Source organism: Ancalomicrobiaceae bacterium S20, from assembly GCA_040269895.1.
GTDB classification, from domain to species: domain Bacteria; phylum Pseudomonadota; class Alphaproteobacteria; order Rhizobiales; family Ancalomicrobiaceae; genus Methyloraptor; species Methyloraptor flagellatus.
Window position 1 is genome coordinate 4,785,172 of record CP158568.1, and the last position, 57,332, is coordinate 4,842,503.

The window sequence follows — 57,332 nt, forward strand, 5'->3', positions numbered from 1 at the left end:
GATCGCGACGCGCACGGCGCGGTTCCGCTCGGTCGCCGCCACCCAGTCTTCGATCGCCTCGATCATCAAGGAATCGAGCGCATTCAGCTTCTGCGGCCGATCCAGGGTCAGGATCGCGATCGGGCCGCGGATCTCGGCGCGGATGCGGGTCTCGCTCATGCGCCCCTCCCGTCGAGGGCGAGGCCGATCGGGGTGTCGCAGTAGAGCCGGTCCGGCGTTCGTTTCAGGTCGTCGGCGACCAGCAGCGGGAAGCCGGCTTGCGCGAGCACGTCGCGCTCGAGATCGATGCCGGGGGCGAGCTCCGTGACCATGACGCCGGCGGGCGTCAGCTTCATCACGCAGCGCTCGGTGACATAGGTGATGTCCTGGCCCTGCGCGACGCCGCGCGCGCCGGAGAACGACACATGCTCGACCTCCGGCACCAGCTTCCGGACCTTGCCTTCCTTGTCGATCCGGACCGCGCCGTTCTCGATCGCGAGTTTGGCACCGGCGTTGAAGTAGCCGGAGAACACGATCTTCTTTGCCCGCGCCGTGATGTCGACGAAGCCGCCGGCGCCGGCCGTCACATGCGGGCGGGCGGTGAGGCGGGAGACGTTGACCGAGCCGAAACGGTCGATTTCCAGGAACGACAGGAGCGAGGCGTCGAAGCCGCCGGCCTGGAAGTAGGTGAACTGATAGGGGCTCGGCACGATCGCCTCGGCGTTGGAGGCGCAGCCGAACTGGAAGTCGGTGAGCGGCACGCCGCCGACGGCGCCCTGTTCGATCACCCAGGTGACGTCGCCGTGCCGGCCTTCCTCGATCAGGATGCGCGGCACGTTGGCCGAGATGCCGAAGCCGATGTTGACCGCCGAGCCGGCGGTCAGTTCCAGTGCGACGCGGCGGGCGATGACCTTGCCGATGTCGAAGGCCGGCGTCTCGAAACTGTCGAGTGGCCGGAAGATCTCGCCGGAGATCGCGGGTTCATAGACGGTTTGGGTCGTCTGCATCTGCTCGGGCGCGACCACGATATGATCGACCAGGATGCCCGGCACATAGACCTGCTGCGGTTTCAGCGTGCCTGCCTTGGCGAGGCGCTTCACCTGCGCGATGACGATGCCGCCGTTGTTGTGGGCGGCGAGCGCCTGATCGAGCGGCCCGAGGAAGGCGCCCTCGTGCTCATAGGTGAGATTGCCCCGCTCGTCGGCGGTGGTGGCGCGGATGATCGCGACCTGCGGCGTGATCGCCGGAAAGTAGAGCCATTCCTCCCCCTCGAAGTCCTTCACCTTCACGACCGGCTTCGCCGCCGCGGTCGCGTTCATCGCGCAGCCGTGCCGGCGCGGATCGACGAAGGTGTCGAGGCCCACTTTCGTGAGCACGCCCGGCCGCTTGGCCGCGGCCTCGCGATGCATGTCGAACAGGATGCCGGAGGGGATGTTGTAGGCCTCCACCTGATCGGCGCCGATCATGCGCCAGATCGCCGGCGGCTCGGCGCTCGACGGGCCGGAGGGGTAGGAGCCGGCGAGCACGCGGGCGAGCAGGCCGGGGCGGGCGATGTGGTCGATGCCCTTGATGCCCCACATGTCGCCGGCCGCGATCGGGTGCAGCGTGGTCAGGCCGCGCGGATGCGCCTCGGCCTCGAAGCGCCGGCCGATGGCGGCGAGAACGGCATCCGGGCAGCCGAGCCCGGAGGAGGAGGAGACCGTGACGACCGCGTGATCGGGGATTAACGCAGCGGCCTCGTCGGCGGATATCAGCTTCGACATGGGATTGGCATTCTCTGTTGCGCGGCGGTTCGACGGCGGGGCGGCAGGGGCGTCGCGATGGCGGCGCGGGCCGCCCTGCCGCGACGCCCCGATGCTCAGCCGATCTTCACCGTCCGCCCGGTCCGCGCCGCCTCCAGGGCGGCGAGGCCGAAGGCGAGCGACTTCACGCCGTCGAGGCCGGTGGCGCTCGGCTGGCCCTCGCCGCGGATCGCGGCATGGAAAGCACGGACGGCGCGGGCGTAGAGGCTCTCGTGCTCGAACGGCAGCGCGCGCTCGCCGTCCCTGGTCCGGAGCAGGACCGAGCCGATCGGGCGCTGGGTCATGACGTCCCGCGCGATCAGCGAGCCTTCAGTGCCGTGCACCTCGAAGCCGGTGCCGGCGTAGCGGACCGTGAAGGCGTCGTGGGTCTGGGCGAGCAGGCCGGAGGCGAAGCGGACGGTGGTCATCACCATGTCCTCGAGTCCGCCCGAGGCCATGCCCGACGCCTGCACCATCGCCGCGACCTCGACGGGATCGTCGGCGAGGACGAAGCGCAGCGTGTCGCAGTCGTGCACCGCGATATCGACCGTCACGCCGCCGCCGGCGTTCGGATCGTGCAGACGCCAGCCCTGCAGGTGCTCCGGCAGGTAGACCGCATGGAAGACGCGCGCGGCGAGCGGCCGGCCGATCAGGCCGTCGGCGATTGCCTGGCGCATGGCGCGGTGCGCGCCGGCATTGCGCAGGTGATGGTTGGTCGCCATCACCACGCCGGCGGCGCGGCAGGCCTCGACCATGGTCTGGGCGTCGGCGACGGTCATGGCGAGCGGCTTTTCGGCCAGCACATGCTTGCCGGCCCTGGCCGCGGCGAGCGTCTGCGGCAGGTGCAGTTCGTTGGTGGTCGAAATGTAGACCGCGTCGATGTCGGCGCCGAGCAGGTCGTCGAGGCTCGTGGTGGCGCGCGGGATGCCGTTGCCGGCCGCGAAGGCGCGGCCGCGCTCCGGGTTCGTGCTCATGACGGCGGCGATCTCGCCGCCGGCCTCGCGGATCGCGCCGATCATGTGCTCGCGGGCGATGGTCGAGGCGCCGATCAGGCCCCAGCGTGTCGTCGACATCGGCATTCCTCCCTCTCAATCGGCCCGTTCGAGCGGGCTTCAATTTGCCGGCAAAGTTCTAGTCGATGCCGGTCGTTCCCCTCGCGGCCGCGGCCGCGCGGTGGGTGCCGCAGCTCTCGCGCACGACCAGATCGACCTCGCCGACCGCTTCCTCGATGCGGCCGTCGCCATGGATCATGCGCAGCACGGCATGGGCGGCGCGCTCGCCGAGCGCCTGGGTGTCGACCGCGACTGTGGTCAGCGGCGGCCGCACATGGGCGGCCTCGCGGACGTCGTCGAAGCCGACGATCGCCATGTCGCGACCGACGGTGAGGCCGCGGCGGCTCAGCCGGTCCATGGCGCCGAAGGCGACGACATCGTTGAAGCAGAGCGCCGCGGTCGGCGGGTCGGCGCGCTCGAGCAGGCGGTCGATCGCGTTCGCGCCGGTCTCGCGCGTCGTCGGGCCCTCGATGACCAGTGTGGGGTCGAGGCGCAGGCCGGCGGTCTCCAGCGCGGCGCGGAAACCGCCGGCGCGCTCGACCTGCGCGGTCATGTCGGAATGGCCGCCGATGAAGGCGATGCGTCGATGGCCGAGCGCGATCAGATGCTCGGTCGCATGGCGGGCGCCGCGATGGTTGTCCGGCACGACGGTCGAGATCCGCAGCCCCGGCACGCGGCGCATGGCGAGCAGCAGCGGCACGCGACCGACCAGCGGCTCGAGATCGGCCGCCCTGGTGCCGCGCGCCGGGCAGACGATCAGGCCGGCGATGTCGTGCTCGCGCATCGACTTCAGCACATCGGCCTGCCGGCGCGGGTTCTCCGCCGTGTTGGCGAGGAAGGGCACGAAGCCGGCGGTCTGCAGCACGCGCTCGATGCCGACGGCGAGTTCGGCGAAGAACGGGTTGGCGAGGTCGTTGATGACCATCCCGACGATGTTCGACCGCGCCGAGCGCAGCCGCGCCGCACCGCGATTGTAGACGTAGCCGAGCCGTTCGGCGGTGGCGAGCACGCGCTCGCGCGTCTCGGCCTTCACGGTCGGGCTGCCCTGGAGCACCAGCGAGACGGTCGACTTCGATACGCCGCTCGCCGCGGCGATGTCGATCATCGTCGCCTTGCGGGTGGTCATGTCGATCGTGTCGTCGCTCGCCACAGCGGGCTACCTTGGTTGGAAAATGGAACGTTCCAGTTCGTAGATCCGATTGTCTCTGCCGTCAAGCGCAGCAGGCAGCCATCAGGATTTGACAAACTGGAACGTTCCAGTACGGTCCGCTCGCAAAGCGCCGAAAGAGCGGAGGAAGCCCCATGTCGTCGCAGCGCCTGTCGAGCACGATCCTGCTGCCACGCGCGGATCGCAGCCTCGTGCCCTTTACGGTTCCCGACACGGTTTCCTTGCCGCCGAACGATCCTGCGCTCTGGCCGCGTGTCGCCTATGCGGCGGCCCATGTGGTCGCCGATCCGGTCGGGACCGCGACGCCATGGTCGAGCGCAGCAGGCGTGGCGGCGGTCGACTGGGACGCGACGCTCGCCTACCGACGGCATCTGTGGTCGCTCGGCTTCAAGATCGCCGAGGCGATGGATACCTCGCAGCGCGGCATGGGGCTCGACTGTCCGACGGCGCGCGAGCTGATCGGACGTTCGCTGGCGGAGGCGCGGACGATCCCCGGCGCCGATCTCGCCTGCGGTGCCGGCACGGACCATCTCGATCCGGCTGACGCACGGACGGTCGACGACGTGATCCGCGCATACGAGGAACAGGTCGGGGCGGTCGAGGGTCTCGGCGGCCGGGTGATCCTGATGGCGAGCCGGGCGCTGGCGCGGGTGGCGCGCGGGCCGGACGACTACATCCGGGTCTACGACCGGATCCTGTCGCAGACCGCGAACAAGGTCGTGCTGCACTGGCTCGGCGCGATGTTCGATCCCGCGCTCGCCGGCTACTGGGGCGGCGCGGACTTCAAGGCCGCGCTGCCGACCGTTCTCGCGATCATCGAGGCGCATCGCGGCAAGGTCGAAGGCATCAAGATCTCGCTGCTCGATGCGCGCTACGAGATCGCGCTGCGCCGCCGGCTGCCGCACGGCGTCCTGATGTTCACCGGTGATGATTTCAACTACCCGGAGCTGATCGCCGGCGACGAGGCCGGCGCCAGTCACGCGCTGCTCGGCATCTTCGACGCGATCGCGCCCGTGGCCGCCTCGGCGCTGACCGCGCTCGGACGCGGCGATCGCGCGGGCTTCGATCGGCTGCTCGCGCCGACGGTGCCGCTGTCGCGCACGATTTTCGAAGCGCCGACCCAGTTCTACAAGGCCGGGGTCGTTTTCCTCGCCTGGCTCAACGGCCACCAGGACCATTTCGCGATGATCGGCGGCATGCAGTCCGCCCGCGGCATCGTGCACTATGCCGAGGTGTTCCGCCTCGCGGCCGAGGCGGGCCTGCTCGCCGATCCGGTGCGCGCGACGTCGCGCATGCGCGGGCTGCTTTCCATCCACGGTGTAGCATAGCCGACGATGTGACGTAGTTGCATCGGGGCCGGCGGGCTTGCGATTCGGCGACCGACGCGTGTCTGCGCGTACAAATCCGATCGATATTGAGGAGAATCTCCTGTTTTTGCGGGTTCGTGTGACGCGTCGCTGCGCTCGGGTTCGACTTTTTCTCGATATATATGAGTTGAATGAAGGGGCATGGGGCGGAATTTGCCAAGCAAATGGTGTGAAGTTCGAATTGTCATATTGCTGCAAATAGTCTGACTGTGTCCATGCTGACTTTGCGTCAGGTTCCGCGTTAACCAAGCATCCAGTTTTCGATTGAATTAATGCTTCATTAACCCTCTGATATACCCTCGTTGGTGTACGGGGGCGCATCATGGTCGATCAGTCTGGTATCGAACCCGGGTTCGGACGTCGGTTTCATCCGCTCGGCGACGGCTCCGGGCCGGGTCCGGCGGCGTCGGGCGCCGCGCGATCGGGGCCGCTGCGCCGTCCGGCCGGTCCGCCGCGCAGCGACACCGGCACGATCGTCCTGCACTGGACGATGACCATCGCGATGCTGGTCAGCCTGTTCACCGGACTGCGGATTTCCGCCGACGCGGAGAATTCGGTCTTCGCGAAGTCGCTCAACGCGATCCTGCCGCAGGGCGAGATCTGGACGCCGCATATCCTCTCGGCCCTGACGGTGATCGTCTGCAGCTTCGCCTATGCGATCTATCTGTCGCGCAGCGGTCTCGGCCGGCGGGTCTCGCTCAAGAGGACGCGCGTGTTCGGGCTGGAGGCGGCGCCGAAGCTCTATTGGGGCGCGGTGAACGTGATCCTGCACTGGATCCTGTTCGCCGCGGTGGTGACGCTGCTCGGCTCGGGCGTCGCGCTCTATCTCGGCTATGGCGGACCGGTGGTGACGATCCACTACACCGCCTGTCTGGTCGTCCTCGGCTATATCGTCGCGCATGTGTTCGCCCATACGATGTACGGCGGCCTCGGCCAGCTGTTGCGTCTGTTCCGGCCGGCACCGATCGCGAAGACCGCGGCGCTGAAGGAGCGGCCGCTCGCCATCGCGGCGCTGGTCGGCGTGGTGGTCGCGGGTGGCGCGGCGGCGCTCGACCATGCGACCGGCGAGACGGTGACCTCGGTCCGGATCGCAGCCAATGAGGCGCCGGATCGCGAAAAGCTGCTCGAGGATCCGGTCTGGCGGCGGACGCGGCCGGTGTTCGTCAAGACCATGCAGGGCGCCAATCTCGGCGGCACGGGCACGTCGATGGTCGAGATCCGCTCGGTCCACGACGATGCGCGGATCTGGTTCGCGTTCCGCTGGGAGGATCCGACCCGCTCGATCAAGCGCATCCCGCTGGTCAAGCACGCCGACGGCTGGCACATGATGCATAACAAGGCCGACATCGCCGACGAGACCGCGCATTACGAGGACAAGTTCGCGGTGCTGTTCTCCAAGAGCGCCGGCTTCGGCTCGGGCGGCACGACCCATCTCGGCCCGAACCCGCTGCCGGGTCTGCCGAGCGCGCTCAACAAGCGCGGCTCGCACTACACGACCGACGGCAGCCTCGCCGACATGTGGCAGTGGAAGGCCTCGCGCGGCGGTCTGCTCGGCTATATGGACGACATGTGGTTCTCGACGCCGGTCGCCCCGAACGCCGACCAGATCGCCGGCAAGACGCGCTATCAGGCCGGTTACGACGGCGACAAGGGCCGCGCCTTCTATGTCTACAATTTCGTCGTCGAGCCACCGGGCGGCTTTCGGGGCCCGATCCAGGTCAAGCGCCTGCCGATCGACTGGAAGAAGACCACCGCCAAGCTCGGCAAGGTCGACTTCGCCGACGATGCGAGCGACGACGAGGGCTCGCAATGGTGGATGTTCGAGGACGAGAGCGTGCCCTATTCGAAGGAGCTCGACGATCAGATCCCGGTCGGCACCGTCATTCCGGCCGTGCTGATCATGGGCAAGTACGAGGGCAGCCGGGCCGACGTGCGCGCCTCGGCACGCTGGCGCGACGGGCATTGGACGCTGGTCGCCACCCGCGCGCTCGATACCCACGATGCGCAGGACCTGCCGATGGAAAGCGGTCTTGCGATGTGGGTCTCGGTGTTCGATCACACCCAGACCCGGCACACCCGGCACATGCGGCCGGTCACGCTCGAAATGCGCTGAACCAGGGGGAGCGTCTGTCATGTCCGCACGTCGCACGCTGATCGTGAACGGCAAGACCGTGATCGCCTCCGAAGGCGATACGCTGATCGACGCCGCGCTCGGCGGCCGGATCGTGATCCCGCACGATTGTCTCTCGGGTCAGTGCGAGAGCTGCCGGGTCCAGATCGTCTCGGGCGCGGTCGACGGTCACGGCACCGAGGACCGCGGCAGCGTGCTCGGTTGCATGGCGACGCTCGCCGGCGATGCCGAGATCGCCTTCGATCCGGTGCCGATCCCGCGCAAGCGCAAGGCCGTGGTCGACCAGCTGATCGAACTCGGGCCGGACCTGTTCGAGCTCCGTCTGCGGCTGAACGAGCGGCTCACCTGGCTTCCGGGCCAATATGTCCGGCTCGGCTTCGCCGGCTTTCCGGGGCGCGATTTCAGCCCGACCCAGGGCCACGATCTGCATGCCGAAGAGGACATGCTGGTCTTCCATATCCGCCGCTACCCGGAGGGTCGGGTGTCGAGCGAGATCGGCCGGCGGATCGGCGAGGGGCATGCGGTGACGGTGCGTGGGCCGCATGGCAGTGCGTTCCTGCGCCGGGGCGAGGGGCGGCTCGTGATGGCCTCGACCGGCACAGGCTGGGCGCCGATCTGGGCGATGGCGGTTGCGGCACGGCTCGGCCAGCCGCACCGGCCGCTGACCGTGATCGCCGGCGCGCGCTTCGCCCGCGACCTCTACATGGGGCCGGCGCTCGACTGGCTGGCGATGCAGGGGGCGGAGGTGATCCGCACCGCGTCGGACGGCGACGGCACCGAAATCCGCACCGAACGGCCGGCCGAGCTCCTGCCGGTGCTCGGACCCGCCGATACGGTCCATGTCGCGGGCAATCCCTCGACGGTCGCCGCCGTCCATGCGATCGCCGATGCGGCCGGCGCGGTCTGCCATGCCGATCCGTTCTGGCCGGGGCCGACGCGGCTGTCGTTCGGGGCGCGGCTGAAGGCGCTGCTCGCGCTCGGCCGCAAGGGACGGGCGCTCGCCGAGACCGCGGCGGAGTAAGAGGGCCTAGCGCGGCATCCGATCAGATTGGATCGGATGCCGCTCCAGCCTACTTGTAAACGCAAGCCTTTTCCGATCGGAGTGAATCACTCCGATCGGGCCTTGCTCTAGCGCGCGGCGCGGAGTTTGGGCGGCTGGCTGTCCGTGACGCCGACCGAGAGCGAGGCGCCCGGAGCCGTAGCGCTCTGGGCGGCGGCGTTGGCGGATGTCGTCTCCGCAGTCCGATGATCGGCCATGCGGGCTTCGGCGATCCGTGCTTCGGCGGCCGGCGCCGGCATCGGGGCGATCGCGGCCGCGTCCCAGGTCATGCCGAAGCCTTGCAGCACTTCGGGGACCGAGTCGTTCGGCCGGGGGCGCCCGAAATAGAAGCCCTGAATCTCGACGCAGCCGGCACGGCGCAGCATGTCGAACTGCTCGGCGGTCTCGACGCCTTCGGCCGTGGTCGCCATGCCAAGCGATTCCGCCAGATCGATGATCGAGGTGACGATGGCGAGCGACTCCGCCGTCGTCGCCATGTTGCGCACGAAGGACTGGTCGATCTTCAGTCGATCGAAGGGGAAGGCGCGCAGGCTGCGCAGCGACGAGTAGCCGGTGCCGAAGTCGTCCATCGCGAAGCGGACGCCGAGCGCGCGGAGCTGCATCAGCGTCGCGACCGTATCCTCGTCCTCCTCGAGCAGCACGGACTCGGTCACTTCGAGCTCCAGTCGCGAAGCCGGCAGGCCGGTGGCGGCGAGGGCGTTCATGACCGTGTTGACGAGGCCGCGCGAGCGGACCTGACGCGGCGAGATGTTGACCGAGACCTTGAGCGGCAGCGGCCAGCCCGCCGCCATCTCGCAGGCGCGTCGCAGCACCCATTCGCCCATGGCACCGATCAGGCCGATCTCCTCGGCGAAGGGGATGAACTCGCCGGGCGGCACCAGACCGCGCGTCGGATGGCGCCACCGCAACAGCGCCTCGAAACCGGTGACCATGCGCGTGCGCACGTCGACGATCGGCTGGAAGAACGGCTCGAACTCGCCGGCCTCCAGCGCCTTGGCGAGATCGATCTCCATGTCGCGTCGGCGGTTCAGCGCCTCCTCGAGCGCCGGGGCGAAGAAGCGATGCGTGTTCTTGCCCTCGGCTTTCGCCGTGTAGAGCGCGAGATCGGCGCGCTTCAGAAGTTCGTTGGCCTCGCGGCCGTCGCGCGGCGCGACGGCGGTGCCGATGCTGACGCCGACCGCGGCCTTCTTGCCGTCGAGGTCGTAGGTCGCCGCGACGGCGCCGATGATCGTCTCGGCATAGGCCGAGCGCGCCTCGTCGGTCTGCGGCGTCGTGGTCACGACCGCGAACTCGTCGCCGCCGAGGCGGACGATGGTGTCGTAGGCGCCTGCAACCTCGGTCAGCCGCTCGGCGACCTTGACCAGCAGCAGGTCGCCGAAGGGATGGCCGAGCGTGTCGTTGATGGTCTTGAAGGCGTCGAGGTCGAGGCAATAGACGGTCAGCTCCGCGCCTGTCGTCTCGATGTCGGCGAGCGACAGCTCCATGCGCTGGCGCAGCACGAAACGATTGGGGAGCTTGGTCAGCGTGTCGCGGGTCGCCAGTTCCATGATGCGCCGCTCGGCGCGACGGCGTTCGGTGATGTCCTCGTAGACCGCGACCCAGCCGCCGCCGAGCATGCGCTGGCGGGTGACGGCGATGGTGCGACCGTCGGCGAGGTCCTGCTGGTGCACGCCGGTCGTCGGTTCGATACCGGCGCCGTCGTTGCCGTCGCCCGATCCGCCGGCGAGCAGCGGGCCGATCGCGGCCATCAGATCCCGTTCCGTCACGCCGGCGCTGACGGTGCCGGGCGGCAGGCGGTAGATCTTCTCAAACTGGTAGTTCGAGACGATCAGCCGGCCGTCCTCGTCGAACATGCAGAGCGCGTGCGGCATGTTGTTGAGCGCGGCGTCGAAACGCATGTTCTGCAGGTTGAGCTCGTGGTCGCGCGCCCTGAGCATGGCGTTCTGGCGGATGGCGTTGGCGCGCAGCTGGTCGCGCTCGCGCAGCGACGACTGCAGGATCTCGACCGCGCGGGCGATGTTGCCGACCTCGTCGCTGCGATCCGAACCCGCGACCTTGTCGCGGTACTGCCCGGCGGCGACCGCCTCGACGGTGCGGGTGATCTCGGCGAGCGGTCGCGTCACCTGGCCGACGAGCAGGATCGAAATGCCGGCGAAGGCACAGAGCGACAGCACGCCGAGGCCGATCAGCTTGGCGATCAGCGACTGGCCATCGGATTCGGCGATGCGGATCAATTCGTTGCGCGACAGGTAGAGCTCGTTCAGCGGCGCGAGCGCGCAGACGTCGACAATGGACTCGAACGTGACGCAGCGGCCGATGTAGCGGCCGTTGGCCATGCGCAGCAGCAGGGAGTTCGGCACGGCCGAGACCGCATAGGGAATGTCGGCGAGGCCGGCCGCGGAGGCGGTGCCGTCCGGGCCGAGCACGACGATGCCGGTGTTGGTCAGGCGCGAGAATTCCTGCAGGACCGGCTCGCTGCGGCGCAGCTTGCGATAGCCGACCATGGCGCCGGTGACTTCGCCGAAATCGTCGAACAGCGGATAGACCGCGACCTCGGCGATCGACAGCGGCTCGTTGGCGCGGAAGATCTGGGCGATCTCGTCGCGAGCGTAGACGGTCATCCGCTCGGTGAAGGGCTTGTTCGGCAGGCTCGTCTCGACGACCCGGGCGATGCCCTGTTTGAGCCGCGAGGTGTTGATCCGGCGATAGGCGCCGAGCAGGTCGACGGCGCCGTCGCTCGCGCCGATCACCGCGCCGGCGGGGTCGACGATCAGGATCTCGTCGATGTGCGCGGCCTCCGCCGCCGGGCCGAGCAGCTGCGAGATCGCGACCACATTGCGGGAGGCGACCGCGCGGCCGGTGTCGGCGCGCTGGGCGATCGCCTCGAGGCGAGGCAGCATGTCGCTCAGCTGGAAGCGAACCCGCGCCGCGGCGAGCTTGGCTTCGGAGTCGAGCCGCTCGGAGAGCTTGGTGTCGGAGAGATGCTCCAGCTCGGTCGCCTGGCGGGCGACGCCGGCCTGGAGCTGATAGGTGATGATGGTGATCAGCAGCGCGAACACGGCTGCGGCGGTGCCGACCGTCACGGCCGCGAAGCGCAGGCCGATGGTGCGCTTGCACATGGCGTCCGACAGCGAGACCACGAAGCGCTCGAACCGGGTCAGCGATGGCCCGGTCGATGTTCCGTTCGGGGCGGGCCCTGCCCGGTCTCGGCCGCTCGGCTCGGTCATGGAACGGATCGGTTCGCGAGCGGTTGGCCGCCGAAGCCGGCGATGATGCGAGCGGCGGCCTCGCTGCCGGTGAAACGGATGAAGTCGCGCGCTTCGTCGGTCAGGCGCTCGGGCTTGTAGATGTAGGAGACGACCACGGCGCTCGGGTAGTCGGACGCGGAGGGATGTCGTCCGTCGACCTTCAAGACGGTGGTGCCGTGTTCGAGCGTCTGCGTGAACGGCCCGAAGCCGATCGTGCCTTCGACCGTGCGCACGGTCTCGATCGCGTCCTGGGTGGTCAGCGCCGTCTTCGATCGCGGCGACAGGATGAGGTTCTTCCAGCCCGGCATCGAGGCGCGCAGCACCGTCAGCGTGCTGTCGGCGTCCTCGCGACGCACCAGCCGGATCTTGAGATCGGCGCCGCCGACATCGCGCCAGTTGGTGATCTCGCCGCGATAGATCGCGGCGACGGCCTCCGAACTCAGAGCGGTGACGCCTGTGCCCGGATGAATGAAGAAGGCCGAGGGGATGCGCAGGACCGGCACCGCCACGATGCCCTGCTCTGTCTCCGAGGCGGAGAGCGGCCGGGCGATGCGGGCCATGATCTCGCGATCGGCCCCGACCGCCGCGATGCCGCCGCCCGAACCGATGCTCGGCGGCACATCGACGATGACCTCGGGATGGGCGTTCGTGTAGGCTTCGGCGAGCGCGCGCAGCACGTCGACGCCGTCGCCGGTGCCGACGACGGTGAGCGTCCCGGCGGTCGCCACGCGGGCGGCCAGAAGAATCACGATCATGGATCCGGCCAAGGCTCGGATCGACCACCAGCGAACGAGGTGGGGGACGAGTCGATGCGCCGACATGCCGACAGCCTCCTTGAGGCAACTCTGACCTCGGACCGTATCGGCAGAAAATATATATTTAGTTATCGAATATGAGCGCTTTGAGATGTTTCCCGAACGGCATGTCTTATGGCGCCGCTGCGGCACCTATATGTTCCAAGATGTAGCCGGGATGTTCGATGGATCGACCGGTTCGTCTTCCGTTCGCGGCTGGCAAGTCACCAGAGTTCATTCAGTGAAAAACGAATGACAGGTCTGTGATCGCGGTCAGGCGATGAATTGACCCGACGTCGTTCCCATATGAAGCGACGGTGATATCGATCGGAGGTTGAGATGAACGATCGCGTCTTCGAAGTTACGCGCACGGAAGACGAGTGGCGGCAGCTGCTGACACCCGAGCAATATCGCATCATGCGTGAACATGGCACGGAACGCCCCGGAAGTTGCGCGCTGCTGATCGAGAAACGAGCGGGCACGTTCTCTTGCGTGGGTTGCGGCCAGCCGCTGTTCCGCTCGACGGTGAAGTTCGAAAGCGGCACCGGCTGGCCGAGCTTCAACGATCCGGTCGACGGCGCCGTCGAGACGACGGTCGACCGCAGCTACGGCATGGTCCGGACCGAGGTCCACTGCAGCCGGTGCGGCAGCCATCTCGGGCACGTCTTCCCCGACGGGCCGCCGCCGACCTACCAGCGCTACTGCATCAACGGCGTCGCGCTCGAATTCGAGCCCGAGTGACGGCGCAGTTCTTCCTCGGCAGAATCGGCGCGCGCCCTTCGCCCTCGGGCTCTGGAAAGGGCGAGCGCCGCCCGTCATAGTGTCGGGAGAGGGGGGATTCTTCCCCTCGGCCGATCGGGGAGGGGCGGTCGATGTGGTTTCTCGCCAGCTTGACGGGCAGTTTTCTCGTCGCTCTGCCGGCGCTGTTCTCGATCGTCAATCCGCTCGGCGGCGCGCTGATCTACAGCCAGGTCACCGGCGATCGTCCGGCGGCGGAGCGCCATGCGCTCGCCTGGCGCGTCGCGCTCTATTCGGGCGTGGTGATGCTGGTCTCGCTCTGGGCCGGTGCCACGATCATGAGCTTCTTCGGCGTCAGCATGGAGGCGCTGCGCATCGCCGGCGGTCTGGTCGTTGCGACGCGCGCCTGGCAGATGCTGTCGCAGCCGCAGCAGAACGAGGATTTCAAGCAGGAGCAGGCGTCGTCGGTCGCCGGCGACGCCTCGGACGTGGCGTTCTTCCCGCTCACGGTGCCGTTCACCACGGGTCCGGGCACGATTTCGGTCGCGATCGCGCTGTCGGCGAGCGGGCCGGCGGGCGGCGTGCCGCTCCTGCAGTATTTTGTGGGCGCCTCGGCGGCGGCCTTGGCCGTGGCGGTTTCGGTCGGGCTCGCCTATGCCTCGGCCGACCGTGTGGTCGAGCTGCTCGGGCCCGCGCGCGCCCGGCTGATGACGCGCCTCTCGGCATTCCTGCTGCTCTGCATCGGTGTGCAGATCCTGCTGACCGGCGCTCATGACGCGCTGCTCGGCGTGCTCGCCGTGCGGCCGGGCTGAGAGCCGGGCGCGGACGTGCGGCCGGAGGGGCGACGCCTCGGGTGGGCCATGCGTCGGGCTTTGTTGACAAGGCGGGGATTCGGCCCGAGAACGGGCCGCTTTCGAGCATGAGCGATCGAGACGCGGCCGTCCGGGCCTGACCCGGGCGCGGGCCCGCGTGAACCCGAGAGCGTCCGGCGATCTCAGGCGGATCGGGCCGGCGTCTTCTCTCCGTGGAGACCGGCAGGAATGGCGACCTTTTCACTCCCCGTCGACAAGAAGGTGATCGCCCGCGAGGCGGCCAAGATGCTGCTTGAGATCAAGGCGGTGCACTTCTACGAGGAGAAGCCGTTCATCTTCACCTCGGGCTGGGCGAGCCCGGTCTATACCGACTGCCGCAAGATCATCTCGTATCCGCGCACGCGTTCGGCGCTGGTCGACTTCGCGGTTTCGACCATCGTCTCGGAAATCGGCGCGGAATCGATCGACGTGGTCGCCGGCGGCGAGACGGCGGGCATCCCGTTCTCGGCCTGGATCGCCGACCGCATGATGCTGCCCATGCAGTACATCCGGAAGAAGGCCAAGGGTTTCGGGCGCAATGCCCAGATCGAGGGCTTCGTCGAGCCGGGCCAGCGCACGCTGCTGGTCGAAGATCTCGCCACCGACGGCGGTTCGAAGATCGGCTTCGCCAACGCGATCCGCGCCGCGGAATGCGAGGTCAATCACTGCTTCGTGTTCTTCTATTACGACATCTTCCCGCACGCCCGGCAGATGTTCGCCGATGCCGGGCTGACGCTGCACTATCTCACCACCTGGTGGGACGTGTTGGCGGTCGCCAAGGAGAGCGGCCACTTCGACGCCAAGGTGCTGGCCGAGGTCGAGAGCTTCCTCAACGAGCCGCAGGCGTGGTCGGCCGCGCATGGCGGCATCTCGGAATTCGGCCAGAAGGGCTGAAAGCCGATCGCGATCCGCGTGTGTTCCACGGCCGCCCCTCGGGGCGGCCGTTTGCATGTCCGGGTCGGTTCAGCGCGGGAACGGCGTCTCGGCGACCGGGGTGAGCGGCTTGCCGGTCTCGAACCACGAGACGAGATTATCGACGACCAGCTGCGCCATGCGATTGCGGGTGTGGATCGAGCCCGAGCCGACATGCGGGAGCAGCACGACGCGCTCGAAGCTCGCCAGTTCCTGCGGGAAGCACGGCTCTTCCTCGAACACGTCGAGGCCGGCGGAATGGATGGTGCCCGAGCGCAGCGCTTCGACAAGCGCCTTCTCGTCGACGACCGAGCCGCGGCCGATATTGATCAGCACGCCCTTCGGCCCGAGTGCTTCGAGCACTTCGCGGCCGACCAGATGCTTGGTCGCGTCGCCGCCGGGGACGACGATCATCAGCGTGTCGACCGCCGCGGCGAGCGACAGCACGTCCGGATAGTAGTCGTAGGCGACATCCGGAGACGGGCGGCGGTTGTGATAGGCGACCTTGACGCCAAAAGCCTCGGCGCGGCGCGCGATGGCGAGGCCGATACGGCCGAGACCGACGATGCCGAGCGTGCGGTCGCGCAGCGTGGTCGGCGTCAGCGGATAGGGCTTGTCGAGCCACTTGCCCGAGCGGACCCAGCGCTCGGCGGCGGAGAGCTCGCGCACCGTCATCAGCAGCAGGCCGAAGGCGGTGTCGGCGACTTCCTCGGTCAGCACGTCCGGCGTGTTGGTGACCAGGATGCCGCGGGTTGCGGCGTGGCGGGCGTCGACCGCGTCATAGCCGACGCCGAAGTTCGAGACGATCTCGAGCTTCGGCAACCGATCGATCAGCGCCGCGTCGACCTTGGCATGGCCACCGCACGCAATGCCGCGGATGCGCGGGGCCGCTTCGGCGAGGAGCTTTTCCTTATCGGGCGCGCCGTCGAGGCGGATCAGCTCGAAGCGCGAAGAGAGCCCCTCGGTGACGAGCGGGTTCATCGCGGCGGGGATCAGGATCGTGGCGCGGTCCATTATCGGGCGTCTCCCTCTGCGGCGCGCGATGCGCTCCGACAGATCCGGAGACGTCGCGCGCGCTCCTGCTTGAGATTACGCAGGCCTCTTCCGGCCGGAACGGGGCGTTCCGGTCGGGCCCTGCTCGAACGGCGCGACGGATATATCAGTCGCGACCGCCGGGCGGAACGTTCATTCCGGGAGAGGCGGACTGCGTCGGAGCGAGGCGCGCCGACGGGGTCCTCACGGCGCGCGATCGTTCGCCGTTTCGAGGAAGGTCCGCATCCGCTCGATCGCGGCGCGGATGTTCTCGGTCGAGTTGGCGTAGGAGAGACGGATGTAGCCCTCGCCGTAGACGCCGAAGTCCGGGCCGCCAATGGTCGCGACGCCGGCCTTTTCCAGCAGCGCGGAGGCGAGTGCCTTGGCCTTGAAGCCGGTCTTCGAGACGTTCGGGAAGGCGTAGAAGGCGCCCTTCGGCGTCGCGCAGGAGACGTTCGGCAGCGAATTCAGCCCTTCGACCACGACGCGTCTGCGCCGGTCGAACTCCGCGACCATGTCGGCGACGCAGTCCTGCGGGCCGGTGAGGGCCGCGAGGCCGGCGAACTGGGCGGCGGAATTCACGCAGGAATAGGAGTTGACCGCGAGCTTGCGGGCGTTCTCGTAGAGCTTGTCCGGCCAGATCGAATAGCCCATGCGCCAGCCGGTCATGGCGTAGGTCTTCGACCAGCCATCGAGCAGGATAAGCCGGTCGCGGATCTCCGGATAGGTGAGCAGCGACACGTGCTCGAGACCGTCATAGGTCATCTGGGCATAGATCTCGTCCGACATGATCGCCACGTCGGGGAACTTGGCCATGCCGGCGACGAAAGCATCGATTTCGTCCTTGGGCGTAACGCCGCCGGTCGGGTTGGCGGGCGAGTTGATGATCACCAGCCGCGTCGCCGGGGTGATCAGCGACAGCGCTTCCTCGGCCGAGAAGGCGAAGCCGTTCTCCTCGCGGATCGGGATCGGGATCGCGCGGGCGCCGGTGAACTCGATCATCGAGCGATAGATCGGGAAGCCCGGATCCGGATAAAGGATGTCCGCGCCCGGCTCGCCGAACATCAGGATCGCCATGAACATGGTGACCTTGCCGCCCGGCACGATCAGCACGCGGTCGGGGGAGACGTCGGTCGCGAAACGGCGATGCAGGTCGGCCGCGACCGCCTCGCGCAGCGGCTGGATGCCGGTCGCGGCGGTGTAACCGTGCTGGCCGTCGCGCAGCGCCTTGATCGCCGCCTCGACGATGTGCTCCGGCGTGCGGAAGTCGGGCTGGCCGATGCCGAGATTGATGATGTCCTGACCCTGGGCGGCGAGCGCCTGGGCGCGGGCGAGCACCGCGAAGGCGTTCTCTTCCCCGATACGGTCGAATCCGGCAATCGTCTTCAGCACTTCATCCTCCCGGCGCATCCCAGCCCGGCCGTCGTTCGCTTGCGGCCGGGGTCTCGCCGTCTATAGGCGCTTGGAACGGAGAGGAAAAGCCGTCGATCCATTGTCGCCACGGCGAAACAGTCGTGCCGATCGTCGCTGCGTCAGAGAGGCGCGTCGAGGTTGAGAGCCGGCGCGCGCCCGCTCAACGCTGCAGCTGCGAGGCCTCGCGGGCGAGCGTCTCGACCTTGGCCCAATCGCGCGCGGCGATGGCATCGCTCGGCGCGACCCACGATCCGCCGACGCACAGCACGTTCGGCAGCGAAAGGTACTTCGGTGCCTTGTCGAGCGAGATGCCGCCGGTCGGGCAGAACTTCACCTGCGGCAGCGGCGAGGCGAGCGCCTTCAGATATTCAGCGCCGCCGGCCGGCTCGGCCGGGAAGAACTTCAGGCGTCGGTAGCCGCGCTCCATCATGGTCATGGCCTCGCCGGCGGTGGCGACGCCCGGCAGCAGCGGCGCTGGCGAGGTCTCGGCCGCCTCGCACAGCTTCGGCGAGGCGCCGGGCGAGACCAGGAAGCTCGCGCCCGCCTGCACGGCGGCCTTCAGCATGGTCTCGTCGAGCACGGTGCCGGCGCCGACCATGGCGCCCTCGATGCCGGTCATCGCGCGGATCACGTCGAGCGCGCGTTCGGTGCGCAGGGTGACCTCCAGCGCCGGCAGGCCGCCGGCGACCAGCGCCCGCCCGAGCGGCAGCGCCATCTCCGGATCCTCGATGATCAGCACCGGGATCACCGGTGCGGCCATCATGACGGCGTCGATCTTGGCGATGTCCTGAGTCATTGCAGCATGTCCTCGGTCAGAGCGCGGTGATAGCCGATCGGCGGAGAGGAGGAAAGGGTGGGGACGTGCGGTCTCTCGAAGGAAATTGCAGATGCGGCGGATATTGCGCTTTGTCGCGGTCGTCTGCCCTCGACATTTGTCATGCCGGGTCGAGCCCGGCATGACAATGGGATCGGAGAAAACGCACCGTTCCGCTCAGCCCGGCTTCCACAGCCGCTCGGGCCCGCAGGCCTGCACGTCGCGCAGCAGCTCCACGAACCGGTCGGCCGCATAGTCGAGAGTCTCGTCGCCCTTCTCGGCGGTTGCGATCGACGCGTCGCCGACCGTACCGGCGACGTTCAGGTCCTGTGCCTTCCAGCCGAACTGGATCTGGCCGTGGACGCGCAGGTGCTTGAATTCCTGCTCGAAATTCTGCTGGGTCGAGCGGAAGTCCTCCGCCTTGTCCATGCGGACGAGATCGGGCCGCAGCGCCAGCATGACCGAGGTTTCCATGTCGCCGCCATGGATGCCGTACTTGCGCTCGACGTCCGAATAGAGCCCGTCCGGAAAGCCGAGCCGCGACCAGGAGGTCGCGACGCAGAGCATGTCGTGGCGGATGCGCATCTCGCGGGCGACGATGTCCATGATCGGCACGTTGCCGCCGTGGCTGGTGACCAGGATCAGCTTCTTGACCCCGGCACGCGCGACGCTATCGCCGATGTCGATCCAGGCTCGTGTCACGGTCTCCCAGCCGAGCGTCAGCGTGCCCGGCGAGGAAATGTGCTCGTTCGACTTGCCGACCGCCTGAACGGGGAGGAACAAGACCGGCAGATCGGCCGGCAGCCGGTCGACCACGCGCTTGACGTGGCCTTCGGCGATCAGCGTGTCGGTGCCGGTCGGCAGGTGCGGCCCGTGCTGCTCGACGGCGGCGATCGGCAGAACGGCGATCCAGTCGGCGACCGCGGGCGTGTCGAAATCGGTGGTCGCGAGATCGATCCAGTATGGCTTGGGAGGCATGGACTTCGGCATGGCGATCAGATCGTCTCCAGAAAGGCCTTGGCGGCGGCGCCGTGCTCGGCGCGCAGGCGCGCCACGTCGATATCGACCGGCAGGCCGTCGAGCACCTTCCAGACGCCGTCGATCATGACGCGGTCGGCGCGGTGGGCGCCGCACAGGACGAGTGCGGCGAGCGGGTCGCCGGCGCCCGAGAAGCGCAACTCGTCGAGCGTGAAGAGCGCGAGATCGGCCGCCATGCCCGGGGCAATGCGGCCGATGTCGTCGCGGCCCAGGCAGCGCGCGGAGCCTTCCGTCGCCCAGCGGAACGCGTCCAGATGGCTGACGGTCGCGTCGTAGGTGAGCCGGTTCAACATCAACGCGTGGCGCACCGCCTCGATCAGGTTCGAATTGTCGTTCGAGGCCGAACCGTCGACGCCGAGGCCGACCGGGCTGCCGGCCGCCTCCAGCTCGCGCGTCCGGCACTGGCCGGAGGCGAGCACCATGTTCGAGGTGGGGCAATGGCAGACGCCGACCTTCGCGCGTCCCAGCCGGGCGACCTCGTCGTCGTTGAAGTGGATGCCGTGGGCGAGCCAGACGCGCTCGCTCATCCAGCCGGTCTCTTCGAGATAGTCGACCGGGCGGCACTCGAAATGGTGCAGGCAGTAGGCATCCTCGTCGCGGGTCTCGCCGAGATGCGTGTGCAGCCGGCAATCGTGCTTTGCCGCCAGTTCAGCGGTCTGCCGCATCAGCGATTTGGTGACCGAGAAGGGCGAGCAGGGCGCGAGCGCGATCTGGATCTTCGCATTCGGGCCGCGCTCGTGATAGCGCGCGATCACGCGCTCGCAGTCGGCGAGGATCGTGTCCTCGTCCTGCACGGCACTATCGGGCGGCAGGCCGCCGTCCTTCTCGGACAGATTCATCGAGCCGCGCGTGACGGTCATGCGGATGCCGACGCGGTGCGCCTCCTCGACCTCGATGTCGACGGCGTCCTCGAGCCCGAGCGGGAACAGGTAATGGTGATCGGCCGCGGTGGTGCAGCCGGACATGAGCAGTTCGGTCGCCGCCAGCCGCGCGGCGAGGCGGAACGCCTCCGGCTTCACGTGGCGCGCCCAGATCGGGTAGAGCGCGGTCAGCCAGGGGAACAGTTCCTTGTTGATCGCCTTGGGATGCGCGCGGGTCAGCGTCTGGAACACATGATGATGCGTGTTGATCAGCCCCGGCGTGATCACATGGCGGCTGGCGTCGAACACGGCCTGCGCCGGCGTCGAGGGGACATGGCCGCGCGCGATCAGCTCGACGATGCGGCCGTCCTCGACGACGAGGCCGCGCTCGGCACCGTCGGCAAGCACGGCGATAGGGTCTTTCAGCCAGAGTCTCATGCGGGAAGGAGGCCTTTCAGGGGGGGGTCTCGTAAAAAATGCCGAGCGGTAGGGTCACGTGGATCGCATCGAAAGCCAGGATCGTCTCGGGGCCGACGAAGGCGCTCTCGCGCCAGCGGTCCTGATCGATGCGTTCGTGGAACGTCGCGGCGATACGGTCGGGATCGAGGGTCAGAATGTAACGGATGGTCGGCAGCGACTTGTACTCGATCAGCTTGCGGATCAGGTCGTGCTGGGTTGAGCGCGACAACACCTCGACGATCAGGACCGGCTCGGAAGCGCAGGTCTGGTCGTCGGATGGCGCGCCACAATCGATCGTCATGTCGGGCCGTCGGACCTGGCCGCTCGGGATCTTGACCGCGATATCGGCTGTGAACGGCTCGCAGGGTTTGCCCGCGAGAGCGCGTTCGAAAGCGGTCAGGGCGCGGCGCACGATGCGGTCGTGAGCGACGCGCGCCCCGGTCATCATGCGCGGAACGCCGTCGACCAGCTCGTATCGCTCGTCGTCCCCCGGATCCCAGCCGAGGAACTCGTCCGCCGTCATGTGCCGCAGCTGGACTTCCGCCATCGCGCGCCGCCTTCTGTCGATCGACCCTCAGTCTATCACGGCGCCTTCGCCGCGATCACATCGATCTCGACCTTGAATTCCGGCCGGACGAAACCCGAGACGATCATCAGCGTCGAGGCCGGTGGCGGGGTCGCGACGACGCGGTCGCGGGCGGCCATGTAGCCGGCCATGTGGGCGCGGTCGGTGACATAGGCGTTGAGGCGGGCGATGTCGGCGAGCGTCATGTCGGCCTCGGCCAGGATCGCCGCTATGTTGGCGAGGCAGAGTTCGGCCTGTTCCTCGGCGCTCTCGGGAATCGTTTCGTCGGCGCGAATGCCGAGTTGGCCGGAGACGACGACGATCCGCGCGCCGGCCGGGATCTCGATGCCGTGGCTGTAACGCGCGAAGGGCTTGCGGATGGCGGCGGGAACGAGGGGTTTCAACGGCATCGGCTCAGGCCTCGGCTGATTGTCGGGTGGGGTGATCGCGGCCGAGGCTAGAGCGGCGACGCGGACGCGGCAACAAGGGCGCCGCGCAGGGCCGGTGTGCCGGCGGCTCGATTTCGTTGCGGCCGCGATCGATGCCGACGACAGGCCGGGATCGCAGCCGCTTTCGTGGGCGTTTTCGCGGCCATGCTGGCGCAGCTTTCGGCAGCATGGCCCAGGACGCCGGCGGCCACGCCGTCCGCAAGGGGCGCGTGGGTTGGCGGTTTCGCTGGCACGTCGTTTGCTCAAATCCCTTGCGGTACGGGATTTCGCGGAGCCAAATAAGGCCGCGTCCGAATTTCGCGCCAGCGCGGCGAAGGCCCGGTAGCGTTCCCGGTGGCGGTGTTCCCGTTGGTGAGTTTGGGAGGAACAGGCATGAGCGGCAGGATGGGACTGGAAACCGCATCGACCTTGGCTGCTGCGCTGGTCGGCCTCGCCGGCGCCGCGGCCCCGGCGGCCGCGCTCGAGGCGGTGAAGTTCGGCACCAACTGGAAGGCCGAGGCCGAGCATGGCGGCTTCTATCAGGCGGTCGCGGACGGCTCGTACAAGGCTTGCGGGCTCGACGTCACGATCGTGCCCGGCGGTCCGCAGGCCAACAACCGCATCCTGCTGCCGGCCGGCAAGGTCGACTTCTACATGGGCGGCAACCTGCTCGAGGGCTTCTCGTCCGTCGAACAGGGCATCCCGACAAAGGTCGTCGCCGCGATCTTCCAGAAGGAGCCGCAGGTGCTGCTCGCCCATCCCGGCGAGTTCAAGACATTCGAGGCGCTCAAGGACGCCAAGCTGTTCCTCGCCAACGACGGCTACAATTCCTACTACCAGTGGATGATCGCCGAGTTCGGCTTCAAGCCGGAACAGCGCCGGCCCTACACGTTCAATCCCGGCCCGTTCATCCAGGACAAGCGCTCCGCCCAGCAGGGCTATGTCACCTCCGAACCGCATGCGGTCGAGAAGGAGGGCGGGTTCAAGCCGCAGGTCTTCGTGCTCGCCGATCTCGGCTTCGACACCTATGCGACCACGATCGAGACGCGCACCGACCTGATCGAGAAGAAGCCGGCGGTCGTTCAGTGCTTCGTCGATGCTTCGATCAAGGGCTGGTACGTCTATCTCTACGGGGACAACAAGGCGGCCAACGATCTGATCAAGAAAGATAATCCGGACATGACCGACGAGCAGATCGCCTTCTCGATCCAGGCGATGAAGGAGTACGGCATCGTCGATTCCGGTGATACGCTGACCAAGGGCATCGGTGCGATGACCGATGCCCGGTTCAAGAGCTTCTTCGACAAGATGGTCAAGGCCAAGGTCGTGGCGCCGACGGTCGACTATACCAAGGCCTATACGCTCGCCTTCGTGAACAAGGGCGTCGGGCTGGACCTGAAGAAGCCCTGATCGTGTGGGCGCCCGACCGCCAGGGGCTCGGGCCGCATGGGAAAACGATGGTCACGACTGCCGCATCTCCGCCCCCCGCCGCCGTGACAGGCGCGACGTCCGGCTCGGTCTCGGATGCTGCGCCGATCGTGCGGTTGTCGGGCATCTCGAAATCGTTCTCGAACGGCACGACCGCGCTCGCCGGGCTCGATCTGGCGATCGGAGAGGGCGAGTTCGTGTCGCTGCTCGGGCCGTCCGGCTGTGGCAAGTCGACGGTGCTGCGCATCGTTGCCGGGCTGACGAACCCGACCTCGGGGCGGGTCGACTGGCTCGGCGCGGGCGGATCCGTGCCCGCGGCCGGCACGGATCGCCCCGAGATCGGCTTCGTGTTCCAGGAACCGACGCTGATGCCCTGGGCGACGGCGTTCCAGAATGTCCATCTGCCGCTGAAGCTGAAGGGCATTTCCGCCAAGACCGCGCGCGACGAGATCATGCATGCGCTCGACGGGGTCGGGCTCGCGGGCTTTGCAAATGCCTATCCGCGCGAACTCTCAGGCGGCATGAAGATGCGCGTCTCGATCGCGCGCGCGCTGGTGACCAGGCCACGCATCCTGCTCATGGACGAGCCTTTCGCCGCGCTCGACGAGATCACGCGCTTCAAGCTCAACGACGATATCATGCGGCTCTACGAGGCCGGCGGCTGGACCGTGATCTTCGTCACCCACTCGGTCTACGAGTCGGTGTTCCTGTCGAGCCGGATCGTCGTGATGGCGGCGCGGCCGGGGCGCGTCGTCGACGACATCGCGGTCGAGGCGCCGCATCCGCGCGGCGAGGATTTCCGCACCTCGGCCTACTATGCCGCGACCTGCCGGCGCGCCTCGGAGGCACTGCACCGGGCGATGGACGCACGGGACCATTTGTGACGCGTGCCGACGACACTGCGAGGGCCTGAGGCCATGCTCGACCGGACGACCGCCGATCCTTCGCTCGCCGCAGCCCGGCAGACCGGGGTGGCCGCCGCGCCGATCTTCGATCCGGCCGAGGCGGCGCGGGCGCGGATGAGGCGCGTTGAGGCGGTCGCGCGCTGGGCGCTGCCGATCCTGGTGCTCGCCGGCGCCGTCGGGCTCTGGCACGGGCTGGTCGTCTGGTTCGCGATCCCGCGCTATGTGCTGCCGTCGCCCTTCGTGGTGTTCGCGCAGCTCGCGACCGACTGGCCGACGCTGTTTCCCTCGCTCGTCAACACGCTCCAGATCACCTTCGGAGCGCTCGCGATCGCGGTCGTCGGCGGCGTCGGGCTCGCGGTGATCTTCGCGCAGTGGAAATGGGTCGAGATGTCATTCTTCCCGATCGCGGTGGTGTTCCAGGTCACGCCGGTGATCGCGGTGGCGCCGCTGATCACGATCTATGTCGAGAGCATCACCGCGCAGCTCCTGATCTGCGCCTGGATCGTCGCCTTCTTTCCGATCCTGTCGAACACCACGCTGGGCTTGAATTCGGCCGATCACAATCTGCGCAACCTGTTCCAGCTCTACGGCGCGACGCGCTGGCAGACGCTGATCTTTCTGCGCCTGCCGGCCGCGACGCCGTACTTTCTCGGCGGTCTCCGGATCGCCGGCGGCCTGTCTCTGATCGGCGCGGTGGTGGCGGAGTTCGTGGTCGGGGCCGGCGGGCGCGGTTCCGGTCTCGCCTTCCGGATCATCGAGGCGTCGAGCCGGCTCAACATGCCGCGCATGTTCGCGGCGCTGATCCTGATCTCGATCACCGGCGTGGTGATCTTTCTGGTTCTCAGCCTGATCAGCCATCTCGTGCTGAGACGCTGGCACGAGAGCGCGATGGCGCGCGAGCCGTGACGTGAGCTCGGAGACGCGCAGGCGGCTGCCGCAATCGGCGAAACTTGCCGCGAACATTCTTGCCGCGAACATTGACGGGTAAGGAAAACGGGCGTCGGGGAGGCGCGGATCGCCCTCCGGAGAGGGAGCCGCCGGCGAACCGGCGGCGCGACCCGCGCCCATTTCCTCCGAGCCCGATCAGTGTGTTCGGACAGGATGCCGCCGTCCATGCGGCGCGATGGCATACGCAATTTCCCTGATGCGGGGGTGGTTGTCTTCGGCAAAGAGTTTGTTCGCCGTCAACAAACCGACATGCCCGGAGGTTACACAGCCGCCATGACCTTCAATCATCGCAAGTCGGTCACTTATCGTCTCGCCCAGGCCGCCAAGGCGCACCGGGCGCGATCGGGCGTGCACCTGTCCCGGATCGGCCTCCATCCGGGCCAAGAAGCCGTACTCAAGGCTCTCGACGAGACCGACGGCCAGACGATGAGCCAGCTCGCGCAGGTTCTGTCCGTTCAACCGCCGACCGTGACCAAGATGATCACCCGCATGTCGGCGCAGGGTCTCGTCCGTCGCGTCGCGTCGGAGACCGACGGCCGGCTGGCGCGCGTGCATCTGACCGAGGACGGCCGCGCGCGGATCGAGGAAGTCGATCGCGCCTGGAAGCGGCTGGAGAAGGAAGCGCTCGCGGGCCTCGACGAGAAGGACCGCAAGCGGATCCGCAAGCTCTTGCGCGAGATCGAGCGCAATCTGACCGCGACCTCGATCCCTGATGTCGATGTCGACGATGTCGCCGACGTCGAACTGGTCGAGGACGACGCGGCCGAGTGATCCGCGCGGGCCGGCCCTTGGAGCGCCGGCTTATCGTCCCACCCCGCGCATTGTTTCGCCGCCCGCACGGCATGGACCTCAGCTCAGCCCGAGCCCATGCGCCGCGAGGCCGAGCGTTGCGGTCAACCCGACCGTCGCCGCGATCGTCCAGTGCCGCGCGAACAGCACATAGGCCGCGATGGCCGCGAACAGGATCGCGGCCGGATCGGCCGAGGCGAGCCGCGGCAGGTCGAGCGTCAGCGGCCCGAGCGTCGTTTCCGTGATGTCGCGGAAGAAGACATGCAGCGCGAACCAGACGGTCAGGTTCAGGATCACGCCGACGACGGCCGCCGTGATGCCGGTGAGGGCCGCCGCGGCGGCCGGGATGCGGCCGATACGCTCGACCAGCGGCGCAGCGAGCAGGATCCACAGCATCGACGGTACGAAGGTGGTCCAGATCGTGATGCCGGCGCCGAGCAGGCCGCCGGTGAGCGGGCCGAACGGCGCCGGCGCGCGCCAGCCGGCAAGGAAGCCGACGAATTCCATCACCAGCACCAGTGGCCCCGGCGTGGTTTCGGCCAGGCCGAGCCCGTCGAGCATTTCACCGGGGGCGAGCCAGCCGTGGACCTGCACCGCCTGCTGCGCGACATAGGCGAGCGCGGCATAGGCGCCGCCGAAGGTGACGACGGCGAGTTTCGAGAAGAATGCCGCGATCGTCACCAGTACGTGCGTCGGCCCGAGTGTCAGCGCGACGACGAGGATCGGCGCGGCCCAGATCGCCGCGCCGGCCGCGGCGAGGCCGAGCGTCCGGCGGGCGAGCCGGTCATGGACCGTCCCGGCCGGCATGGTCGAGGGCAGGGCGCCGCGGGCCGACAGCCAGCCGGCAACACCGGCGGCCAGCACGATCAGCGGATAGGGAATGCGCAGGAAGAAGATCGCCAGGAAGGCGGCGGCGGCGATGCCCCAGGCGAGCGGCGTCTTCAGCGCCCGCCGCCCGACCTTGATGAGCGCCTCGATCACTATCGCCAGCACGCCGGCCTTGATGCCGAAAAACAGCGCTTCGACCGCGTCGACCTTGCCATAGGCGGCGTAGATATAGGCGAGCACCGCCATCATCGCCGCGCCGGGCAGCACGAACAGGCTGCCGGCCACGAGCGCGCCGCCGATGCCGGCGACGCGCCAGCCGCACCAGGTGGCGAGCTGCTGCGCCTCCGGGCCGGGCAGCAGCATCGACATGTTGAGCGCATCGAGAAAGCGCTTCTCGTCGAGCCAGCGCCGGTCGTCGACCAGCATCCGGTGCATCAGCGCGATCTGGCCGGCCGGTCCGCCGAAGGACAGGACGCCGATCTCGAGAAAGGTGCGCAGCACCGTGGCCAGCGGCACGCGTGGCGGTTCGGCGGTGATCGTCTCGGTCATCGGCGGCTCCCCCTCGGCCCGACGTCATGCCAGATCGAACCGGAGGACGAAACCCTCGCCGACGTCGCGTCGGACTGCGAAGATTCCTCGGGAATCGTGACGGGGCTGTCACGGACTGTCCGTGCAGACGACCCATGTCCGCGCAGGGCTAACCGGGGGCGGGCGGTTCAGCTATGCAGGTAATGGGTGGCGATGAATCGATGGACCGAGGACTCGGGGGTCCGTCAGGTCCGGCCACTTTCAACAAGATCATTTCGAGAGTCGGACGGTCGCGGTGGCGAGCTTGGATGTCACGGAAGCGGTGCCGGAGCGGCCGCGTGCGCGCAATCTCCGGCTCGAGGGCATCGGGCTCATTTGCCTGGCACTGTTCCTGTTCTCGCTGCTCGACACCTCGGCGAAGTGGCTGACGCGCCACGACCTGCCGCCGATCCAGGTCACCTTCGTGCGCTATGGCATGGCGTTCCTGGTCGCCGGCCTTGTGTTCAATCCGGTGCGCGCGCCGCATGCGTGGCGGATGAGCCGGCCGTGGCTGCAGGTCTTCCGTGCCGCCGTGCTGTTCGGCTCGACGATCTTCAATTTCCTGGCGCTCCGGAAGCTGCAACTCGCCGAGACCATGTCGATCACCTTCGCGACGCCGTTCCTGATCGCGCTGGTCGCCGGGCGGCTGCTCGGCGAGACGGTCGGGCTGAAGCGCTGGGCGGCGATCGTGGTCGGGTTTCTCGGCGTGCTGGTCGTGACGCGGCCGGGTGGCGGCTTCGATCCGGCGATGTTGTGGACCTTCGCGGCGGTGCTCTGCTACGCGGCTTATGCGATCACGACCCGCATGCTCTCCGGCGTGGATTCGAGCGCCAGCATGCTGATCTTCTCGGCGTTGATGCCGGTCGTCGCGATGGCGCCGTTCCTGCCGGGGTTCTGGGTCTGGCCGTCGAGCGGCTTCGCCTGGGCCGTGCTGCTCGACACCGGCGTGCTCGGCGCGGTCGGGCACTTCTTCCTGATCATGGCCTATGCGCGGGCGCCGGCCTCGGTGATAGCGCCGTTCACCTACACCCAGATCGTCTGGATGGTGCTGTTCGGCTACCTCGTTTTCGGCGACGTGCCGGGTCTCGCGACGCTCGCCGGCGCCTCGATCGTGATCGCCAGCGGGCTCTACCTGCTCTACTGCGAGCGCGCCGAGCGGCAGGCCGCGCGACGCTCGGCGTCGTGATCGGGAAAGTCATACGTATTCCGCAATGCACAATAAGTCTCGCCACGCCGCGCGGAATTCGGTAAGAGAGAGCACATGCGGCGGAATCGTCCGGCCGCGGTTCTAGTCATGGATTTCGAGCCGATGCCTGGCGCTACGCCGAAACGGCGCCTCACCTTGGCCATGATCGCCGAACAGTTGGAACTGTCCACTGCGACGGTCTCGCTGGCGCTGCGTAATTCGACGCTGGTCGCGGAAGAGACGCGTAAGCGCGTCCACGCGCTCGCCGAAGAACTGGGCTACATCTACAACCGCTCCGCCGCGAGCCTCCGGACGGCCAAGACCAATATCGTCGGTCTGGTCGTGCACGACATTCTCAATCCCTACTTCGCCGAACTGGTGGCCGCGCTCGAGGTCGAACTGCAGAAGCACGGTCAGACCGTGATCCTGTGCAATCACGGCGATGACGTGCTGCGCCAGCGGCACTTTCTCGAGACGCTGCTGCAGTATCGCGCCGACGGCATGATCCTGTGCCCGGCGGCGGGCAGCCGCTCGGTCGAGGTCGAGCGCATCGTCGATGCCGGTCTGCCGACCGTGCTGATCGCGCGCGAACTGGCCGATCTGCCCGATGTGCCGGTGATCCGCGGCGACGACCGGACCGGCATCCGGCTCGCGACCGCGCATCTGATCGAGCTCGGCCACAAGCGCATCGCCTTCGTCGGCGGCTCGGGCGATTTCTCGACCGGCCAGGAGCGCCGTGCCGGCTATGAGGACGCGCTGCGTGAGGCGGGTCTGCCGGTCGATCGCGAGCTGATCTTCCCGACGCTGGCGACGCGTCGTGAGGGCCGCGCGGTCGCCGAGCAGGTGATCGCGGCCAAGCCGACCGCGGTCGTCTGCTTCAACGATCTGCTCGCTTTCGGTCTCACCACCGAACTGCGTCGCCGTGGCGTCGAGACCGGCCGCGATATCGCGCTGGTCGGTTACGACGACATCGACGAGGCGGCCGCCTGGTCGCCGGCGCTGACGTCGGTCTGGAACGGCCAGCAGGAAGTCGGTCGTCTCGCGGCGCAGACGCTGCTCGACGTCGTCGCGGGCAAGCGGCCGAAGGACCCGCGTGTCCTGGTGCGGCCGGAGCTGCACGTGCGCGAGACGAGCTGTCCGCCGAAGGCGTGAGGCCGGTGAGCGACGGGGCCGCAGCCCGGACGCCGGGGGTAGTCCTACTCAGCCGATCGGCCGCTCGTCGGCGACCACCTTGCCGTCGTTCGGCAGCGAGCCGGGCGCGACCAGTTCGATCCTGCCCTTCAGCTTTGTGATGGCGGCGAGCGATGCCGAGACGGCGTCGGCGAAGCCGTCCGGCGCGGCCGAGGCTTCGGCGCGCAAGGTCATCTCGTCCTGCTCGCCGGCGCGGGTCACGATCAGGCGCGCGCGGGCGATCTCCGGATGGCGCTTGCGCAGTTCCGCGATCTGGGCCGGATCGACGAACATGCCCTTCACCTTGGTGCGCTGGTCGGCGCGGCCGAGCCAGCCGCGGATGCGGACATGGGTCCGGCCGCAGGGCGCAGGCTCCGGGATCAGTGCCGACAGATCGCCGGTGCCGAACCGGATCAGCGGATAGACCGCGTCGGGCTTGGTGATCACCACCTCGCCGACCTCGCCGGGGGCGACCGGCTCGTCGGTGCCCGGGCGGACGATGTCGAGGAGGATCCTTTCATCGGCGATCATGCCGGGGACGAGCGTGCCGTCCGGCGCGCTGGTCTCGTAGGCGATCAGGCCGGCATCCGCGGTCGCGTAGCACTGGCGCACCGCGACGCCGCGGCCTTCCAGTTCGGCGCGCAGCGAACCGGGCAGTGCGGCGCCGGAGACGAGCGCCTTGGTGAGGCAGGCGACGTCGCGGCCGGCGTCTCGCGCCGCGTCGAGAATGATCTTCAGGAAGTCGGGCGTGCCGGCATAGCCCGCCGGACGGTAATGCGCGATCAGGTCGAGCTGCGCCTCCTTGTTGCCGGGGCCGGCGGGGATCACCGGGCAACCGAGCGCGCGGGCGCCGCCGTCGAGGATGAAGCCGCCGGGCGTCAGGTGATAGGCGAAGGTGTTGAGCACGATGTCGCCCGGGCGGAAGCCGGCGGCGTGGAAGGCGCGGGCGGTGCCCCAGGGATCGTCCTGCCGGCCTTCGGGCTCGAACACCGGTCCGGGCGACATGAACAGCCGGCCGACCGCGCCCATGGCGCGCGGGTCGGCATCGCCGAAGGGCGGGGCGGCGTGCTGGCGATCCTTCAGCGCGTCCTTGCGCAGCACCGGGATGCGCACGAGGTCGGTCGTGTCGCGAAGCGTGTCCGGATCGAGGCCGGCGAGGCGCGGGTCGCGGCCGCCGATCCGGCGGACGGCGTCGCGCAGGCGCTCGAACTGGGCGATCTGCCGCTCGCTCGGGTGCCGGGTTTCCAGGGCGTCGTAATGAACCGTCATCTGTGCCTCCCGCCGGCCGCCGTGCCTCGCTCCACGCTTCCCCTGGATGCATGTGTCATCCATCTGAAATCGAAGGTGCCGGACGGCCTTCGGCGTGCCGAGGCGGCCTTCTCATGGATGTGGGGTGAGAGGCGTGGTGACGGCGGGCGCCCGCTCAGCCGGTCCGGCTGCCGCCCTCGACCAGCGAGAACGACCGCAGCGGCCCGATCTGGTCGTCCATGTCCGCGAGCGACCGGAACCGGCGCCAGCCGGCGATGGTGCGCACGCTGACCGTACCGTCGTCGTGGCGCAGGATCTCGCGGCCGCGATGCCGGTCGGGCGCGCCGGCCGCGCTCGGCTCCGGCGTGGCGACGTCGAAGATTGCTGCGGCCGCTTCGGCTTCCGCCCAATCGAGCCGCGGGTCGAGCAGCGGGGCAAGCAGTGGGTCGTGGGGCTCGGCCTCGCCCAGCGCTTCCGACTGCGATTCGGGCGTCCGCGCGGCCACCGACGGTGCGGCTGCCGTCTGCGGCGCGAACCGGTCTTCCGGCGTGACGGTCGGCGGCCGCATCACCGGCTCGACCCGTTCGACCGCGGTGTCCGCCTCGTTCGACGTGCCGCGATCGAAGTCCTCGGTCCGCGCGACCAGCCGCGCGGCGATCGCTTCGATCGGTGTCAGTCGACGATCCAGCCGCTCGAGCATCTGCACGATCCGGCCGAGCGTCAGCAGGCCGGCGGCGACGGCGAGCGCGGTCAGGATCGTGGTCGGACCGACCGGCCAGCCGGGCGGCAGGCGGTCCGGCATCAGGCCGGCGCAGGCGGCATAGGCTGCCGCGGCGAGGGCGAGGAGATAGGTCGGCGCTGCCATCGGTCGGTCCCGCTTCAGGTCGTCCAGGCACGTGAGCCTGCCACCCGATTGGGGCATCAAAACGGGCGGTCGACGGGCGGTCGTTCAAAGAACCGCAAAGCGGGCGCGACCGCGGCGGGCGCGTCTCGGCGCGGGTCATGGTCTGGGGCTCGGAGCGGGTCATCGGCGGCCCTCAGGCGAGCCAGCGCTTGCGGCGCTTGTAGTGCTTGACGTCCTTGAAGCTCTTGCGGCCGGCCGCCGCGACGCCGAGATAGAATTCCTTGACGTCCTCGTTCTCGCGCAGGCTCGCGGCCTCGCCGTCGAGCACGATACGGCCGGATTCCATGATGTAGCCGTAGGTCGCGTGGCGGAGCGCGATGTTGGTGTTCTGCTCGGCGAGCAGGAACGACACGCCCTGTTCGGCATTGAGCCGGCCGACGATCTCGAAGATCTCTTCGACGATCTGCGGCGCGAGGCCCATCGACGGCTCGTCGAGCAGGATCATCTCGGGCCGCGACATCAGTGCGCGACCGATCGCGACCATCTGCTGTTCGCCGCCGGAGGTGTAGCCGGCCTGCGACTGACGTCGCTCGCGCAGGCGCGGGAAGAAGCGGTAGACGGTCTCGAGATCGTCGCGGATCGCGGCGCGGCCGTCCTTGCGGGTGAAGGCGCCGGTCAGCAGGTTCTCCTCGACCGTCAGATGGCCGAAGCAGTGCCGCCCTTCCATGACCTGGATGCAGCCGCGGCGGACCAGATCGTTCGGGGACAGATCCTGCACCTCCTCGCCCTTGAACAGGATCCGTCCCTTGGTGACCTCGCCGCGTTCGGCGTGCAGCAGGTTCGAGATCGCCTTCAGCGTGGTCGTCTTGCCGGCGCCGTTGGCGCCGAGCAGCGCGACGATGCCGCCCTTGGGCACGGTCAGCGACACGCCCTTCAGGACCAGGATCACGTGGTCGTAGACGACCTCGATATTGTTCACCGCGAGGATCGCGTCTTGCGCAGGGCTGGCTGCGGGCGTCGTGGTCATGGGCGGGTTCCGGCTGTGACGGGTTTCCGGCTTCGGCTCCGTGGAGCGGGCGGGCGCGCGGCGGGTCAGGGGATCGCCCCGCCGCGCGCTGCGGATCCGGCTTTTGCGGATCAGCTCTTCGGACAGGCCTCGGTGCGCGCCGGCCAGGGCGCGTTCTTGGTGGTGAAGTCGGTCGCGTCCTTCTCGAGCAGCGGGCGCACCTTGTCGCGCATCGGCTCGATCCAGTCGGAGGCCTTCACCCACTTGGTGCCGTCCCACTGCTGGACGTAGACCGCGTGCTCGCCGGAATGGTCGTCGCAGGTGATCTTCAGCGGCGACATGAAGCCGGCGAGGCCGAGCTCCTTGATGCGCGCCTCGCCGATGTCGAGCGCCTCGAGACCGGCGCGCACGTCGGTCGCGGTGACGACCTTCTTGCCGGTCAGCTTCTGCGCGGTCGCGATCGCCTCGGCGATCAGCATCGAGTTGTAGACGCCCTTGTTGTAGTTGGTCTCGCCGATCTTGGCCTTGTCCTTGACGGTGGACTGGCCCTTGTCGAACACCAGCTTCACGATGTCCTGGATCGCCGGATAGTTGGCGCCGACCGCGGTCCAGTTGAGCGACATGTAGCCCTTGGCAGCCTGGCCGCCGCCGCGCGCGTCATCCTCGGAGCCGGCCCACCAGACCGAGATGAACTTGTCCATCGGGAAGCCGACCTTGGTCGCCTCCTTGACCGCGGTCGGGTTCATCGCGCCCCAGCCCCACAGCACGACCCAGTCCGGATTGTCCTGCTGGATCGCCAGCCACTGCGAGGACTGGTCCTGCATCTTGTCGCCGGGCACCGGGTATTTGGTCAGCTCGAAGCCGTACTGCTTGGCGAGATCCTCGATCAGCGGGATCGGCTCCTTGCCATAGGGCGCGTCGAGATAGACGTAGCCGATCTTCTTGCCCTTGAGCTTGTCCATGCCGCCGGACTTGGTGCCGATGTATTTCACCGCGACCGAGGCGCCGTCCCAATAGGTCAGCGGCGGGTTGAACACCCAGGGGAACGATTTGCCGACCGCCGCGGCCGAGAGCCCGTAGGCCATCGACAGGACCGGGATCTTGTCGACAGAGGCCTTCGGGATCAGCTGCAGCGTGATGCCCGTGGACCACGGATTGTACATCACGGCGCCCTTGCCCTTGGTCGCCTCGTAGCACTCGACGCCCTTCTGCGCCGTGTAGCCGGTCTCGCACTCCTCGATCACCAGCTTCACGCCGCCGATGCCGCCGTCGCGGGCGTTGAGCATCTTCAGGTAGTCGTGCATGCCGTCGGCGATCGGGATGCCGGAGCCGGCATAGGCGCCGGTCCGGTAGGTCAAGAGCGGGATGTAGATCGTGTCCTCGGCGGCCGCCGGCAGGGCGGTCGTCACGACCGCGGCCGAGACCGCAAGCGTCGAGAGCAGGCTCTTCAGCATGGCTATTCCTCCCAATATGCGGGCCGGTTTTCCGGCTCCTGCCGTTGATGCGCGCGTCGCCGGTCCTCAGTAGGGGAACGGCCAGACGCGCAGCTTCTGCTTGCCGATCTGCCAGAGCCGGGCGAGGCCGTGCGGCTCGACGATCAGGAACACGACGATCATGGCGCCGACGATCATCGCGTTGACGTGCTCGATGGTCGCCGACTGGATCTCGATGCCGAAGACGCCGGGGGCGAACTTCAGGATCACCGGCAGCGCCCAGATGAAGGCGGCGCCGAAATAGCTGCCGATCAGGCTGCCGAGGCCGCCGATGATCGCCATGAACAGGACCTGGAACGACAGCGAGATCGCGAAGGCCGAGGGTTCGGCCGCGCCGAGCCAGCAGAACACCATCAGCGATCCGGCGACGCCGGCGAGATAGGACGACACCGCGAAGGCGAGCAGCTTGGCCGGCAGCAGCCGCACGCCCATCAGCTCGGCGGCGATGTCCATGTCGCGCACCATCATCCAGGTGCGGCCGATGCGGCCGTGGACGAGGTTCGAGGTCACCCAGGTGAGACCGACCGCGAAGACCAGCACGACGAAGTAGGACACGACCGGCTTGGTATCGGGCCCGGTCACCGGAATACCGAACAGGGTCCGGTGCACGGCCTGGATCGCGCCCGACGAGCCGTAGTTGGTGAGCCAGCCGATCCGCTCGAAGCACCAGCCGAGGAAGAACTGCGCGGCGAGCGTCGTCACCGCCAGATAGAGGCCCTTGATCCGGAGCGACGGCAGGCCGAAGACGACACCGATCGCGGCCGAGAAGGCTCCCGATACCAGCATCCAGATCAGGATGTTCACCTCGGGAAAGCTCGTCGTGAGCTTGTAGGTCGCGAAGGCACCGACGCCCATGAAGGCGCCGGTACCGAGCGAGATCTGTCCCGCGTAGCCGGTCAGCACGTTGAGGCCGATCGTGGCCAGCGCGAAGACCAGTCCCGGGATCATGATCGACTTCAGCACGAAGTCGTTGGCGGTGAAGGGGATCACGACCGCGGCGAAGAACAGGATCAGCGTGATCCCGAGCCGGTCTTCCCGGAGCGGGAAGATGCCCATGTCCGCGGCATAGGTCGTCTTGAACTGTCCGGCCTCGCGATAGAGCATGTCTCAGATCCGTTCGATGATCTTTTCGCCGAACAGGCCCTGCGGCCGGGCGAGCAGGAAAACGAGGGCGATGGCGTAGGCGAGCCAGCTTTCGATGCCGCCGCCGAGCAGGCGGCCCCAGTAGAGCTCGCCGACCTTCTCGCCGATACCGATGATCAGGCCGCCGACGATGGCGCCCGGCACCGAGGTGAAGCCGCCGAGGATCAGGACGGGCAGCGCCTTCAGCGCGATGATCTCGAGATCGAACGAGACCTGGCTCTTGGCGCCCCACATGACGCCGGTGACCAACGCTACGCAGCCGGCGGCGAACCAGACGATGACCCAGATCTGATTGAGCGAAATGCCGACCGACAGCGCGGCCTGATGGTCGTCGGCGACCGCGCGCAGCGCCCGGCCGATGCGGGTTCTGGCGAAGAACACCGCCAGGAACGCCACCATCAGGATCGCGACGATCGCCGCCGTCAGGTCGATCTGCTTGATCACCATCGCGCGATCGAACAGCGGCACGCGCCAGACCCCGGTCGGGATGCCGAGTTCGGGGGCGATCATCACCTTCGGCTCGCCGCCGAAGGTGAGTTCGCCCAGGCCCACCAGAAAGCGGGTCAGACCTATGGTGGCCATGAGCAGGATGATGTCGGGTTGGTTGACCAGCGGTCTGAGCACCAGCCGCTCGACGCCGGCGGCGAGCAGCCACATGACGCCGAAGGTCAGCGCCACCGCGATCCAGGCCGGCACGCCGAGCGCGTGGAAGCCGACCAGCGTCAGGGCCGAGAACACGACCATGATGCCTTGCGCGAAGTTGAAAACGCCCGAGGCCTTGTAGATCAGCACGAAGCCGAGCGCGATCAGCGCATAGAGAATGCCCGAGACGAAGCCTTCCCAGATCACCTGGACGAAGAAGGCCGGATTGGCGGCCATCTTCAGGAACGGCTCGAGAAAGATCGCAGAGAGAAGATCCATGTACCCGTTCCCCCCTCAGTGCGACGTGCCGAGATAGGCGTCGATGACGGCCTGGTTCTTTTGGACTTCGTCCGGCGTGCCGTCCGCGATCTTGCGGCCGTATTCGAGCACGACGACGCGGTCGGAGAGGTCCATGACCACGCCGATGTCATGCTCGATCAGCGCGATCGTGGTGCCGAACTGTTCGCGCACGTCGATGATGAACCGGCTCATGTCCTCCTTCTCCTCGAGGTTCATGCCGGCCATCGGCTCGTCGAGCAGCAGGAGTTCCGGTTCCATGGCGAGCGCGCGGCCGAGCTCGACGCGCTTCTTGAGGCCGTAGGGCAGCTTGCCGACCGGCGTCTTGCGGATGTGCTCGATCTCGAGGAAGTCGATGATCTCCTCGACGCGGCGGCGATGGGCGATCTCTTCCTGAAGCGCCGGGCCGAAGCGTAGGCACTGCCAGAAGAAGCCGCGCGTCATCTTCAGCGTCCGGCCGGCCATGATGTTGTCGAGCGTGGTCAGGCCCTTGAACAGCGCGACGTTCTGGAACGTCCGCGCGATGCCCTGTGCCGCCGCCTCGGACGGTCGCTGGCGCTTGCGGACGGTGCCGCAATAGGTGATCCGGCCCTGCTGCGGGTGATAGAACCCGTTGATGACATTGAGCATCGACGTCTTGCCGGCGCCGTTCGGGCCGATGATCGCGCGGATCTCGCCCTTGCGGATGTCGAAGGACACGTCGGTCAGCGCCTTCACGCCGCCGAAGGAGAGGCTGACATTGTCGACCGCGAGCAGCACCTCGCCGGGGGCGAGGGTGCGGCGGGCGGCGATGTCGCCGGGAGCCACGAAAGCGCTCATTCCGCCGCCTCCCTGATGATGTTCGGAGCCGATGGAGCCGCGACCGTCGCCACGTCGCGGATCTTCACAGTGGCCGAGATCGCGCCCTTGCGGCCGTCCTCGAAGGTGACTTCGGTCGCGACGAAGCGCTCGGCCGAGCCGTCGTAAAGCGCCTCGATCAGCGGCGCGTAGCGCTCGGCGATGAAGCCGCGGCGGACCTTCTGCGTGCGGGTGAGTTCGCCGTCGTCGGCGTCGAGCTCCTTGTGCAGGACCAGGAACCGGCGGATCTGCGAGGCGGCCATCATCGGCTCGGCGGCGAGGTCGCGGTTCACCTGGGCGACGTGGCGCTCGATCATCTCGTAGACCAGCGGGTGGCCGGCAAGCTCCTGATAGGAGGCATAATTGACGTTGTTGCGCTCGGCCCAATTGCCGACCGCGACGAGGTCTATGTTGATGAAGACGGTGCAGAAGTCGCGGCCGTGGCCGAAGGCGACGGCCTCCTTGATGTTGGGGAAGAACTTCAGCTTGTTCTCGATGTATTTCGGCGCAAACAGCGCGCCGTCGTTCAGGCGCCCGACGTCCTTGGCACGGTCGATGATCTTCAGGTGCCCGGTCTTGTCGAAGAAGCCGGCGTCGCCGGAGCGGACCCAGCCGTCGGCGGTCTTGGTGTCGGCGGTCGCCTCGTCGTTCTTGTAGTAGGCCTGGAACACGCCGGGGCCGCGATAGAGCACCTCGCCGGTCTCGGAGATCTTGATGTCGACGCCCGGCGCCGGCCGGCCGACCGTGTCGGCATAGATCTCGGCGTCCGGCTGCAGCGTGATGTAGACCGCCGCTTCGGTCTGGCCGTAGAGCTGCTTCAGATTGAGCCCGAGCGAGCGATAGAAGCGGAAGATCTCCGGGCCGATCGCCTCGCCGGCCGTATAGGCGACGCGGATATGGGTGAAGCCGAATCGGTTCTTCAGCGGGCCGTAGACCAGCCAGTCGCCGAGCTTGTAGACGAGCCGGTCCTTGAGCGCGACCGGCCTGCCGTCGAGGATCGCCTCGCCGACACGGTCGGCATGGGCGATGAAGAAGTCGAACATCTTCTTCTTCAGCCGCCCGGCGTCCTCCATGCGCACCATGGTCAGCGTCAGCAGGTTCTCGTAGACGCGCGGCGGCGCGAAGGCGTAGGTCGTGCCGACCTCGCGGCGGTCCTCGACGATCGTGTCCGGGCTCTCCGGGCAGTTCACGCAGAAGCCCGTCACATAGGACTGCGCGTAGGAGAAGATGTGGTCGCCGACCCAGGCGATCGGCAGATAGGCGATCACCTCGTCGGTCTCGTCGAGTCCGTCGAACTCGGCACCGATCCGGGCGGCGATCACGACATTGTCGAAGGTCAGCATCACGCCCTTCGGGCGGCCGGTGGTGCCGGAGGTGTAGAGGATGACCGCGAGGTCCGAGCCCTTGGTCGCCTCGATGCCGGCGACCCAATGCACCAGCGCGCCCGGATCGGTATCCATGGTCCTGCGGCCGCGGTCCTGCACCGAGGCGAAGCTGTGCAGGCGGGTGTGGTCGTAGTTCCGGAGGCCGCGCTCCTCGTCGTAGATGATGTGGCGCAGGCCGGGCAGCCGGTCGGCCACGGAGAGGACCTTGTCGACCTGCTCCTGGTCCTCGACCACCGCGAGCGCGATCTCCGCATGTTCGAGCACATAGGCCATCTCGTCGGCGACGCTGTCCTTGTAGACCGGCACCGGCACCGCGCCGAGCGACTGCACGGCGCAGAAGGTCCAGTAGAGCCGCGGCCGGTTGGCGCCGATCAGCGCAACCTTGTCGCCGGCGGTGACGCCCAGATCGACAAGACCGAGCGCCAGCGCGCGGATCTCGGCGGCGACCTGCCCCCAGGTCCAGGTCTGCCAGATGCCGAAGTCCTTCTCGCGGATCGCCGGCCGCGATCCACGCGTGGTCTCGTTGTACAGGAGCAGCTTCGGGAACGTGTCCCGGTCGGCGGCAGCATTCGCCACGTGTCTTCCTCCCTCGGCGTCAGCGGGGCGGAGCTTCGGCTCCAACTCCCGCGCACCATGGCCGTTTCGGCTCTGGGCATCAGAATGACATGGCTGACAGGCGCTGCAAGCAGTCCCTTGACAGACACGACGAAGGTTTATCTAATACTTTCACCGCCTCTATTCGTGACCGACTGCGATGCAGCGCACAATGTTCTTGTGCGCTGCAGCGAATAGTATGATCGGCATTGGATTGGTGGCCGAATTCAAAGGGCTGACCGGTATTATCGATCCCGGCCCGTTGTGCCTTCAGCATGGATGCTGGCCGCGATACGCGAGCGTGCGAGGTCCCGGGGCCGCACCGGGGGCCCAACGCGGCCTCTCAGGTCGAGGAATGCGCCGTTCGCGACGCGCTGGCCGCGTCGGCGGCGGCTTCCTGTTGCAGCCAGCGCGCGAGCCGCTTCGCCGCGCTCGATGGCGGCCGGTTCTTGTTGAGGATGGCGAGAAAGCCGTTCGGGATGTTGTAGATGCCGAGCGGCGCGACGAGCCGTCCGTCCGCCAGTTCGTCCTGCACCAGTCGCGCCTCGGCCAGCGTCGCGCCGAGCCCGCCGAGCGCGGCCTCGATGCACAGATGCATGTGCGGAAAGGTCATGGTGCGGGCCGGCCGCAGCTCGACGCCGGCGCGGCGTTCGTAGGCCGGTGTGCTCGACACCGCCGTGTCGGAGACAAGCAGGGTTTCGAAATCGAGCCGATTGCCGTCGACACGGTGGACGTAGTCCGGCCGGCACACGATCGCAAAGTTCACGTCGCCGAGCACGACTACGTGGTCGCCCGGCGCCGGGTCGTAACGCAGCCGGTCCCATGTCGTGCCGACGTCGAAATCGTCGACCTCCATGATCGAGTGCCGGCCCATCGACAGCGAAATCGAGATGCCGGGATGCTGCTCGTAGAAGCGCGGCAGGCGCGGCACCAGCCAGCGGGTCGCGAAGGTCGAGCCGCAGGCGAAGCGCAGCTGCGTCGTGCCGCGCCGACCGGGCAGGCGTGCGAGGCCCTTCTCCAGCGCCAGGAACGCGGTGTTGACGCTCGAATAGAATTCCGCGCCGGCCGGCGTCGGCGCGATCCGGCCGCCGTCGCGTTCGACCAGCGTGACGCCGAGATCCTGTTCGAGACCGTGGATCTGCTTGGAGATCGCGCCGTGGGTACGGCCCAGTTCCTCGGCCGCGCGCGTCATCGAGCCGAGCCGGACGGTCGCCTCGAAGGCGCGGAGCGGCGAGAGCGGTGGCAGCGGGCGCATGGACAAGGGTGTGCCCTCTTGTGAATTTTCCTCACAGCATGGTGTGATGTTCTCGCGTGATCCGCAAGCGCCTTGCTGGCATGGTCCGGCTCCAGATGGGAGATGGATCATGGCCGATGTGATCGCATTCGACGGGTTCGACCGGCGCGACCCGCGCAGCCGGGTGCTGGCGCGGCGAGACGGCCGGCCGCGGCCGGCACTGGGCACGCGCGCGGCCGCCGCGCCGCGCGACGACCTGCTCGCGCCGAGCTTCGAGTATGCGCCGCGCCCGACGGTGCTGCGCTGGTGGCTCCGGCGGCAATGGCGCAAGGCGCTGGCGCGCGAGTTCGCCCATGTGCCGGACGAGATGCTGGCGGATTTCGGCCTCACGCGCCGGGCGCTCGAGGACTACGTCACGAAGCCGTTCTGGCGCGCCTGATCCGCGGCGCATCTGGGCGCGCGGGCGTGAGGTTCGCTCACTCGCCGAAGCGCATCAGCCGCGCCGGGTCGACCGCGACGATGCCGGACTTCTCGAGGCGGATCAGATCCTTTCTTTGCAGGATCTGCAGCGCCTCGTTGGTCTTCTGGCGCGACAGGCCGCAGAGCAGGCCCATCTCCTCCTGCGTGATCTCGATCTGGCTGCCGACGGTGCGCGGATAGAGCACGGGATCGAACAGCCAGCCGAGGCAGCGCGCCACCCGCGCCGGCGCGTCCAAGGTGCGGTCGTATTCGACCAGCGCCATGAACTGGCCGAGCCGTTCGTTCAGTTGCCGGACCAGGAAGCGGTTGAAGCCGACCGAATTGTCGAGCAGCCACAGGAAGGTCGCCCGGCCCATCAGCGCGACGCGGGTGTCGCGCAGCGCGACCACATCGTATTGGCGCGCCTCGTCCTTGAGCACCGAGCCTTCACCGAACCACGCGCCGGTACGCACGCCGGTGAAGGTCATCGCCTTGCCGGATTTCGAGACGGTCGAGACCTTCACGAGGCCCTCGACGACGCCGGTCCAGGCGTCGACCTTGTCGCCGCGATGCCAGAGGTACGAGCCCTCGGGATAGGCCTTCTCGGAGATGCCGCGACGCGCGCGCTCGAACTCGTCGTCGGAGAGTTCGTCAGCCCAGAAGGCGATCGTCCTGAATTGCTCGGCCGTGATCACGCGCGCGTCCACTTGGCGGTTGTGGCTCGAGCATAAGGGCGCGTGCAGACGAGGGCCATAGGGCGAAGGTCACCCCGCGCCGGTGCCGTAGATCACGCGCGGCAGCCAGGTGGCGAGCGACGGCCACCACCAGAGCACGAACAGGCTGAACAGCTGGATCACGACGAAGGGGATGATCCCGATATAGATATCGGTGGTCTTCACTTCCTTCGGGGCGACGCCGCGCAGATAGAACAGCGCCACGCCGAACGGCGGGTGCATGAACGAGGTCTGCAGGTTGACCGCCATCAAGACGCCGAGCCAGACCGGGCTCATCGCCGAGCCGTCGGGCATCGGCATCTTCAGGAGCACCGGCGCGGCGATCGGCACGACGATGTAGCTGATCTCCAGGAAGTCGACGAAGAAGCCGAGCACGAACATCGCGACCATGACGACCGCGACCGCGCCGAGCGTACCGCCGGGCAGGTCGTTCAGATAGGCCGAGACGGTCTCCTCGCCGCCGAAGCCGCGGAACACCAGGCTGAAGAAGGTCGCCGCGATCACGATCGAGAAGATCATCGTGGTGATCTCGGTGGTCGCGAGCACGACCGGCTTCAGGACGCCGCGCTTCCAGACGGTCCAGAGCGAGGCGACGACCGCGACGCCGAGCACCAGGGTCAGCACGGTCGCGGCGATGATCGCGGCGTGCTGCGAGGCGCTGACCACCTGCCGGCCGAGGCGCATGTCGACGGTGGAGGCGAGCGCGATCAGGCCGATCAGCGCGACCCAGCCCAGGCGATAGAGCCAGCGCCGCGCGCGGTCCTGCCGCTCGGCGCCGAGCAGCACCGTGCCGATCGCGCCGACCGAGGCGGCCTCGGAGGGCGTGGCGATACCGGCGAGGATCGAGCCGAGCACGCAGAGAATGAGCGCGATCGGCGGCACGAGCGCGGTCAGGATCTCCTCGAGCGTGACCTTGCCCAGCGCTTCGGGAGCGCGCGGCGAGCTCTTCGGCCGGACGAGCGCGACGACGGCCTGATAGACGATGTAGAAGCCCGAGAGCACGAGGCCGGGGATCAGCGCGCCGGCGAACAGGTCGGAGACCGACACCGTCTCGGGCGCGAAATTGCCCAGGTCGGTCTGCGCCTTCTGATAGGCGGTCGCCAGCACGTCGCCGAGCACGACCAGCGTGATCGCCGGCGGGATGATCTGGCCGAGCGTGCCGGCGGCGGCGATCGAGCCGGTGGCGAGCTTCGGATCGTAGCCCCAGCGCAGCATGGTCGGCAGGGCGAGCAGGCCCATGGTGACGACGGTCGCGCCGACCATGCCGGTCGAGGCGGCGAGCAGTGCGCCGACGATCGTCACCGAATAGCCGAGGCCGCCGCGGATCGGGCCGAACAGCCGGCCCATGGTCTCGATCAGTTCGATCGCCACCTTCGACTTCTCGAGCATGACGCCCTTGAAGACGAAGAGCGGCACGGCGATCAGCACCGGGTTGGTCATCACGCCGAAGATGCGCTGCGGCAGCGCGGCGAGGAAGCTCGGGTCGAAGACGCCGAGCGCCCAGCCGAGCCCGGCGAAGGCGACCGCGGTGCCCGCAAGCGTGAAGGCGACCGGATAGCCCGCCAGGATCAAGAGGCAGGTCGCGACGAACATCAGGATGTCGAGGACGGTGGAGATCTGTCCGTGCATGATCAATGGACCGCCTTCTCGAGACCGTGCTTGTCGAGGCCGTGGGGAGCGTCGTCGACCTCGCCGCGTAGGGCCGCGACCGCGCGCAGGACCTGCGACACGCCCTGGACGAGCAGCAGCAGGGCGAAGACCAGGATCTCGGCCTTGAGTACGAACAACGCCGGGATGCCGGCGGTCTCGCGCGAGCCTTCGAGGATCGCGACCGAACGGGCGACGTAGGGCGTCGCCTCGACGACGAGCAGGATCGCGACCGGCCAGAGAAACACCAGCGTGCCGAGGATGGTGACGATCGCCTTGGCGCGGGGGCTCGCGATCGAATGCCAGATGTCGACGCGGACATGGGCATCGACGACGAAGCCGTAGCCGACGGTCAGCATGAACAGCGAGGCGAAGATGTAGGTGATCGATTCCTGCATCCAGACCGAGCCGATGCCGAAGACATAGCGCATGATGACGCCGGCGAATTGCAGGACGGCGATGATCACCGTGCCCCAGGCGACGATGCGGCCGAGGCCGCTCGTCAGCGCGTCGATCTTGCGGGCGATCTGCAGCATCTCGGCCGAACCCTTCGCGAACGGCGGGGCGCGGCGCCACGCCATTGGTCGGGTTCGATTAGCGGCGGCGGCCGGGTTTGTCGACCGCCGCACCGCGATCGAGCTGGCCTTGCTGCGCAACGCCGCCATTCCCTGACCGGGACGTCGTACGCATGCTCTCGAATTCGCCCCGTTTCGATGGCATATCTTGAGGATTCCAGCCTCCAACCCGGATTTGCGACCCGATGTCCGCACCGATCGTCCTCATCACCTCCGATTTCCGCGTCTTCGATCAGGGCCGCTGGCACGCGACGCCCGCGCAGTATGTCGAGGCCGTGCTGCACGGCTCGGGCGCGATCCCGCTGGTGCTGCCGCCGATGGCGGGCGAGGGGCTCGATCTCGACGCGGTGCTGGAACGGGTCGACGGCGTGCTCCTGACAGGCTCGCGCTCGAACGTGCACCCGAGCCTCTACGGCGTCGAGCCGGAGGCGAAGTACGAGCCCTATGACCCGGCGCGCGACGCGACCACGCTGCCGCTGATCCGCAAGGCGATCGCGCTGGGCATGCCGCTGTTCGCGATCTGCCGCGGCTTTCAGGAGCTCAACGTCGCGCTCGGCGGCACGCTGATCACGGAGGTGCAGGAACTCGACGGCCGCATGGACCATCGCGCGCCCGAGCATCCGGAGGCGGATCACCGCTACGGGATCCGTCATGGCGTAAAAATCGTGCGCGAGGGCTGCATCGGCCGCGTGCTCGGCCATGACGAGATTCAGGTCAACTCGCTGCACCGTCAGGCGGTCGGCGAACTGGCGCCGGGGCTCGCGATCGAGGCGACGGCGGCGGACGGCACCATCGAGGCGGTACGCGTGACCGACGCGGCCGGCTTCGCGGTCGGCGTGCAGTGGCACCCGGAATATTGGGTCCGGTCGGATGCGCCGTCGGCGCGGCTGTTCCAGGCCTTCGGCGAGGCCGTGCGCGACTATGCGGACGCGCGTTCGGGCGTGGCCAAGCTCGCCGCGGAGTGAGCCGGCCCGTGAGCCGGGTTCGTCAGGGGATCAACCGCCGGTCGGGGTGCCGACCAGGCAGGCGCCGAGCAGGGTGAGACCGGCGAGCAGCACGACCAGGGCGCCGCCGATCTCGGCGGCGCGCAGCACGCGGCGCGTCCAGTCCGTGTCGGCGCCGGCGAAGCGCAGCGCGACGCTGCGGGCCGAGACCGCCAGCGTCGCCAGCACCGCGACCGTGATGCCGGTGCCGACCGCCATTGCGAAGACGGACAGGATGCCGGCGAGATGCTGGCGCTGCGCGAAGGCGAAAACGAGCACGATCAGCGCGCCGGTGCAGGGACGGATGCCGACCGCGAGCACGGTCGAGATCGCCCGCTTCAAATTGAACGGCCCGACCAGATGGCTCGGGTCCGGCATGTGGCTGACGCCGCATTCAGCGCAGGCGGCCTGGAGCCGCGACAGGTCGACCCCGGTCGGCACGTTCTTGAAGCGCAGCGCCGGGCCGGCGGCGGAGCCGAAGGCGGGCGCATTGCCGAAGCTCGAAGGCGCGCCGAAACCGGATCCGGCGGCCAGCGAGGCGTTGGCGCGCGGCGCGATCGAAAGGACCGCGACTTGCGGCTCCGGCTTGGTGAACACCAGCTTCAGGCCGCTCGCGATCACCTTTCGCCAGGTCAGCCACAGGCCGAGCGCGGTGATCAGGAGCGCGCTGGTCAGCTCGAAGGCCATGGTGGCGTGGGTCATCTCGACGGCGGTCAGCCGCAGCGCCCAGGTCGCGACCGCGACGAGCGCGATGGCGACCAGCGCCTGCACGAAGGCGGAGACGAACGACAGCAGAATGCCGCGGCGCAGCGTCTCGCCGTTGGCGAGCACATAAGACGTGATCACCGCCTTGCCGTGGCCGGGTCCGGCGGCATGGAACACGCCATAGGCGAAGGACACGCCGACGAGCAGGAACGCGGCGCTCGAATCGTTGCGGAGTGCGCGCAGCGCGCCGGTGAGGGCGCGGTAGAAGGCGCTCTGTTCGGAGGCGACCCAGGCGAAGAAGCCGCTCACCGGCACGGCGGCGCCGGCCTCGGGTGCGGCGACGCCGAACGGGCCGGCGGATTGCGCCAGCGCGGCGGAGGCGTCGATCAGACAGACGATGCCGGCGAGGATGGCGACCAGCAGGGCGCCGAACAGGATCGCGGTCGCCTGCCGCGCGAAGGGAACGGCCGCCTGCGGGGCGCTCGAAGCGGCGGCGCCGTCTCGCGCCGAAAGGGGGGTGAGGCGCGCGTCAGTCACGGGCATTTCACCGTGATGCGGTTGGCGAGGTCCTTGGTCAACGAGCGCAGTTCGACCGGCAGGTCGCGCTCGGTGACGGGCACCTGGCTCAGGATGGCGGCGGAGGCGGCGTCGGGCTCGCCCTTGGGCTTGGCGTCGAGCGTGCAGCCGGTCGGTGCGCCGACCAGCAGCGCCGGCTCTTTCTCGACCAGTGTGAAGTCGACGAAATAGATCGGGTCGAACACGTCGATCACGACGCCCTGCTTCGGATCGACCGGCTGCATGAGCGGCAGCGTGTAGAACAGGGTCAGGAGCCCGTCGGTCATCTCGAGCCAGTATTCGGTCGGGATCTTGAAGCCGACGCGCTTGCCGGCGACGCGCAGGAAGCTGAAGTAGTCGTAGTCCTTCAGGCTCTCGACATTGACCTTGGCGAGCGGCTGCAGCTCGTCGCGGGTCAGGATGCCGTCGCCGTTGGCGTCGAGGCCCTGGGTCGCGAAGGCCGAGAAGGCATCGTCGAAGCGCCAGACGTGGCGCAACGCCGTGATCTCACCCTTGGCGTCGAAGACGATCTCCACGCGCGCATCGACGAAGATGTGCGGATGCGCCAGCGTCGGCGTGGCCCCGAAGGCGAGCACGCCCAGAGCCAAGAGAAGCGCTCGAATCGCGCTGGAGAGACGGTTCATTTGCATGGGGTGCAGGGTGTCAGCGGCTCTGGTGCTTGTCGAGACGGTTCGATTGACGCGCAGAAGGCCAGCGTAACGTGGCCACAAAGCGGCAGGTCCGGTCAGGCGCCGGTCACGGCTTCGGGCGTCGTCGCGGCTTCGGGCGTCGTCGCGGCCTGGGGTTCGGAGGCCGGCTCGGGCGCTTCGTCCTTCGGCGCGCGCGTGCGTTTGATCTTGGCCGGATCGCCGGTGCCGCAGTCGTCGCCGCGGTCGGCGCGGCGCTTCTCGAACCAGGCGACCATGAAGTCGACGAAGGCGCGCACCTTGCCCGACAGGTGCCGGCGGTGCGGATAGACCGCGTAGATCGCGATGTTGGTGTTCTCGTATTCCTCGAGCAGGCAGACCAGCCGACCATCAGCGATCGCATCGCGCGCGGTGAAATAGGGCAGGCGCGCGTAGCCGAGGCCGGCAACCGCGGCTTCGAGCGCGACCTGCGGGCTGTTGACCTCGACCTTCGGCTTCACCTGGACCGAAACGCGTTCGCCGTCGTCGGAGAACACCCAGTTGGAGCGGCTGCGCGCGTTGGTGTCGACGATCGCCGGGCGATGGGCGAGATCGGCCGGCGTCTCCGGTCGGCCGTCGAGCTCGATCACGGCGGGGGTGGCGCAGAGCACGACACGGAACGGCGCGAGGCGGCGCGCGATCAGGCTCGAATCGGCGAGTTCGGAGACGCGAATCGCGACGTCGAAGCCCTCGTCGACCAGGTCGACGAAACGGTCGTCCATGCGCAGGTCGACCGTGATCTCAGGGGCGGAGACCAGAAACTCCATGATCGCCTTGCCGAGTTCGGCGTCGCCGAACGAGCGTGGCGCCGAGACGCGCAGCAGTCCGCGCCGCTCGGCGTGGGTGTCGCGCACCGAGGCGACCAGATCGTCGACGCGCTGGAGAATGTCGTTGGCCTCGCGGTGGTAGGCCTGGCCGACCTCGGTCAGCGACAGTTGCCGCGTGGTGCGGTTCAAGAGCCGCACGCCGAGCTCGTCCTCGAGGTCGCGGACGTATTTTGAAATCAGCGCCTTCGATTTGGCCATCTTGCGCGCCGCGGCGGAGAAGCCGCCGGCATCGACCACTTCCACGAAGGCTTGCATCCGGGTGAAGGTGTCCATGAATGTCTCCCTGACGTGAACAATGAGTATCGAAATCCCTGAATTGTCAACCTTTGTTCTGGGGCGCATCTTCTGTCGCAACGGAATACCCCATGATCAACCGTTTGAATTCTGGAGATTTTCCCATGCTCAACCGCCTCGATCCCGCTATCGGCGCCTTCGTCCTGCGTCTGTCGCTCGGTGTCATGCTGATCGCCCACGGCCTGCTGAAGGTCCTGGTGTTCACCATCCCCGGCACCGTCGGGTACTTCACCTCGCTCGGCCTGCCGGCCATCGCTGCCTATGCCACGCTCGCGATCGAGTTGATCGGCGGCCTCGCCATGATCGTCGGCTTTCAGGTCCGCGCGGTTGCGGCCATCACCGTGCCGGTGCTGCTCGGCGCGGCGATCTTCGGCCACGGCGGCAACGGCTGGGTGTTCTCGAACCCGAATGGGGGCTGGGAATATCCGGTGTTCCTGACGGCGGCCGCGGTCGCCCAGGTGTTCCTCGGCGCCGGCGCCTTCGCGCTCGGTGGCACGGCGTCGGCCGAGGCGCGGCTCGCTGCGGCGGTGCGCTGAACCAGCCCCGCGCCAGCTTCGATCCGTACAATGAAGAAGACGCCGGCGGGGCGAGGCCCTGCCGGCGTCTTCTTCATCCGCGGGGGCGATCGGGCCCATGCCTTGCGTTCGCTTTACAAGACTGGCGAACCTTCGGATCCAGGGGCGCGTCAGATTGCTGTAAGGCGTTTGGCAAGCCACTGATTTGGCACGCTGAATTCATGAGGAATCCCCCGCGTGACCGGCGCCGTGAATTATGACGGTCCGACACGAAATTTTCGCTTGCGAAGGGGGGTGAATAGCCCTATCTACCGCTTGCCCAATTTCGCACGTGCCTGTGGCCGCGTGCCGGTTGGCGACACCCGAGGGACAAGAGGCCCGGAGGTCGCCAGGGCAACCGGCAGCCGGAGATAAAACCGGCGCACCTCGTGTCTCACACGGGGGACGTGGCTTAAAGCAACGACGTAGAGGGCTTTTTTGGTCTCTGTCGGCTTTCCAACAGCCGGCGACGCTAAAGAGGCAACTACTTCCTTGCCGGGCGTGCGGTGCGGGTCTCCCGTTCCAATCCATGGCACCAATGTTCGGGTCGTTTTCGGCTCGTGATCGCGCTTTTCCGAGGCCTTCTCGGTTTGCCGCTCGCGAGGTCAATTCGTCTCGAAGGGTCCGCGTTCCTTAACGCGGGTTCGGGTCGGTTCACGCCGGCTCGTCGGGTGCATCGTATTGCAATCCCGCCGTCTCCATCGCGGCGTGAGGGCACGACGACGCTCCCCGATGCATCCCGTCTTCGGCCCGGTTTCGACCGGATCGACGATCGGGGCAACGCCCGTCCTTCCGCCCGGCCTGCCGGGCAGGGGTCCAGAGCCGAGAGGTGAGGGTCCCGAGGCGACGGGGATGACCGAACGCCGGAGTTCGCTCCGGCATTGAACCCCGCAAGGGTTCGCTTGGCTGCCGAGGGGAGATCCCGCCGATGACCGCCCGTATCCGTGAATTCCTGCGCGACCGACGTCCCGAGGGTCCCTGCCTGGTGGTCGACCTCGACGTGGTGCGTCGCAAGTATCTCTCCTTCGCCCGCACCATGCCCGACACCCGCATCTTCTATGCGGTGAAGGCGAACCCGGCGCCGGAGATCCTCAAGGCGCTGGCCGAGCTCGGCTCCTGCTTCGATACCGCGTCGGTGGCCGAGATGCAGATGGCCTTCGCCGCCGGCGCGACCGCCGACCGCATCTCCTTCGGCAACACGATCAAGAAGGAGCGCGACATCGCCACCGCTTATGCGATGGGCGTGCGCCTCTATGCGGTCGACTGCGAGGCCGAGGTCGAGAAGATCGCCCGCGTGGCGCCCGGCTCGAAGGTGTTCTGCCGCATCCTGTCGGATGGCGCCGACGCGGAATGGCCGCTGTCGCGCAAGTTCGGCTGCGATCCGGAGATGGCGCCGTCGGTGCTCGAGCATGCGCATCGTCTCGGCCTCGAGGCCTATGGCGTGTCGTTCCACGTCGGCAGCCAGCAGCGCAACACCAAGGCCTGGGACGCGGCCCTGGCGGCGGCTGCCGGCATCTTCCGGGAGATGGCCGAGCGCGGCATCCGCCTGAAGATGGTCAATCTCGGCGGCGGCTTCCCGACCAAGTACCTCAACGAGGTGCCGTCGGTCGAAGCCTACGGCCAGGCCATCACCGACTCGATCCTGGCCCACTTCGGCAACGATCTGCCGGAGACCATCATCGAGCCGGGCCGCGGCATGGTCGGCGAGGCGGGCGTGATCAAGGCGGAGGTCGTGCTGATCTCCAAGAAGAGCGCCGACGATCAGGTGCGCTGGGTCTATCTCGACATCGGCAAGTTCGGCGGTCTCGCCGAGACGATGGACGAGGCGATCCGCTACCCGATCCTGACCGAGCGCGACGGCGACGCGATGGAGCCCTGCATCATCGCCGGCCCGACCTGCGATTCGGTCGACGTGCTGTACGAGAAGACCCCGTATGCTCTGCCGATCTCGCTCGAGATCGGCGACGAGGTCCTGATCACCGGCACGGGCGCCTATACGACCACCTACTCGGCGGTCGCCTTCAACGGCTTCGATCCGCTGAAGGCCTATGTGATCTGATCGGCGGGGCGACCTTCTGATCCGATCCGTTCGCGGCGGCCCGGTTCCCGCGAAGCTCCGTACCGGATGCATGCCGGTCGAGCCCGGCCGCCGCGTCTCTCTCTTCCCCCGTATCCATCCGGGGCCCGGCTCGCGAGCCGGGTTCGACGCAACGCCGGTGGGCCTCTGGCTCGCCGGGTTTTGTCACCTCGTCTGGGCTTCGCCCGGGAGGGTCCGACCGATGATCGTGTTCTCGCATGAGGCGCGGGCCGATGTGGCCGCGCGTGAAGATCTGCTCGACCGCTGCTTCGGCGCGGCGCGTTTCGAAAAGTCGTCCGAGCGGCTGCGCGAAGGCCGGCTCGCGGCCGAAGGTCTCGCCTTCGTCGCGCATGCCGCGGACGATTTCGCCGTGTTCGGCGACGAGCCCGCCGAGGGCCGTCTCGTCGGCACCGTGCGGCTGTGGCACGTCGCCATCGGCGGCGGAGCCGATGGCGGTGAAGGCGACGGCCGGCCGGCGCTGATGCTCGGCCCGCTCGCGGTCGACGAGGCGCATCGCAAGGACGGCATCGGTGCCAAGCTGATGCGCCGCGCGATCGCCGAGGCGACGTTGCGCGGTCACACCGCAATCATCCTGGTCGGCGACCCGGAATATTACGAGCGCTTCGGCTTCTCGGCCCGCGGGCTCGAAGCCGTCGCGATGCCGGGCGCCTTCGAGCGCCGGCGTCTGCTCGGGCTCGAGCTCATCCCGGGGCGCTCGACGGCGCGGCCGGTATCTTGCGCGCGACCGGCGCCGTTGCGCTGCCGGCGGCTGTGCCGGCTGTCGTACGGCGGTCGGAAAAGGCCGATATCGTCGCGGAATTCCGCCTCGCCGGTTGATCCGGGACACACATCCGGCTAAGGGGCGCGGGGCGTGACGACCCGCGCCCTTTTCCGTGATGTGAGCATCCCGGCCATCCGGCCCCGCTTCCCCCTCACACAAACTGCTTCGGAGTGGACCCGCATGACCAGCACCTGGCCCGTCTATCACGAGATCACCGGCCCGATCGTCATGATCGGCTTCGGATCGATCGGCAAAGGCACGCTGCCGCTGATCGAGCGCCACTTCAAGTTCGACAAGAAGCGGCTGACCGTGATCGATCCCTTCGACGGGGACCGGAAGCTGGTCGACGACCGCGGCTATCGCTTCGTCCACCAGGCGGTGACCAAGGACAATTACCGCGAGCTGCTCACCACCTTCCTGACCGAGGGCGAGGGCACGGGCTTCTGCGTGAACCTGTCGGTCGACACCTCGTCGCTCGACATCATGAAGCTCTGCCGCGAGCTCGGCGTCCCCTATATCGACACGGTGGTCGAGCCGTGGACCGGTTTCTATTTCGATACGAGCAAGGGCCCGGAGGCGCGGTCGAACTACGCGCTGCGCGAGACCGTGCTCGAGGAGAAGCGCCGGTCGCCGGGCGGCACCACGGCGGTCTCCTGCTGCGGCGCCAATCCGGGCATGGTGTCCTGGTTCGTCAAGAAGGCGCTGGTCGACGTCGCCGGCGGGCTCGGCCTGTCGTTCGAGAAGCCGACCAGCCGCGACGGCTGGGCGAAGCTGATGGCGCGCGTCGGCGTCAAGGGCATCCACATCGCCGAGCGCGACACCCAGCGTGCCAAGGCGCCGAAGCCGATGGGCGTGTTCGTCAACACCTGGTCCGTCGAGGGCTTCGTTTCGGAGGGCAACCAGCCGGCCGAGCTCGGCTGGGGCACGGCCGAGACCTGGATGCCGGCGAACGCCAAGACCCACGAGACCGGCTGCAAGGCCGCGATCTACCTGATGCAGCCGGGCGCCAACACGCGGGTGCGCTCCTGGTGCCCGACCCCGGGCCCGCAGTACGGCTTCCTCGTTACCCACAACGAGGCGATCTCGATCGCCGACTTCTTCACGGTCGGCGACAAGGACAAGCCGGAGTTCCGGCCGACCTGCCACTATGCCTACCATCCGGCCAACGACGCGGTGCTGTCGCTGCACGAGATGTTCGGCAATGGCGGCAAGCAGCAGAAGACCAGCCACATCCTTGACGAGAACGAGATCGTTGACGGCATCGACGAGCTCGGCGTGCTGCTCTACGGCCACGGCAAGAACGCCTATTGGTTCGGTTCGCAGCTGTCGATCGAAGAGACGCGTCTGCTCGCGCCGTACCAGAACGCCACCGGCCTGCAGGTGTCGTCCGCCGTGCTCGCCGGCATGGTCTGGGCTCTCGACAATCCGAACGCCGGCATCGTCGAGGCCGACGAGATGGACTACGAGCGCTGCCTCGAGGTTCAGTCGCCGTATCTCGGCCCGGTCAAGGGCTACTACACCGACTGGACGCCGCTGACCGATCGGCAGAGCCTGTTCCCGGAAGAACTCGACACGGCCAATCCCTGGTCGTTCAAGAACATTCTGGTGCGCTGACCGATCGCGTCACCCCGCGATCTGCCGATCATTGTCGACACGAGGGCCGGATCCGTTCCGGCCCTTGTTTTTTCGCAAGGTCGGCGGAAAGGCGCGCTGAACGAGCGCCGACAGGCGGCATGGACGTCTAAAGTAATATACTGACATTCCAAAACGGCAAAATTTACGCCGGATTTACGCTGGTGGAGCAACGTCGGGCCATGCCCCATCGTCTTGGGGAATGTCCTCTGATGGCAGCGTTTCCGATGAAATCACTCTCCGTGACCACCAAGCTCGCCGGCGTCCTCGGCGCGATGCTCGTCCTGATCGGTCTCTTCGCTGCCGAACGCCTGTGGTACGCGGCGACGCTGCGCGGCGTGGTGGCGCAGATGTATCGCGCGCAGGTCGGCACCTCCGGCATCGAGAAGATCAACGGCCTCGTCTATGCCGTGGTGATGGACAGCCGCGGCATCTACATGTCGGCGGACGTCACGGGCGTCAAGAAGTTCGGCGACCTCATGAAGGTCAGCCTCGACAAGCTTCAAAAGGCGTCGGCCGAGCTCGACGAGGCGATCGACGGGCCGGAGCAGGCGACCTACGAGGCCTTTGCCAAGCGGGTGCAGGAGTTCCGGACCTTCCGGCTCGAGATGCTGCGGCGCGGGCTCGAGATCGCGCCGGCGGCGGCGCGCGAATACGGCGACAACGACGCCAACCGGACCGTGCGCACTGCGCTCAACAAGGATCTCGAACGCTTCGCCAGTGCCTTCGCGGAGAAGTCGCGCGGGCTCGACGAGGAGGTGCGCGGCATCGAAAGGCGCGGTCAGGTCGTCATGCTCGGCCTGTTTGCCGCCGCGTTGGCGACGATCGCCGGCGGCATCGTTCTGGTGCGCCGCGGTGTCAGCCGCCCGATCAACGATCTGGGCGACGCGATGAGGACCATCGCGGAGGGCAGGACCAACGCCGCTGTACCGCACACCGACCGTGGCGACGAACTGGGCACCATGGCCCGGGCCGTCGAAGTGTTCCGCGATGCGGTGCGCTCGTCCGGCGAGCTGTCCGAGCGCCTGAAGGCGGAGGCCGAGGCGCGGCAGGGCCGGCAGAATACGCGCGACGCGGCCGTCGCCGCGTTCAACGCCGAGGCGCAGACCCTGCTCGCCGATCTGGTCGGCTTCGCGGATCAGGTGCGCGGTTCGGCGCGCGGGCAGATCCGGATGGCCGAAACGGTTTCGTCGAGCCTCGGCTCGACCGCGGATGCCTCGCGTCAGACCGCCGACAACGTTCAGACAGTGGCGGCGGCGGCCGAAGAGCTCTCGGCCTCGGTGCAGGAGATCAACCGTCGGGTCGACGAGGCGGCCGGCGCGGCGCGCGATGCGGTCAGCGCGGCCGAGCGGTCCTCGACCACGGCGCAGGGGCTCGACGTCTCGGCGGCGCGGATCGGCGACGTCGTCAGCATGATCCAGCAGATCGCCGAACAGACCAACCTCCTCGCGCTCAATGCCACGATCGAGGCGGCGCGGGCCGGCGAGGCGGGGCGCGGCTTCGCGATCGTCGCGCAGGAGGTCAAGGCGCTGGCCAACCAGACGGCGCGCGCCACCGAGGACATCTCCGAGCAGATCGTCGCCATGCAGAGCACGACGCGGGTCACGGTCGACGCGATCCGCGAGATCCGCTCGCGCATCGACGCGATCGACGGCATCACCGTCACGGTGGTCGAGGCGATCGAGGAGCAGGGGGCGGCCACGTCCGAGATCGCCCGCAACGTCGCGCATGCGGCGGCGGCCTCGAACGAGGTCGCGCAGGGTATCGAGACCGTCGATGCATCGGCCTCGGAGACCATGCAGGCGGCGCAGAGCCTCGTGTCGCTCGCCGACGAACTCGGCGAGCGGGTCGGAGGCTTCAAGGCCCGGGTCGAGACCTTCCTCGGCCAGCTCCGGGTCGGGTGATCGAAAACCTCAGACGCGCCGCGCCGCGAGCTTGCGGGCGCGGCGCCGCTTCCAGCCGACGCGGGTCGCCTCCGATGCGAACAGGCCCGCGAGCACGCCGGCGCCGGCCGCGACCGCGCCTTCGAGCGTGACGGGGATCGCGGGCTCGAAGGCCCTCCAGGCGCCCGCGGCCAGATCCGGATCGAAGTCGACCACCAGTTCCGCGAGCCGCGCGAACGGGCCGCCGCTCTCGAAGGCGGTCATCTGGCGGGCGAGCCGGTCGCGGCGATCGATCACGATGCGCATGTCGGCGCCGCGATCACGCGCGAGCGGATCGGGGTTGGTCTCGAGCCGGCCGATCGCGGCCTGCGGCTCCAGCCCTTGCCGTCGCGCGTCCGCCGTGAAGCGCTGCACGATCGCCTCCAGCTCGTCGAGCGCGCCGCCGAGGCGCTGCCGATACTGCTGGGCGAATTCCGGCGCCTGGCTCAGCGTCAGGCCGAGCAGCAGGGCGGGGATGAAATAGAAGATCCGCGCGAGCGCGAGCATTCGGGTCTCCTGCGTTCGAGGCGCATGGTCGCCCGTCCGCCGGCGTAAGGCAAACGGTGGCGCGCCCGATGCGCCGACGGCGAGACGGCATGTCGCGCACCGCTGGTCCAACGCCGTCGACATGAACGCGTTCGAAAGCGGTGGGATGACGGCCCCGCCATAGCAGGCGGCCGGCCGCCGATCCGCTCCGGCGGTTTCAGGCGCGGATGTCGATCGTGCCGGCTTCGCCGGTCTCGGTGCCGAAGGCGATGCGGAAGCCGTCCTTGTCCCAGGCGAGCGCGGTGACCGGAGCGGTCGCCGGCGGGCGGAACACGACCTCGGCCATGTCGGCGATGCGGACCGCCATGATCAGGCCGTCCTCGTAGCCGATCGCGCAGACGTCCTCGCTCGGGTGGCAGGCGACGCGCGAGGCGAGCTTGGCGTAGGGGCCGAGCTGCAGCGGCGGCTTGCCCATCGGGCCGTCCTTGGTCATGAACGGCCACAGGATCGCGGCATTGGCGCCGGCCGTGGCGAGATAGCGGCCCTTGGCACTCCACGAGACCGACTTCACCTTCGAGGGATAGCCGGTCATGCGCATGTGCTTGCCGTCCTCGATGCGCCAGCCGTGCAAAGCCGGCTCCTGCATCGTCGTGACGAGAAATTTGCCGTCCGGCGACACGGTCGCGCCGGTATGGGCGCCGGCCCATTCGAGATCGACCGGCGCGCCCTTGGCCGTGACCCAGAGCAGGCGGGCCTTGTCGACGGTGGCGGTGGCGAGGCGCAGGCCCTTGGGCAGGAAGGCGACGCCGCCCACCGCCTTCTCGTGCGGGAACTCCTCGATCCGGCCGTCGGCGAGCCGCACCCAGGCGACGCGGCCGGCGGCAAAGGCGATCGCGCCCTGCGGCCCGAGCGCGAGCTGGTCGATCCACTTGCCGGTCTTCTCGGCCAGGACCTCCATACTGCCGTCGGGGCGGGTCGCGACGACGCGGCCGTCGTCGCCGGTCGTCACCAGCCGGCCGGCGTCGGCGTCGAGGGCGGCCGCGAGGATGCCGCCGTCGTGGGCATCGACGGCGGTGACGGTTCCGTCCGGCGCGACGATCTTCACCGCGCCATCGGCGAGCGCATAGATCGCGGCCTCGCCGAGGAAGCCGGCGGCGACGACATAGGCATCGAATGAAACCGGATCGAGCTTGGGCACGGGATCAATCTTCCTGAGGTTTTGCTCCGAACCGTCGACCGGTTGGGCGGCCATGGCGCGGGCGAACGGGGCTTGCGGGAACCGGGATCAGGCGGTGGGCACCAGCAGTTCGCGGGCGAGGATCTGCCAGCTCGCCGCGTCGGGGGCGAGCAGCAGGCCGCCGTCGGTGTGGCTCGGCAGATAGGGCGAGCCGTCGAACCGGGCCGAATAGCCGCCGGCCTCGCGGTGGATCAGCCAGCCGGGGGCGTGGTCCCAGGGCATGAGCTTGGCGAACAGCAGCGTGTGGGCGCGGCCGGAGGCGACCAGCCGGTATTCGTGGCCGGCGCAGCGATAGGCGCCGCAGGCGCCGAACTTCGCGGCGTTGCGCGCGACCGTCGTGCGCAGCGGATCGGCGAGCCAGGAGAACGACAGCGCCGCGACCATCTCGGCGAGCGGACCGGCGGGCGCGACCTTCAGCGGCTCGCGGACACCGTCGGCGCTCTCGGTCCAGGCGCCGCCGTCGCGGAGCGCGACCGAGACGCTGTCGATGATCGGGTCGAGGATCACGGCTCCGACGATCTCGCCCTTGACGATCGCGGCGGCCATGACCGCGAACAGCGGCAGGCCGGCGGCGAAGTTCCAGGTGCCATCGACCGGGTCGACCACGAAGGCCAGTTCCGCGTCGGCGATGCGGCCGAGCAACGAGCGGTCCTGCTCGGTCGCTTCTTCGCCGACCACGACGCAGCCGGGGAAACGCGCGGTGAGCGCGGCCGTGATGCGCCGCTCGGCCGCCTCGTCGGCGTCGGTGACGAGATCGAGCGCCGAGCTCTTCTGGCGGATGCCGCCGGCGCCGAGCCGGCGGAAGCGCGGCAGGATTTCCGCGCGCGCCGCGTCCTTGAGGATGGCGACGAGGGCGGCGAGGTCGTCACGGGAGAAGGCGGTCGGCAAGGCTGGGCTCCGGAAGAGGCAGGCTCCGGGCAAGGCGGATGCGCGGACCGGGTGGT

General features: G+C 68.2%; 49 protein-coding genes and 2 pseudogenes (1 of these 51 running past the window's edge). 19 read left to right on the plus strand and 32 right to left on the minus strand.

Annotation, left to right across the window (positions count from 1 at the left end):
• The 4 genes from ABS361_21615 to ABS361_21630 all read right to left on the minus strand — a co-directional run.
• Positions 1-159, minus strand: the 5' end (the start) of a protein-coding gene (locus ABS361_21615) for an enoyl-CoA hydratase/isomerase family protein (protein ID XBY44569.1). It extends 621 nt beyond the left edge of the window; 159 of the gene's 780 nt are visible here — the first part of the coding sequence; the start codon lies at positions 157-159; the stop codon falls past the left edge of the window.
• Positions 156-1,742 (minus strand): acyl CoA:acetate/3-ketoacid CoA transferase, encoded by a 1,587-nt coding sequence (locus tag ABS361_21620; GenBank protein XBY44570.1) that lies wholly within the window; start codon positions 1,740-1,742, stop codon positions 156-158. The genes ABS361_21615 and ABS361_21620 overlap by 4 nt, the downstream gene beginning before the upstream one ends.
• A 95-nt stretch (positions 1,743-1,837) precedes the next feature.
• The gene (locus ABS361_21625) at positions 1,838-2,833 is read right to left on the minus strand and encodes a Gfo/Idh/MocA family oxidoreductase (GenBank protein XBY44571.1); all 996 of its coding nucleotides are present in this window, start codon (positions 2,831-2,833) and stop codon (positions 1,838-1,840) included.
• A 58-nt stretch (positions 2,834-2,891) separates the two neighbouring features.
• Positions 2,892-3,938 (minus strand): LacI family DNA-binding transcriptional regulator, encoded by a 1,047-nt coding sequence (locus tag ABS361_21630; GenBank protein XBY44572.1) that lies wholly within the window; start codon positions 3,936-3,938, stop codon positions 2,892-2,894.
• 176 nt (positions 3,939-4,114) lie between these two features.
• Between ABS361_21630 and ABS361_21635 the strand changes: the two genes are divergently transcribed.
• The 3 genes from ABS361_21635 to ABS361_21645 all read left to right on the plus strand — a co-directional run bounded on the left by ABS361_21635 (position 4,115) and on the right by ABS361_21645 (position 8,499).
• Positions 4,115-5,308, plus strand: a complete 1,194-nt coding sequence (locus ABS361_21635; GenBank protein XBY44573.1) for a dihydrodipicolinate synthase family protein — start codon at positions 4,115-4,117, stop codon at positions 5,306-5,308.
• 361 nt (positions 5,309-5,669) lie between these two features.
• Positions 5,670-7,460 carry an ethylbenzene dehydrogenase-related protein gene (locus ABS361_21640; GenBank protein XBY44574.1) on the plus strand — a complete coding sequence of 597 codons (1,791 nt, stop codon included), beginning with the start codon at positions 5,670-5,672 and terminating at the stop codon, positions 7,458-7,460.
• A gap of 19 nt (positions 7,461-7,479) precedes the next feature.
• The gene (locus ABS361_21645) at positions 7,480-8,499 is read left to right on the plus strand and encodes a 2Fe-2S iron-sulfur cluster binding domain-containing protein (protein XBY44575.1); all 1,020 of its coding nucleotides are present in this window, start codon (positions 7,480-7,482) and stop codon (positions 8,497-8,499) included.
• Between the two features lie 107 nt (positions 8,500-8,606).
• Here the strand turns inward: ABS361_21645 and ABS361_21650 are convergent, their stop codons facing one another.
• Together ABS361_21650 and ABS361_21655 are read right to left on the minus strand one after the other, a co-directional pair.
• Positions 8,607-11,765, minus strand: a complete 3,159-nt coding sequence (locus ABS361_21650) for an EAL domain-containing protein (protein XBY44576.1) — start codon at positions 11,763-11,765, stop codon at positions 8,607-8,609.
• The gene (locus ABS361_21655) at positions 11,762-12,541 is read right to left on the minus strand and encodes a substrate-binding domain-containing protein (GenBank protein XBY44577.1); all 780 of its coding nucleotides are present in this window, start codon (positions 12,539-12,541) and stop codon (positions 11,762-11,764) included. The genes ABS361_21650 and ABS361_21655 overlap by 4 nt, the downstream gene beginning before the upstream one ends.
• Positions 12,542-12,919: 378 nt before the next feature.
• Between ABS361_21655 and msrB the strand changes: the two genes are divergently transcribed.
• The 3 genes from msrB (at position 12,920) to ABS361_21670 (ending at position 15,063) form a co-directional block, all read left to right on the plus strand.
• Positions 12,920-13,321 (plus strand): peptide-methionine (R)-S-oxide reductase MsrB, encoded by a 402-nt coding sequence (msrB, locus tag ABS361_21660; GenBank protein XBY44578.1) that lies wholly within the window; start codon positions 12,920-12,922, stop codon positions 13,319-13,321.
• A gap of 131 nt (positions 13,322-13,452) precedes the next feature.
• Positions 13,453-14,130 carry a MarC family protein gene (locus tag ABS361_21665; GenBank protein XBY44579.1) on the plus strand — a complete coding sequence of 226 codons (678 nt, stop codon included), beginning with the start codon at positions 13,453-13,455 and terminating at the stop codon, positions 14,128-14,130.
• Positions 14,131-14,358: 228 nt separating this feature from the next.
• Positions 14,359-15,063: an orotate phosphoribosyltransferase gene (locus ABS361_21670; GenBank protein ID XBY44580.1), complete on the plus strand. Its 705-nt coding sequence runs from the start codon at positions 14,359-14,361 to the stop codon at positions 15,061-15,063.
• A 69-nt stretch (positions 15,064-15,132) separates the two neighbouring features.
• On the opposite strand, the gene ABS361_21675 is transcribed toward ABS361_21670, so the two are convergent.
• The 7 genes from ABS361_21675 to ABS361_21705 all read right to left on the minus strand — a co-directional run bounded on the left by ABS361_21675 (position 15,133) and on the right by ABS361_21705 (position 21,672).
• Entirely contained in the window at positions 15,133-16,095 is a 963-nt protein-coding gene (locus ABS361_21675) for a 2-hydroxyacid dehydrogenase (protein XBY44581.1), read from the minus strand.
• Positions 16,096-16,317: 222 nt separating this feature from the next.
• Complete coding sequence (locus tag ABS361_21680) at positions 16,318-17,505, minus strand: pyridoxal phosphate-dependent aminotransferase (protein ID XBY44582.1); 1,188 nt, start codon at positions 17,503-17,505, stop codon at positions 16,318-16,320.
• Between the two features lie 181 nt (positions 17,506-17,686).
• Positions 17,687-18,322, minus strand: coding sequence for a bifunctional 4-hydroxy-2-oxoglutarate aldolase/2-dehydro-3-deoxy-phosphogluconate aldolase (eda, locus tag ABS361_21685; protein ID XBY44583.1), 636 nt, complete (start codon positions 18,320-18,322; stop codon positions 17,687-17,689).
• 195 nt (positions 18,323-18,517) lie between these two features.
• Positions 18,518-19,318 carry a creatininase family protein gene (locus tag ABS361_21690; protein ID XBY46977.1) on the minus strand — a complete coding sequence of 267 codons (801 nt, stop codon included), beginning with the start codon at positions 19,316-19,318 and terminating at the stop codon, positions 18,518-18,520.
• Between the two features lie 17 nt (positions 19,319-19,335).
• Positions 19,336-20,676 (minus strand): 8-oxoguanine deaminase, encoded by a 1,341-nt coding sequence (locus tag ABS361_21695; protein XBY44584.1) that lies wholly within the window; start codon positions 20,674-20,676, stop codon positions 19,336-19,338.
• Positions 20,677-20,692: 16 nt separating this feature from the next.
• Positions 20,693-21,244 carry a Uma2 family endonuclease gene (locus ABS361_21700; protein XBY44585.1) on the minus strand — a complete coding sequence of 184 codons (552 nt, stop codon included), beginning with the start codon at positions 21,242-21,244 and terminating at the stop codon, positions 20,693-20,695.
• Positions 21,245-21,279: 35 nt separating this feature from the next.
• Positions 21,280-21,672: a RidA family protein gene (locus ABS361_21705; GenBank protein ID XBY44586.1), complete on the minus strand. Its 393-nt coding sequence runs from the start codon at positions 21,670-21,672 to the stop codon at positions 21,280-21,282.
• A 411-nt stretch (positions 21,673-22,083) separates the two neighbouring features.
• Between ABS361_21705 and ABS361_21710 the strand changes: the two genes are divergently transcribed.
• The 4 genes from ABS361_21710 (at position 22,084) to ABS361_21725 (ending at position 25,742) form a co-directional block, all read left to right on the plus strand.
• Entirely contained in the window at positions 22,084-23,100 is a 1,017-nt protein-coding gene (locus ABS361_21710; GenBank protein XBY44587.1) for an ABC transporter substrate-binding protein, read from the plus strand.
• A gap of 47 nt (positions 23,101-23,147) precedes the next feature.
• Entirely contained in the window at positions 23,148-24,002 is an 855-nt protein-coding gene (locus tag ABS361_21715; protein ID XBY44588.1) for an ABC transporter ATP-binding protein, read from the plus strand.
• A gap of 135 nt (positions 24,003-24,137) precedes the next feature.
• Positions 24,138-24,929, plus strand: a complete 792-nt coding sequence (locus ABS361_21720) for an ABC transporter permease (GenBank protein ID XBY46978.1) — start codon at positions 24,138-24,140, stop codon at positions 24,927-24,929.
• A 315-nt stretch (positions 24,930-25,244) separates the two neighbouring features.
• A complete protein-coding gene (locus ABS361_21725; GenBank protein XBY46979.1) occupies positions 25,245-25,742 on the plus strand; it encodes a MarR family transcriptional regulator in 498 nt (165 codons plus the stop codon).
• 78 nt (positions 25,743-25,820) lie between these two features.
• On the opposite strand, the gene chrA is transcribed toward ABS361_21725, so the two are convergent.
• Positions 25,821-27,137, minus strand: coding sequence for a chromate efflux transporter (chrA, locus tag ABS361_21730; protein ID XBY44589.1), 1,317 nt, complete (start codon positions 27,135-27,137; stop codon positions 25,821-25,823).
• A 274-nt stretch (positions 27,138-27,411) separates the two neighbouring features.
• On the opposite strand from chrA, the gene ABS361_21735 reads away from it, so the two are divergent.
• Together ABS361_21735 and ABS361_21740 are read left to right on the plus strand one after the other, a co-directional pair.
• On the plus strand, positions 27,412-28,341 hold the full coding sequence (locus ABS361_21735) for a DMT family transporter (protein ID XBY44590.1): 930 nt from the start codon (positions 27,412-27,414) through the stop codon (positions 28,339-28,341).
• 162 nt (positions 28,342-28,503) lie between these two features.
• Positions 28,504-29,493, plus strand: coding sequence for a LacI family DNA-binding transcriptional regulator (locus ABS361_21740; protein XBY46980.1), 990 nt, complete (start codon positions 28,504-28,506; stop codon positions 29,491-29,493).
• A gap of 48 nt (positions 29,494-29,541) precedes the next feature.
• Here the strand turns inward: ABS361_21740 and ABS361_21745 are convergent, their stop codons facing one another.
• From ABS361_21745 to ABS361_21785, 9 genes are all read right to left on the minus strand, one after another.
• On the minus strand, positions 29,542-30,780 hold the full coding sequence (locus ABS361_21745) for an AMP-binding protein (protein ID XBY44591.1): 1,239 nt from the start codon (positions 30,778-30,780) through the stop codon (positions 29,542-29,544).
• A gap of 154 nt (positions 30,781-30,934) precedes the next feature.
• Complete coding sequence (locus tag ABS361_21750) at positions 30,935-31,624, minus strand: hypothetical protein (GenBank protein XBY44592.1); 690 nt, start codon at positions 31,622-31,624, stop codon at positions 30,935-30,937.
• A 172-nt stretch (positions 31,625-31,796) separates the two neighbouring features.
• Positions 31,797-32,630: an ABC transporter ATP-binding protein gene (locus ABS361_21755; protein XBY44593.1), complete on the minus strand. Its 834-nt coding sequence runs from the start codon at positions 32,628-32,630 to the stop codon at positions 31,797-31,799.
• 110 nt (positions 32,631-32,740) lie between these two features.
• A complete protein-coding gene (locus ABS361_21760) occupies positions 32,741-34,063 on the minus strand; it encodes an ABC transporter substrate-binding protein (protein ID XBY44594.1) in 1,323 nt (440 codons plus the stop codon).
• Between the two features lie 66 nt (positions 34,064-34,129).
• Positions 34,130-35,206 carry a branched-chain amino acid ABC transporter permease gene (locus ABS361_21765; protein ID XBY44595.1) on the minus strand — a complete coding sequence of 359 codons (1,077 nt, stop codon included), beginning with the start codon at positions 35,204-35,206 and terminating at the stop codon, positions 34,130-34,132.
• Between the two features lie 3 nt (positions 35,207-35,209).
• Positions 35,210-36,166, minus strand: a complete 957-nt coding sequence (locus tag ABS361_21770) for a branched-chain amino acid ABC transporter permease (protein XBY44596.1) — start codon at positions 36,164-36,166, stop codon at positions 35,210-35,212.
• 15 nt (positions 36,167-36,181) lie between these two features.
• Positions 36,182-37,003, minus strand: a complete 822-nt coding sequence (locus tag ABS361_21775) for an ABC transporter ATP-binding protein (protein XBY44597.1) — start codon at positions 37,001-37,003, stop codon at positions 36,182-36,184.
• Positions 37,000-38,982 carry an AMP-binding protein gene (locus ABS361_21780; GenBank protein XBY44598.1) on the minus strand — a complete coding sequence of 661 codons (1,983 nt, stop codon included), beginning with the start codon at positions 38,980-38,982 and terminating at the stop codon, positions 37,000-37,002. Before ABS361_21780 ends, ABS361_21775 begins: the two co-directional genes overlap by 4 nt.
• 361 nt (positions 38,983-39,343) lie before the next feature.
• Positions 39,344-40,255 (minus strand): LysR substrate-binding domain-containing protein, encoded by a 912-nt coding sequence (locus ABS361_21785; protein XBY46981.1) that lies wholly within the window; start codon positions 40,253-40,255, stop codon positions 39,344-39,346.
• A 109-nt stretch (positions 40,256-40,364) separates the two neighbouring features.
• Between ABS361_21785 and ABS361_21790 the strand changes: the two genes are divergently transcribed.
• On the plus strand, positions 40,365-40,673 hold the full coding sequence (locus ABS361_21790; protein XBY44599.1) for a hypothetical protein: 309 nt from the start codon (positions 40,365-40,367) through the stop codon (positions 40,671-40,673).
• 37 nt (positions 40,674-40,710) lie between these two features.
• On the opposite strand, the gene ABS361_21795 is transcribed toward ABS361_21790, so the two are convergent.
• The 3 genes from ABS361_21795 to ABS361_21805 form a co-directional block, all read right to left on the minus strand.
• Complete coding sequence (locus tag ABS361_21795; GenBank protein XBY44600.1) at positions 40,711-41,388, minus strand: Crp/Fnr family transcriptional regulator; 678 nt, start codon at positions 41,386-41,388, stop codon at positions 40,711-40,713.
• Between the two features lie 69 nt (positions 41,389-41,457).
• Positions 41,458-43,056, minus strand: coding sequence for a TRAP transporter large permease subunit (locus ABS361_21800; protein ID XBY46982.1), 1,599 nt, complete (start codon positions 43,054-43,056; stop codon positions 41,458-41,460).
• A gap of 2 nt (positions 43,057-43,058) precedes the next feature.
• Entirely contained in the window at positions 43,059-43,655 is a 597-nt protein-coding gene (locus tag ABS361_21805) for a TRAP transporter small permease subunit (protein ID XBY44601.1), read from the minus strand.
• Between the two features lie 179 nt (positions 43,656-43,834).
• On the opposite strand from ABS361_21805, the gene ABS361_21810 reads away from it, so the two are divergent.
• Positions 43,835-44,614, plus strand: coding sequence for a gamma-glutamyl-gamma-aminobutyrate hydrolase family protein (locus ABS361_21810; protein ID XBY44602.1), 780 nt, complete (start codon positions 43,835-43,837; stop codon positions 44,612-44,614).
• A gap of 30 nt (positions 44,615-44,644) precedes the next feature.
• On the opposite strand, the gene ABS361_21815 is transcribed toward ABS361_21810, so the two are convergent.
• From ABS361_21815 to ABS361_21825, 3 genes and pseudogenes are all read right to left on the minus strand, one after another.
• The gene (locus tag ABS361_21815; protein ID XBY44603.1) at positions 44,645-45,874 is read right to left on the minus strand and encodes a nickel/cobalt transporter; all 1,230 of its coding nucleotides are present in this window, start codon (positions 45,872-45,874) and stop codon (positions 44,645-44,647) included.
• The gene (locus ABS361_21820; protein XBY44604.1) at positions 45,871-46,500 is read right to left on the minus strand and encodes a DUF1007 family protein; all 630 of its coding nucleotides are present in this window, start codon (positions 46,498-46,500) and stop codon (positions 45,871-45,873) included. Before ABS361_21820 ends, ABS361_21815 begins: the two co-directional genes overlap by 4 nt.
• 293 nt (positions 46,501-46,793) lie before the next feature.
• Positions 46,794-47,678: pseudogene (locus ABS361_21825) on the minus strand (LysR family transcriptional regulator).
• A gap of 125 nt (positions 47,679-47,803) precedes the next feature.
• Here ABS361_21825 and ABS361_21830 point away from each other — a divergent pair.
• From ABS361_21830 to ABS361_21850, 5 genes and pseudogenes are all read left to right on the plus strand, one after another.
• Positions 47,804-48,235 carry a DoxX family protein gene (locus ABS361_21830; protein XBY44605.1) on the plus strand — a complete coding sequence of 144 codons (432 nt, stop codon included), beginning with the start codon at positions 47,804-47,806 and terminating at the stop codon, positions 48,233-48,235.
• A gap of 937 nt (positions 48,236-49,172) precedes the next feature.
• Complete coding sequence (locus ABS361_21835; protein ID XBY46983.1) at positions 49,173-50,312, plus strand: type III PLP-dependent enzyme; 1,140 nt, start codon at positions 49,173-49,175, stop codon at positions 50,310-50,312.
• Between the two features lie 220 nt (positions 50,313-50,532).
• A pseudogene (locus ABS361_21840) lies at positions 50,533-51,167 on the plus strand (N-acetyltransferase).
• 124 nt (positions 51,168-51,291) lie between these two features.
• Positions 51,292-52,725, plus strand: a complete 1,434-nt coding sequence (locus tag ABS361_21845) for a homospermidine synthase (protein XBY44606.1) — start codon at positions 51,292-51,294, stop codon at positions 52,723-52,725.
• A gap of 245 nt (positions 52,726-52,970) precedes the next feature.
• Entirely contained in the window at positions 52,971-54,647 is a 1,677-nt protein-coding gene (locus tag ABS361_21850; protein XBY44607.1) for a methyl-accepting chemotaxis protein, read from the plus strand.
• 9 nt (positions 54,648-54,656) lie between these two features.
• Here the strand turns inward: ABS361_21850 and ABS361_21855 are convergent, their stop codons facing one another.
• The 3 genes from ABS361_21855 to ABS361_21865 all read right to left on the minus strand — a co-directional run bounded on the left by ABS361_21855 (position 54,657) and on the right by ABS361_21865 (position 57,276).
• On the minus strand, positions 54,657-55,172 hold the full coding sequence (locus tag ABS361_21855) for a DUF2937 family protein (GenBank protein XBY44608.1): 516 nt from the start codon (positions 55,170-55,172) through the stop codon (positions 54,657-54,659).
• A gap of 196 nt (positions 55,173-55,368) precedes the next feature.
• Positions 55,369-56,349, minus strand: coding sequence for a WD40 repeat domain-containing protein (locus ABS361_21860; protein ID XBY44609.1), 981 nt, complete (start codon positions 56,347-56,349; stop codon positions 55,369-55,371).
• Between the two features lie 87 nt (positions 56,350-56,436).
• On the minus strand, positions 56,437-57,276 hold the full coding sequence (locus ABS361_21865; GenBank protein ID XBY44610.1) for an inositol monophosphatase family protein: 840 nt from the start codon (positions 57,274-57,276) through the stop codon (positions 56,437-56,439).
• Positions 57,277-57,332 lie beyond the last annotated feature (56 nt).

Excerpts from the sequence above, each read along its gene's own strand:
- ABS361_21620 (XBY44570.1), bottom strand. The coding sequence starts at position 1,742 with ATGTCGAAGCTGATATCCGCCGACGAGGCCGCTGCGTTAATCCCCGAT.
- ABS361_21625 (XBY44571.1), bottom strand. The coding sequence starts at position 2,833 with ATGTCGACGACACGCTGGGGCCTGATCGGCGCCTCGACCATCGCCCGC.
- ABS361_21630 (XBY44572.1), bottom strand. The coding sequence starts at position 3,938 with ATGACCACCCGCAAGGCGACGATGATCGACATCGCCGCGGCGAGCGGC.
- ABS361_21635 (XBY44573.1), top strand. The coding sequence starts at position 4,115 with ATGTCGTCGCAGCGCCTGTCGAGCACGATCCTGCTGCCACGCGCGGAT.
- ABS361_21640 (XBY44574.1), top strand. The coding sequence starts at position 5,670 with ATGGTCGATCAGTCTGGTATCGAACCCGGGTTCGGACGTCGGTTTCAT.
- ABS361_21645 (XBY44575.1), top strand. The coding sequence starts at position 7,480 with ATGTCCGCACGTCGCACGCTGATCGTGAACGGCAAGACCGTGATCGCC.
- ABS361_21650 (XBY44576.1), bottom strand. The coding sequence starts at position 11,765 with ATGACCGAGCCGAGCGGCCGAGACCGGGCAGGGCCCGCCCCGAACGGA.
- ABS361_21655 (XBY44577.1), bottom strand. The coding sequence starts at position 12,541 with ATGATCGTGATTCTTCTGGCCGCCCGCGTGGCGACCGCCGGGACGCTC.
- msrB (XBY44578.1), top strand. The coding sequence starts at position 12,920 with ATGAACGATCGCGTCTTCGAAGTTACGCGCACGGAAGACGAGTGGCGG.
- ABS361_21665 (XBY44579.1), top strand. The coding sequence starts at position 13,453 with ATGTGGTTTCTCGCCAGCTTGACGGGCAGTTTTCTCGTCGCTCTGCCG.
- ABS361_21670 (XBY44580.1), top strand. The coding sequence starts at position 14,359 with ATGGCGACCTTTTCACTCCCCGTCGACAAGAAGGTGATCGCCCGCGAG.
- ABS361_21675 (XBY44581.1), bottom strand. The coding sequence starts at position 16,095 with ATGGACCGCGCCACGATCCTGATCCCCGCCGCGATGAACCCGCTCGTC.
- eda (XBY44583.1), bottom strand. The coding sequence starts at position 18,322 with ATGACTCAGGACATCGCCAAGATCGACGCCGTCATGATGGCCGCACCG.
- ABS361_21690 (XBY46977.1), bottom strand. The coding sequence starts at position 19,318 with ATGCCTCCCAAGCCATACTGGATCGATCTCGCGACCACCGATTTCGAC.
- ABS361_21695 (XBY44584.1), bottom strand. The coding sequence starts at position 20,676 with ATGAGACTCTGGCTGAAAGACCCTATCGCCGTGCTTGCCGACGGTGCC.
- ABS361_21700 (XBY44585.1), bottom strand. The coding sequence starts at position 21,244 with ATGGCGGAAGTCCAGCTGCGGCACATGACGGCGGACGAGTTCCTCGGC.
- ABS361_21705 (XBY44586.1), bottom strand. The coding sequence starts at position 21,672 with ATGCCGTTGAAACCCCTCGTTCCCGCCGCCATCCGCAAGCCCTTCGCG.
- ABS361_21710 (XBY44587.1), top strand. The coding sequence starts at position 22,084 with ATGAGCGGCAGGATGGGACTGGAAACCGCATCGACCTTGGCTGCTGCG.
- ABS361_21715 (XBY44588.1), top strand. The coding sequence starts at position 23,148 with ATGGTCACGACTGCCGCATCTCCGCCCCCCGCCGCCGTGACAGGCGCG.
- ABS361_21720 (XBY46978.1), top strand. The coding sequence starts at position 24,138 with ATGAGGCGCGTTGAGGCGGTCGCGCGCTGGGCGCTGCCGATCCTGGTG.
- ABS361_21725 (XBY46979.1), top strand. The coding sequence starts at position 25,245 with ATGACCTTCAATCATCGCAAGTCGGTCACTTATCGTCTCGCCCAGGCC.
- chrA (XBY44589.1), bottom strand. The coding sequence starts at position 27,137 with ATGACCGAGACGATCACCGCCGAACCGCCACGCGTGCCGCTGGCCACG.
- ABS361_21740 (XBY46980.1), top strand. The coding sequence starts at position 28,504 with ATGATCGCCGAACAGTTGGAACTGTCCACTGCGACGGTCTCGCTGGCG.
- ABS361_21745 (XBY44591.1), bottom strand. The coding sequence starts at position 30,780 with ATGACGGTTCATTACGACGCCCTGGAAACCCGGCACCCGAGCGAGCGG.
- ABS361_21750 (XBY44592.1), bottom strand. The coding sequence starts at position 31,624 with ATGGCAGCGCCGACCTATCTCCTCGCCCTCGCCGCGGCAGCCTATGCC.
- ABS361_21755 (XBY44593.1), bottom strand. The coding sequence starts at position 32,630 with ATGACCACGACGCCCGCAGCCAGCCCTGCGCAAGACGCGATCCTCGCG.
- ABS361_21760 (XBY44594.1), bottom strand. The coding sequence starts at position 34,063 with ATGCTGAAGAGCCTGCTCTCGACGCTTGCGGTCTCGGCCGCGGTCGTG.
- ABS361_21765 (XBY44595.1), bottom strand. The coding sequence starts at position 35,206 with ATGCTCTATCGCGAGGCCGGACAGTTCAAGACGACCTATGCCGCGGAC.
- ABS361_21770 (XBY44596.1), bottom strand. The coding sequence starts at position 36,166 with ATGGATCTTCTCTCTGCGATCTTTCTCGAGCCGTTCCTGAAGATGGCC.
- ABS361_21775 (XBY44597.1), bottom strand. The coding sequence starts at position 37,003 with ATGAGCGCTTTCGTGGCTCCCGGCGACATCGCCGCCCGCCGCACCCTC.
- ABS361_21785 (XBY46981.1), bottom strand. The coding sequence starts at position 40,255 with ATGCGCCCGCTGCCACCGCTCTCGCCGCTCCGCGCCTTCGAGGCGACC.
- ABS361_21790 (XBY44599.1), top strand. The coding sequence starts at position 40,365 with ATGGCCGATGTGATCGCATTCGACGGGTTCGACCGGCGCGACCCGCGC.
- ABS361_21800 (XBY46982.1), bottom strand. The coding sequence starts at position 43,056 with ATGCACGGACAGATCTCCACCGTCCTCGACATCCTGATGTTCGTCGCG.
- ABS361_21805 (XBY44601.1), bottom strand. The coding sequence starts at position 43,655 with ATGGCGTGGCGCCGCGCCCCGCCGTTCGCGAAGGGTTCGGCCGAGATG.
- ABS361_21810 (XBY44602.1), top strand. The coding sequence starts at position 43,835 with ATGTCCGCACCGATCGTCCTCATCACCTCCGATTTCCGCGTCTTCGAT.
- ABS361_21830 (XBY44605.1), top strand. The coding sequence starts at position 47,804 with ATGCTCAACCGCCTCGATCCCGCTATCGGCGCCTTCGTCCTGCGTCTG.
- ABS361_21845 (XBY44606.1), top strand. The coding sequence starts at position 51,292 with ATGACCAGCACCTGGCCCGTCTATCACGAGATCACCGGCCCGATCGTC.
- ABS361_21850 (XBY44607.1), top strand. The coding sequence starts at position 52,971 with ATGAAATCACTCTCCGTGACCACCAAGCTCGCCGGCGTCCTCGGCGCG.
- ABS361_21855 (XBY44608.1), bottom strand. The coding sequence starts at position 55,172 with ATGCTCGCGCTCGCGCGGATCTTCTATTTCATCCCCGCCCTGCTGCTC.